At 71.6% G+C, this 53,294-nt stretch carries 58 protein-coding genes and 1 pseudogene; 31 read left to right on the top strand and 28 right to left on the bottom strand.

The window, feature by feature from the left end; translation table 11 throughout:
* Positions 1 to 83 precede the first annotated feature (83 nt).
* Entirely contained in the window at positions 84 to 938 is an 855-nt protein-coding gene (locus ABEE00_RS24380) for an NAD(P)H-binding protein (RefSeq protein WP_345747788.1), read from the bottom strand.
* A gap of 162 nt (positions 939 to 1,100) precedes the next feature.
* Here ABEE00_RS24380 and ABEE00_RS24375 point away from each other — a divergent pair, with 162 nt between their 5' ends.
* Positions 1,101 to 1,700: a TetR/AcrR family transcriptional regulator gene (locus ABEE00_RS24375; protein WP_345747787.1), complete on the top strand. Its 600-nt coding sequence runs from the start codon at positions 1,101 to 1,103 to the stop codon at positions 1,698 to 1,700.
* 104 nt (positions 1,701 to 1,804) lie between these two features.
* On the opposite strand, the gene ABEE00_RS24370 is transcribed toward ABEE00_RS24375, so the two are convergent.
* The gene (locus ABEE00_RS24370) at positions 1,805 to 2,773 is read right to left on the bottom strand and encodes an alpha/beta hydrolase (RefSeq protein ID WP_345747786.1); all 969 of its coding nucleotides are present in this window, start codon (positions 2,771 to 2,773) and stop codon (positions 1,805 to 1,807) included.
* An 81-nt stretch (positions 2,774 to 2,854) separates the two neighbouring features.
* Between ABEE00_RS24370 and ABEE00_RS24365 the strand changes: the two genes are divergently transcribed.
* Positions 2,855 to 3,397, top strand: coding sequence for a PadR family transcriptional regulator (locus ABEE00_RS24365; protein ID WP_345747785.1), 543 nt, complete (start codon positions 2,855 to 2,857; stop codon positions 3,395 to 3,397).
* Positions 3,398 to 3,944: 547 nt separating this feature from the next.
* Positions 3,945 to 4,262, top strand: coding sequence for a hypothetical protein (locus ABEE00_RS24360; protein ID WP_345747784.1), 318 nt, complete (start codon positions 3,945 to 3,947; stop codon positions 4,260 to 4,262).
* 102 nt (positions 4,263 to 4,364) lie between these two features.
* Here the strand turns inward: ABEE00_RS24360 and ABEE00_RS24355 are convergent, their stop codons facing one another.
* Entirely contained in the window at positions 4,365 to 4,724 is a 360-nt protein-coding gene (locus ABEE00_RS24355; protein ID WP_345747783.1) for a DoxX family protein, read from the bottom strand.
* Between the two features lie 169 nt (positions 4,725 to 4,893).
* Positions 4,894 to 5,388: a cupin domain-containing protein gene (locus tag ABEE00_RS24350; protein WP_345747782.1), complete on the bottom strand. Its 495-nt coding sequence runs from the start codon at positions 5,386 to 5,388 to the stop codon at positions 4,894 to 4,896.
* 81 nt (positions 5,389 to 5,469) lie between these two features.
* Between ABEE00_RS24350 and ABEE00_RS24345 the strand changes: the two genes are divergently transcribed.
* Positions 5,470 to 6,399, top strand: a complete 930-nt coding sequence (locus ABEE00_RS24345) for a LysR family transcriptional regulator (protein WP_345747781.1) — start codon at positions 5,470 to 5,472, stop codon at positions 6,397 to 6,399.
* A gap of 316 nt (positions 6,400 to 6,715) precedes the next feature.
* Entirely contained in the window at positions 6,716 to 6,988 is a 273-nt protein-coding gene (locus ABEE00_RS24340) for an ArsR family transcriptional regulator (RefSeq protein ID WP_345747780.1), read from the top strand.
* On the opposite strand, the gene ABEE00_RS24335 is transcribed toward ABEE00_RS24340, so the two are convergent.
* The 5 genes from ABEE00_RS24335 to ABEE00_RS24315 form a co-directional block, all read right to left on the bottom strand.
* On the bottom strand, positions 6,985 to 8,343 hold the full coding sequence (locus ABEE00_RS24335) for a carotenoid oxygenase family protein (protein WP_345747779.1): 1,359 nt from the start codon (positions 8,341 to 8,343) through the stop codon (positions 6,985 to 6,987). The genes ABEE00_RS24340 and ABEE00_RS24335 overlap by 4 nt on opposite strands.
* 43 nt (positions 8,344 to 8,386) lie before the next feature.
* Positions 8,387 to 9,847, bottom strand: coding sequence for an MFS transporter (locus tag ABEE00_RS24330; RefSeq protein ID WP_345747778.1), 1,461 nt, complete (start codon positions 9,845 to 9,847; stop codon positions 8,387 to 8,389).
* An 81-nt stretch (positions 9,848 to 9,928) separates the two neighbouring features.
* On the bottom strand, positions 9,929 to 10,486 hold the full coding sequence (locus ABEE00_RS24325) for a TetR/AcrR family transcriptional regulator (RefSeq protein ID WP_345747777.1): 558 nt from the start codon (positions 10,484 to 10,486) through the stop codon (positions 9,929 to 9,931).
* A gap of 194 nt (positions 10,487 to 10,680) precedes the next feature.
* Entirely contained in the window at positions 10,681 to 11,658 is a 978-nt protein-coding gene (locus tag ABEE00_RS24320) for a hypothetical protein (RefSeq protein WP_345747776.1), read from the bottom strand.
* Positions 11,659 to 11,698: 40 nt separating this feature from the next.
* Entirely contained in the window at positions 11,699 to 12,955 is a 1,257-nt protein-coding gene (locus ABEE00_RS24315; protein ID WP_345747775.1) for a DNA/RNA non-specific endonuclease, read from the bottom strand.
* 715 nt (positions 12,956 to 13,670) lie between these two features.
* On the opposite strand from ABEE00_RS24315, the gene ABEE00_RS24310 reads away from it, so the two are divergent.
* The 3 genes from ABEE00_RS24310 (at position 13,671) to ABEE00_RS24300 (ending at position 16,241) form a co-directional block, all read left to right on the top strand.
* Positions 13,671 to 13,919: a hypothetical protein gene (locus ABEE00_RS24310; RefSeq protein WP_345747774.1), complete on the top strand. Its 249-nt coding sequence runs from the start codon at positions 13,671 to 13,673 to the stop codon at positions 13,917 to 13,919.
* 358 nt (positions 13,920 to 14,277) lie between these two features.
* Positions 14,278 to 15,276 carry a zinc-binding dehydrogenase gene (locus tag ABEE00_RS24305; protein WP_345747773.1) on the top strand — a complete coding sequence of 333 codons (999 nt, stop codon included), beginning with the start codon at positions 14,278 to 14,280 and terminating at the stop codon, positions 15,274 to 15,276.
* Positions 15,277 to 15,323: 47 nt separating this feature from the next.
* Positions 15,324 to 16,241, top strand: a complete 918-nt coding sequence (locus ABEE00_RS24300; RefSeq protein ID WP_345747772.1) for an AraC family transcriptional regulator — start codon at positions 15,324 to 15,326, stop codon at positions 16,239 to 16,241.
* Positions 16,242 to 16,473: 232 nt separating this feature from the next.
* On the opposite strand, the gene ABEE00_RS24295 is transcribed toward ABEE00_RS24300, so the two are convergent.
* Entirely contained in the window at positions 16,474 to 16,893 is a 420-nt protein-coding gene (locus ABEE00_RS24295; RefSeq protein ID WP_345747771.1) for a contact-dependent growth inhibition system immunity protein, read from the bottom strand.
* Between the two features lie 210 nt (positions 16,894 to 17,103).
* Between ABEE00_RS24295 and ABEE00_RS24290 the strand changes: the two genes are divergently transcribed.
* Positions 17,104 to 18,408, top strand: a complete 1,305-nt coding sequence (locus tag ABEE00_RS24290; RefSeq protein WP_345747770.1) for a hypothetical protein — start codon at positions 17,104 to 17,106, stop codon at positions 18,406 to 18,408.
* A 189-nt stretch (positions 18,409 to 18,597) separates the two neighbouring features.
* Here the strand turns inward: ABEE00_RS24290 and ABEE00_RS24285 are convergent, their stop codons facing one another.
* Positions 18,598 to 19,464: a helix-turn-helix transcriptional regulator gene (locus ABEE00_RS24285; protein WP_345747769.1), complete on the bottom strand. Its 867-nt coding sequence runs from the start codon at positions 19,462 to 19,464 to the stop codon at positions 18,598 to 18,600.
* Between the two features lie 270 nt (positions 19,465 to 19,734).
* Here ABEE00_RS24285 and ABEE00_RS24280 point away from each other — a divergent pair, with 270 nt between their 5' ends.
* Positions 19,735 to 20,436 carry a type 1 glutamine amidotransferase domain-containing protein gene (locus ABEE00_RS24280; RefSeq protein ID WP_345747768.1) on the top strand — a complete coding sequence of 234 codons (702 nt, stop codon included), beginning with the start codon at positions 19,735 to 19,737 and terminating at the stop codon, positions 20,434 to 20,436.
* A 91-nt stretch (positions 20,437 to 20,527) separates the two neighbouring features.
* Here the strand turns inward: ABEE00_RS24280 and ABEE00_RS24275 are convergent, their stop codons facing one another.
* Positions 20,528 to 21,247, bottom strand: coding sequence for a VOC family protein (locus ABEE00_RS24275; RefSeq protein WP_345747767.1), 720 nt, complete (start codon positions 21,245 to 21,247; stop codon positions 20,528 to 20,530).
* A gap of 242 nt (positions 21,248 to 21,489) precedes the next feature.
* Complete coding sequence (locus ABEE00_RS24270; RefSeq protein ID WP_345747766.1) at positions 21,490 to 22,644, bottom strand: carboxylate-amine ligase; 1,155 nt, start codon at positions 22,642 to 22,644, stop codon at positions 21,490 to 21,492.
* 781 nt (positions 22,645 to 23,425) lie between these two features.
* Here ABEE00_RS24270 and ABEE00_RS24265 point away from each other — a divergent pair.
* The 4 genes from ABEE00_RS24265 to ABEE00_RS24250 all read left to right on the top strand — a co-directional run bounded on the left by ABEE00_RS24265 (position 23,426) and on the right by ABEE00_RS24250 (position 26,532).
* Positions 23,426 to 23,680: a hypothetical protein gene (locus ABEE00_RS24265; protein WP_345747765.1), complete on the top strand. Its 255-nt coding sequence runs from the start codon at positions 23,426 to 23,428 to the stop codon at positions 23,678 to 23,680.
* 144 nt (positions 23,681 to 23,824) lie between these two features.
* Positions 23,825 to 23,983, top strand: a complete 159-nt coding sequence (locus tag ABEE00_RS24260; RefSeq protein ID WP_345747764.1) for a hypothetical protein — start codon at positions 23,825 to 23,827, stop codon at positions 23,981 to 23,983.
* A gap of 55 nt (positions 23,984 to 24,038) precedes the next feature.
* Positions 24,039 to 25,460: a S41 family peptidase gene (locus tag ABEE00_RS24255; RefSeq protein WP_451918663.1), complete on the top strand. Its 1,422-nt coding sequence runs from the start codon at positions 24,039 to 24,041 to the stop codon at positions 25,458 to 25,460.
* A 178-nt stretch (positions 25,461 to 25,638) separates the two neighbouring features.
* Positions 25,639 to 26,532: a calcium-binding protein gene (locus tag ABEE00_RS24250; protein ID WP_345747762.1), complete on the top strand. Its 894-nt coding sequence runs from the start codon at positions 25,639 to 25,641 to the stop codon at positions 26,530 to 26,532.
* A gap of 45 nt (positions 26,533 to 26,577) precedes the next feature.
* Here the strand turns inward: ABEE00_RS24250 and ABEE00_RS24245 are convergent, their stop codons facing one another.
* Entirely contained in the window at positions 26,578 to 27,174 is a 597-nt protein-coding gene (locus ABEE00_RS24245) for a phosphatase PAP2 family protein (protein ID WP_345747761.1), read from the bottom strand.
* Positions 27,175 to 27,409: 235 nt separating this feature from the next.
* On the opposite strand from ABEE00_RS24245, the gene ABEE00_RS24240 reads away from it, so the two are divergent.
* The 3 genes from ABEE00_RS24240 to ABEE00_RS24230 all read left to right on the top strand — a co-directional run bounded on the left by ABEE00_RS24240 (position 27,410) and on the right by ABEE00_RS24230 (position 28,749).
* A complete protein-coding gene (locus tag ABEE00_RS24240; protein WP_345747760.1) occupies positions 27,410 to 27,907 on the top strand; it encodes an LURP-one-related/scramblase family protein in 498 nt (165 codons plus the stop codon).
* 369 nt (positions 27,908 to 28,276) lie between these two features.
* Positions 28,277 to 28,594, top strand: a complete 318-nt coding sequence (locus ABEE00_RS24235) for a hypothetical protein (protein ID WP_345747759.1) — start codon at positions 28,277 to 28,279, stop codon at positions 28,592 to 28,594.
* 5 nt (positions 28,595 to 28,599) lie between these two features.
* A complete protein-coding gene (locus tag ABEE00_RS24230; RefSeq protein WP_345747758.1) occupies positions 28,600 to 28,749 on the top strand; it encodes a hypothetical protein in 150 nt (49 codons plus the stop codon).
* A 158-nt stretch (positions 28,750 to 28,907) separates the two neighbouring features.
* Here the strand turns inward: ABEE00_RS24230 and ABEE00_RS24225 are convergent, their stop codons facing one another.
* A complete protein-coding gene (locus ABEE00_RS24225) occupies positions 28,908 to 30,095 on the bottom strand; it encodes an ROK family transcriptional regulator (RefSeq protein ID WP_345747757.1) in 1,188 nt (395 codons plus the stop codon).
* A gap of 228 nt (positions 30,096 to 30,323) precedes the next feature.
* Here ABEE00_RS24225 and ABEE00_RS24220 point away from each other — a divergent pair, with 228 nt between their 5' ends.
* Both ABEE00_RS24220 and ABEE00_RS24215 read left to right on the top strand, forming a co-directional pair.
* Positions 30,324 to 31,346, top strand: a complete 1,023-nt coding sequence (locus ABEE00_RS24220; RefSeq protein WP_345747756.1) for a Gfo/Idh/MocA family protein — start codon at positions 30,324 to 30,326, stop codon at positions 31,344 to 31,346.
* Between the two features lie 10 nt (positions 31,347 to 31,356).
* Positions 31,357 to 32,781: a sugar porter family MFS transporter gene (locus ABEE00_RS24215; protein WP_345747755.1), complete on the top strand. Its 1,425-nt coding sequence runs from the start codon at positions 31,357 to 31,359 to the stop codon at positions 32,779 to 32,781.
* A 64-nt stretch (positions 32,782 to 32,845) separates the two neighbouring features.
* Here ABEE00_RS24215 and ABEE00_RS24210 read toward each other — a convergent pair whose 3' ends face one another.
* Both ABEE00_RS24210 and ABEE00_RS24205 read right to left on the bottom strand, forming a co-directional pair.
* The gene (locus ABEE00_RS24210; protein ID WP_345747754.1) at positions 32,846 to 33,856 is read right to left on the bottom strand and encodes an HNH endonuclease family protein; all 1,011 of its coding nucleotides are present in this window, start codon (positions 33,854 to 33,856) and stop codon (positions 32,846 to 32,848) included.
* On the bottom strand, positions 33,853 to 34,446 hold the full coding sequence (locus tag ABEE00_RS24205) for a class I SAM-dependent methyltransferase (protein ID WP_345747753.1): 594 nt from the start codon (positions 34,444 to 34,446) through the stop codon (positions 33,853 to 33,855). The genes ABEE00_RS24210 and ABEE00_RS24205 overlap by 4 nt, the downstream gene beginning before the upstream one ends.
* Before the next feature lie 196 nt (positions 34,447 to 34,642).
* Between ABEE00_RS24205 and ABEE00_RS24200 the strand changes: the two genes are divergently transcribed.
* Positions 34,643 to 35,227 (top strand): SMI1/KNR4 family protein, encoded by a 585-nt coding sequence (locus tag ABEE00_RS24200; RefSeq protein WP_345747752.1) that lies wholly within the window; start codon positions 34,643 to 34,645, stop codon positions 35,225 to 35,227.
* Between the two features lie 109 nt (positions 35,228 to 35,336).
* Positions 35,337 to 35,873: a CHAT domain-containing protein gene (locus ABEE00_RS24195; protein WP_345747751.1), complete on the top strand. Its 537-nt coding sequence runs from the start codon at positions 35,337 to 35,339 to the stop codon at positions 35,871 to 35,873.
* Between the two features lie 40 nt (positions 35,874 to 35,913).
* On the opposite strand, the gene ABEE00_RS24190 is transcribed toward ABEE00_RS24195, so the two are convergent.
* On the bottom strand, positions 35,914 to 36,468 hold the full coding sequence (locus tag ABEE00_RS24190) for a TetR/AcrR family transcriptional regulator (protein WP_345747750.1): 555 nt from the start codon (positions 36,466 to 36,468) through the stop codon (positions 35,914 to 35,916).
* Between the two features lie 102 nt (positions 36,469 to 36,570).
* On the opposite strand from ABEE00_RS24190, the gene ABEE00_RS24185 reads away from it, so the two are divergent.
* Positions 36,571 to 37,506 (top strand): NmrA family NAD(P)-binding protein, encoded by a 936-nt coding sequence (locus ABEE00_RS24185; RefSeq protein ID WP_345747749.1) that lies wholly within the window; start codon positions 36,571 to 36,573, stop codon positions 37,504 to 37,506.
* A gap of 196 nt (positions 37,507 to 37,702) precedes the next feature.
* On the opposite strand, the gene ABEE00_RS24180 is transcribed toward ABEE00_RS24185, so the two are convergent.
* From ABEE00_RS24180 to ABEE00_RS24170, 3 genes are all read right to left on the bottom strand, one after another.
* Positions 37,703 to 37,939, bottom strand: coding sequence for a hypothetical protein (locus ABEE00_RS24180; protein ID WP_345747748.1), 237 nt, complete (start codon positions 37,937 to 37,939; stop codon positions 37,703 to 37,705).
* Positions 37,940 to 38,162: 223 nt separating this feature from the next.
* Positions 38,163 to 38,378 carry a hypothetical protein gene (locus ABEE00_RS24175; protein ID WP_345747747.1) on the bottom strand — a complete coding sequence of 72 codons (216 nt, stop codon included), beginning with the start codon at positions 38,376 to 38,378 and terminating at the stop codon, positions 38,163 to 38,165.
* Between the two features lie 273 nt (positions 38,379 to 38,651).
* Positions 38,652 to 39,455 carry an AraC family transcriptional regulator gene (locus ABEE00_RS24170; RefSeq protein WP_345747746.1) on the bottom strand — a complete coding sequence of 268 codons (804 nt, stop codon included), beginning with the start codon at positions 39,453 to 39,455 and terminating at the stop codon, positions 38,652 to 38,654.
* 54 nt (positions 39,456 to 39,509) lie between these two features.
* Between ABEE00_RS24170 and ABEE00_RS24165 the strand changes: the two genes are divergently transcribed.
* The gene (locus ABEE00_RS24165) at positions 39,510 to 40,685 is read left to right on the top strand and encodes an MFS transporter (protein ID WP_345747745.1); all 1,176 of its coding nucleotides are present in this window, start codon (positions 39,510 to 39,512) and stop codon (positions 40,683 to 40,685) included.
* Between the two features lie 36 nt (positions 40,686 to 40,721).
* On the opposite strand, the gene ABEE00_RS24160 is transcribed toward ABEE00_RS24165, so the two are convergent.
* Together ABEE00_RS24160 and ABEE00_RS24155 are read right to left on the bottom strand one after the other, a co-directional pair.
* Positions 40,722 to 41,657, bottom strand: a complete 936-nt coding sequence (locus ABEE00_RS24160; protein WP_345747744.1) for a D-alanine--D-alanine ligase family protein — start codon at positions 41,655 to 41,657, stop codon at positions 40,722 to 40,724.
* A 106-nt stretch (positions 41,658 to 41,763) separates the two neighbouring features.
* Positions 41,764 to 42,486: a MerR family transcriptional regulator gene (locus ABEE00_RS24155; protein ID WP_345747964.1), complete on the bottom strand. Its 723-nt coding sequence runs from the start codon at positions 42,484 to 42,486 to the stop codon at positions 41,764 to 41,766.
* Positions 42,487 to 42,561: 75 nt separating this feature from the next.
* Between ABEE00_RS24155 and ABEE00_RS24150 the strand changes: the two genes are divergently transcribed.
* A complete protein-coding gene (locus tag ABEE00_RS24150; RefSeq protein ID WP_345747963.1) occupies positions 42,562 to 43,062 on the top strand; it encodes a DUF6194 family protein in 501 nt (166 codons plus the stop codon).
* On the opposite strand, the gene ABEE00_RS24145 is transcribed toward ABEE00_RS24150, so the two are convergent.
* A complete protein-coding gene (locus tag ABEE00_RS24145; protein WP_345747743.1) occupies positions 43,063 to 43,647 on the bottom strand; it encodes a hypothetical protein in 585 nt (194 codons plus the stop codon).
* Positions 43,648 to 44,119: 472 nt separating this feature from the next.
* Here ABEE00_RS24145 and ABEE00_RS24140 point away from each other — a divergent pair, with 472 nt between their 5' ends.
* A complete protein-coding gene (locus ABEE00_RS24140; protein WP_345747742.1) occupies positions 44,120 to 45,331 on the top strand; it encodes an acyl-CoA dehydrogenase family protein in 1,212 nt (403 codons plus the stop codon).
* Between the two features lie 93 nt (positions 45,332 to 45,424).
* On the opposite strand, the gene ABEE00_RS24135 is transcribed toward ABEE00_RS24140, so the two are convergent.
* On the bottom strand, positions 45,425 to 45,808 hold the full coding sequence (locus ABEE00_RS24135; RefSeq protein WP_345747741.1) for a hypothetical protein: 384 nt from the start codon (positions 45,806 to 45,808) through the stop codon (positions 45,425 to 45,427).
* A 153-nt stretch (positions 45,809 to 45,961) separates the two neighbouring features.
* A complete protein-coding gene (locus tag ABEE00_RS24130; RefSeq protein WP_345747740.1) occupies positions 45,962 to 46,627 on the bottom strand; it encodes a hypothetical protein in 666 nt (221 codons plus the stop codon).
* Positions 46,628 to 46,886: 259 nt separating this feature from the next.
* On the opposite strand from ABEE00_RS24130, the gene ABEE00_RS24125 reads away from it, so the two are divergent.
* The gene (locus ABEE00_RS24125) at positions 46,887 to 47,552 is read left to right on the top strand and encodes a hypothetical protein (RefSeq protein WP_345747739.1); all 666 of its coding nucleotides are present in this window, start codon (positions 46,887 to 46,889) and stop codon (positions 47,550 to 47,552) included.
* 80 nt (positions 47,553 to 47,632) lie between these two features.
* Positions 47,633 to 48,439, top strand: a complete 807-nt coding sequence (locus ABEE00_RS24120; protein ID WP_345747738.1) for an HAD family hydrolase — start codon at positions 47,633 to 47,635, stop codon at positions 48,437 to 48,439.
* On the opposite strand, the pseudogene ABEE00_RS24115 reads toward ABEE00_RS24120, so the two are convergent.
* Positions 48,366 to 48,575 (bottom strand): annotated as a pseudogene (locus ABEE00_RS24115) (GNAT family N-acetyltransferase); the annotation flags it as partial. The gene ABEE00_RS24120 and the pseudogene ABEE00_RS24115 overlap by 74 nt on opposite strands.
* Before the next feature lie 151 nt (positions 48,576 to 48,726).
* Positions 48,727 to 49,137 (bottom strand): GNAT family N-acetyltransferase, encoded by a 411-nt coding sequence (locus ABEE00_RS24110; protein ID WP_345747737.1) that lies wholly within the window; start codon positions 49,135 to 49,137, stop codon positions 48,727 to 48,729.
* Between the two features lie 216 nt (positions 49,138 to 49,353).
* Here ABEE00_RS24110 and ABEE00_RS24105 point away from each other — a divergent pair, with 216 nt between their 5' ends.
* The 4 genes from ABEE00_RS24105 to ABEE00_RS24090 are packed head-to-tail and all read left to right on the top strand — an operon-like array spanning position 49,354 to position 53,132.
* Positions 49,354 to 50,733, top strand: a complete 1,380-nt coding sequence (locus ABEE00_RS24105) for a flavin-containing monooxygenase (protein ID WP_345747736.1) — start codon at positions 49,354 to 49,356, stop codon at positions 50,731 to 50,733.
* 31 nt (positions 50,734 to 50,764) lie between these two features.
* The gene (locus ABEE00_RS24100; RefSeq protein ID WP_345747735.1) at positions 50,765 to 51,244 is read left to right on the top strand and encodes a RidA family protein; all 480 of its coding nucleotides are present in this window, start codon (positions 50,765 to 50,767) and stop codon (positions 51,242 to 51,244) included.
* Entirely contained in the window at positions 51,241 to 51,918 is a 678-nt protein-coding gene (locus ABEE00_RS24095; protein WP_345747734.1) for a DUF1028 domain-containing protein, read from the top strand. Before ABEE00_RS24100 ends, ABEE00_RS24095 begins: the two co-directional genes overlap by 4 nt.
* 38 nt (positions 51,919 to 51,956) lie before the next feature.
* On the top strand, positions 51,957 to 53,132 hold the full coding sequence (locus ABEE00_RS24090) for a M20 family metallopeptidase (protein ID WP_345747733.1): 1,176 nt from the start codon (positions 51,957 to 51,959) through the stop codon (positions 53,130 to 53,132).
* Positions 53,133 to 53,294: the final 162 nt, after the last annotated feature.

Below are 53,294 nucleotides of genomic sequence, written 5' to 3'. Positions count from 1 at the left end.
GGCGAAGCTGGCTGCTTGACGGCTGGCCCCCGGATCCCCGGGCCTCAACAGTCCGCCGGCGAGGGCCATTTCCGTACGAATCCTCAGGCGGCGATGTCCGCCGCGAGTCGATCGGCGACGGTGCGCGGCTCGCGGCCGAGGAGTTCGGCGAGCAGGGGGTCGGTCTCGGCGAAGTAGCCCAGGCGGCTTGCCTGGTACCAGGAGAGGACGAGCCGGGCCGTCTGTTCCGGCATACCGGCCGTGACCTGGTCGGCGACCCACTGCTCGTCGTCCAGGACGACGCGCTCGACGGCGCGTCCTGTGAGGTCGGAGGCGACCTCGGCGAGATCGGCGAAGGTGACGGCGGCCCGTGCGGTGAGCGTGACGGGGCCGTCGAGGGAGCGGTCGCCGGCGAGGAGGGCCGCGGTGCCCTCGGCCACGTCGTCGCGGTCGGTGTACGGGACGGGCCCGTCCATCGGCTGGGCGATCACTCCGGCCTGCTGCCAGGGGCCGAGTACCTGGTCGAGCGGCCCGTAGGCGCCGTTGCGCAGCGAGGTCCATGCGACCCCGGAGTCGCGGAGGATCTCCTCCGTGGCGATGTGGAAGTGCGAGGGGCCGTACGGGTTGCCGGGCACGGCGCCCTGCTGGCTCGTGTAGAGGATCCGCCCGACGTCGGCCGCGACCGCGGCCTCGATGGCGTTGCGGTGCAGGCCGACCATATCGGCGGCCGGGTCGTTGCCGGACACCACGAGCACCTGCTCGGCGCCCGCGAAGGAGTCGCGCAGCGCGGCCGGGTCCTCGTAGGAGCCCTGCCGTACGCGTACGCCGCGGTCGGCGAGGTGCTGCGCCTTCGCGGTGTCGCGGACGCTGACGCCGATGCGGTCGGCGGGTACGCGGCTGAGGAGGTGCTCGACGGTGGCGCCGCCCAGCCCGCCGGTGGCGCCGGTGACAACGATCATGGCTTTGACCTTCCTGAATGCCCACGGCGAGGGGTCGTGGCCGGAGGCGGCGTCGTAAGTTGACAACCCGGGTCAGTTTCTCTTGCGTCTGCGACCGTAGGTAAACTGACCCGGCGAGTCAAGTTAAGTGTCGGTGGGTGACAGGAAGAGACGGTGAGGGGCATGGCCGGTGGAGCGTCCTCGGGGTCCCGGCTGCGCGCCGACGCCCGGCGCAATTCCGAGCAGATCAGGTCTGCCGCGATCGGCGCCTTCCAGGGGCAGGGCCTGACGGTGCCGCTGGAGGAGGTCGCCAAGGCGGCGGGGGTGAGCAAGGCGACGATCTTCAACCGGTTCGGCGGGCGGGTCGGTCTCATCGAGGCCGTCATCGAAGAGGTCGTGGCGAGCGAGGTGTTCGGCGTCATCGAGCACGCGCGGGCCCTCGACGACGCCGGCGAGCGGATCACGTACTACCTCACCGCGCTCCGCGACCTCCAGTACCGCCAACCCGCCTTCAACGACGTCCTGTTGCAGACCTATCCGCACTCCGAGCAGCTCATGGAGATCTGCCGGATCGGCGGCGAGGCCAACGAGGAGTTCATCGCGGCGGCGCGGGTCTCCGGCGCGCTGCGGCCGGAGTTCACGGCGGACGACCTCCAGGCCCTGGTCCACGACAACGCCCTCGCCCTCAAACACGGCGAACGCCCTCCGCGCGACGCCTATGACCGCCGCACTGCGTACCTCCTGGACGGAATCCGCGGGCGCGCGTGCGCTTCTGACGGCTGATCCGGAAGCGGCGTGCCTGGGTCAACCGCCCGTGGTGCGGCCGGCACGGGGACGTGGTGCCGAATCCGCCGCTGGTCCGGCGCCGACGGGCGTGGGTGCGGGGCTCAGGCGAGGGCCGCCTTGAGGGCGTCGAGCCAGTGGCGGGTGGTCTGGCGGGCGAGCGTGCTCTGCGGGGCGGCGAAGTCGAACATGTGCCAGGCGCCGGGCACATCCTTGGTCTCGACGGGAACGTCGGCCTCGGTGAGACGGCGTGCGTAGGCGAGGCCCTCGTCCCGCAGCGGGTCCAGGCCGCAGGTGAGGATGTAGGCGGGAGGCAGTCCTGTGAGGGATGCGGCGCGGGCCGGCGCCGCGTAACCGGGCGTGGCTTCGGCGCGGTCCGGGCCGAGGTAGGCGTCCCACATCTCGGTGATCTCCCGGCCGTTGCACACGCGCGGGTCGGTGATGCGCTCCCGCGACGGCGTCGGGCGGTCGTCGGTGACGGGGGCCACGAGACTCTGGAATGCGATCGCGGGGCCGTGCCGGTCGCGGGCCATCAGGGTCACCGCGGCGGCGAGACAGGCGCCGGCGGAGGCTCCGGCCACCGCGATCCGGGCGGGGTCGACGCCGAGTTCGGCGGTGTGGGCCGCCAGCCAGCGCAGGACGGCGTAGCAGTCCTCGGCCCCTGCGGGGTAGGGGTGCTCGGGTGCCAGGCGGTAGTGGACGTTGACGACGACGGCGGGGAGGTGGGCGCCGATGTCGCCGGCCATGGCGCTGGGGCCGTCCAGCTCGCCGAGCGCGAAGTAGCCGCCGTGCAGGTAGAGCACGGCGGGCAGGGGTCCGTGGCCGTCCGCTGCGGGCTGGAGCACCTGGATGTCGATGGGGTTCCCGTCCGGGCCGTCGACGGTGGTGTGGGTGATGCGCAGCCGGTCGTCGGACTCCTCCGTGAGCGGGGTCAGCAGATCGCGGAAGCGCTCGCGGGCACGCTCGATGTCTTCGAAGGGGCTGGGCTGTTGGGGCAGGGAGGCCAGTGTCGCGGCCAGCTCCGGGTGAACGGGGCCGTTCGTGTGGGCCTGGGGAGTGGTGGGAGAGGGCACCCGCACCTCCATCGTCTCATTGATATGGTCAAGAGCCGCCGACGATATGATCTCAATGAGACGGTGTCAAAGGGAGGATTGATGGTGGGGAAGCTGACGTTCTCGGCGTACGCGGTGCTGTGCCTGCTGGCCCGTCACGGCCCGATGACCTCGTACGACCTCAAGGCCCGGGTGGAGGAGAGCATCGGATTCTTCTGGCCCATCCCGCACGCTCAGCTCTACAGGGACCCCGCCAAGCTGACGGAACTCGGGCTGCTCTCCGAAGAGGCCGAAGAAGGCGGTCGACGCCGCAAGCTGTTCCACCTCACCGCCGAAGGGCGAAAGGCGGTCGAGGACTGGATCGCGGATCCCACCACGCCCCCGGCGGAAACACGCGACCCCGCCCAACTGAAACTCTTCTTCGCCGACCTCCTCGACCCGGCAGCCACCACCGGCCTCGCCGCCGCCCAAGCCGCCCGCCACCAGGAACTCCTCGGCACCTACCGGAAAAGGCTCGCCGAACTCGACCCCGAGGACCCCGCCTCTCGCGCACGCGCCCGCCTTCTCACCTTGGGGATGCGCCACGAAGAAGCCCACGCGGAGTTCTGGCACGCCCTCGCGAGGGATGCGGGGCAGAACGACTAGGGCGTTTCTGATGGCTTTCGGATGGTGTCGCGGAGCCGGATGGCGACCGCGGCGGCGCCGCAGATGGGTGAGGTTCGTAGTCCACCGCCGCAGTCACCGAATGACGTGGCGTCTCATTGCCACAGCACCTTGATTTCCGTGGTGTGGGCGTGCTTTTGCGCCATGAGCTGGGCCCGCACCCTGTCGCCGAGACGGTGGGTCCTGGCCCGCCTTCCCTTCCCCCGCCTGCGCGGCCGTGGCACGCCGGCGCTCTCGGGGACGGTGGGCGGGAGCGGTTTCTGCGCCCGTGCGCCTCGTGGCGTGTGGTGAAGCATGTCTTCCCCCTCGGTTCTGTTCTGCGGTGCTGCGAGACGGCCGGCCGGGTCCCTCGGTCGCCGCGCGCGTCCACGACCGAACGGTCACTGAGTGACGGCGCATCCTCCCGATGGGACTCACCCCTTGAGCATGGAAGCGGCGCAGCGGCGACCGACAGCAGATTCGGCCTGGACCGAATCACGACACCCCGGGACAATTCCGTTGCGGGGAACGGGGGTTGGGGGAGGGGTCGATGGTCTACCGCATCCACCTCACCGGTGGGGATCCCGTCCGCACCCGGGTGGCGCAGAGCCCGATGCCGCTGTCCGAACTCGACTTCGCCTCACGGACGCTCCAGGCCCCCCGCCTGCCGGTGTGGCTGCACGCCTGGCGGCAGCGCGTGGTCGCACGGCTGACACCGGCATGCCGCATGCCCTTATCCCTCATCCCGGCGGTCGGCTGGTCTCCCTCCTTCGCCTGTCCCGCGCGGTCCGGCACGTACGAGGAACTGCTGGAGCGCGTCCGAGTGGCTCTGTTCACGAGTTGCGGCAGCAGATGTACACATCACTGAGCAGCGCGTACGTGGCGGCGTGTTCGATGTTCATGAGCAATGACGGCGGCCGTGGGGCGGCGGGCCCTGTAGTCGCATCTACCGGTCGAGGACTGGGCCGGATCACAGCCGGGTGGCCAGCCAGATGGCTACGGCCGCGGTAACGGTGAGCCCGGCGTTGAGTGCGATTCGGCGGTCTTCGCCAGTCAGGTGGACGGCGATCGCGCCGGTCTGCAGGAGTACGAAGCCGGTGGCTGCGGCCGTCGCCAGCGAGGGAGCGATACCGGTCAGCGGCGGCAGGATCAGTCCGGTCGCGCCGAGTATTTCGACCGCCCCCAGCGCCCTGAGGGCGGGCAGGGGTATGCGGTCGACCCAGGCCATCATCGGGCGGAGTTGAGCACGGCTGCGGATCACCTTCAGCGTGCCGGCGTAGACGTAGAAGCAGGCGAGCAGTCCCGCGACGATCCAATAGGCGATGTCCATGGTTCCCGTTCCCGGGCCACCGGCTCACGGAGCCCCGTCGATTGCGTCAACTGCCAGAAGAGCCACTGGTCAAGGCCCGGTCCGTCATCCGAGGACCCCGGGCACCAGAAGATGGCGACACCACCGTCCTCCCGGCCGAAAGGAGGGTGGCCGTGCCGTGCCGTCGGCTTCAGGCGAGGTCGGTGGCGGGCTCGGTCGCATAGCGGCTCATCGCGTCGATGTTGGCCTGGGGCGTCAGCGGCCGGCCGCCGGCGAGTGCGTCCTGGAGGTCCCGGAAGTACTGCACGTACAGATCGGGGGTGAAGGTGCTGAGCAGGACGGCGGGTTGGTCGGTCAGGTTGGCGAAGGTGTGCGGGGTACCGGGCGGAACCATCACGAGCGTGCCCGTGGCGGCGTCGTAGTCCTCGTCCCCGACGGTGAACCGCACGGTGCCGGACAGGACGTAGAAGCCCTCGTCGTGTCGGGCGTGGCGGTGCTGCGGCGGTCCCTGGGTATGCGGGGCGAGCACGGACTCGGCGATCGCGAGGCGGTGCCCGGTGTGGCTGCCGTCCTCCAGAACCCGCATGCGCGTGGTACCCAGAACGATCATCTCGCCATCGCCGGGTCCCACCACCGATACGGCGGGGTGGGTCTGCGGCTCGCTGGTCTTCGCTTCTTCGGTCATGCGCACGAGTTCACCGCCGGGGCCGCAGGGCTGTCCAAGACCTGTCCCGCCTCGCCGATACCTCATGGGTATCGTTGCAGCGTGGAGCTACGTACCCTGCGCTACTTCGTGGCGGTCGCCGAGGAACTCCACTTCGGCCGCGCCGCCACCCGGCTGCACATGAGCCAGCCGCCGCTGAGCCGGGCGATCAAGCAACTGGAGGCCGATGTCGGGGCCTTGCTCTTCGCCCGCTCGCCTGCCGGCGTCACGCTCACTCCGGTGGGCACGGTGCTGCTCGACGAGGCGCGGGCCCTGCTCGACCATGCCGACCGCGTCCGGGTACGCGTGAGCGCGGCGGCCGGCGTCGCGACCCTCACCATCGGCATCCTGGGCGACGGCACCGACCCGGGAGTGGCCAGGCTGGCCGCTGCCTACCGCCGGCACCACCCCGGCATCGACATCCGCATCCGCGACACCGATCTGACCGACCCGACCTGCGGGCTGCGCGCCGGACTGGTCGACGTCGCGCTGACCCGGGCGCCGTTCGACGTGACCGCCCTGACGGTGCGTGCGCTGCGGACCGATCCGGTCGGCGTGGTGCTGCGCGCCGACGATCCGCTGGCCCGCCGCGACGGGCTGCGGCTGGCCGAACTGAGCGACCGCCGCTGGTTCCAGTTCCCGCAGGGCACCGACCCCATATGGCAGTCGTACTGGAACGGCGGCAGACCGCGCCAGGGACCCGTGGTGCGCGCCGTCCAGGAATGCCTGCAGGCCGTGCTGTGGAACGGCACGGTCGGCCTCGCCCCACTCGGACACGACCTGCCCGCGGAGCTGGTCACGGTACCGCTGACCGACATGCCACCGAGCCGAGTGGTGGCGGCGTGGAACGAAGGTGACACCAACCCGTTGATCCGCTCCTTCATCGAGATCGCGACAACCGCGTACCGTCACCGAGCACCGGCGACCGATGCTGCCGCAACTCGTGAACAATTCGAACGCCACAGCCCCGGGGGCCACCTCCCCAAGTGCTGAACATCCGCTGTTCCTTCTCGCGTACGCCTGCGCCAGTTCCTGGAGGGCGGCGTCGGGGAGATGCTCAGCCGGGCGAACCCGGCGTGGATGCGGTGGAAGCCCCCGGTGCTGGAAGTGCGCATGCCCAACGCCGTCGACTGCGACCTGCACTTGGAGGGGCAGGGGCTGCTGCTCGTACCGTCGGTCTTCACCGCCCACACCATCGTCGAGGACGATCCGGCCTGTCCGTGCGTCACCTACCCCGCCTTCGCCGCCCGCTCTCCCCACCGCGGGGAGCTGCTCATCCCGACATCCACGCCCCCGGAGAGCCCCGGCGGTGAGGATGCTGCTGGGGGCCACCCGCGCGGCGGTGCTGGCCGCCGCGGCGGAGCATCCCGGGTGCGGCACCAAGGAGCTCGCCGCGCTGGCCCGCATCTCTCCGTCCAGCGTCAGCGAACACGCCACCGTGCTTCGTGAAGCCGGTCTGCTGACCACCTTCCGGCACCGCAACACCGCACTGCACACCTCCACCGACCTGGGCACGGCGCTGCTGAACAGCGGCATCTGCGCCGCAACCAAGCGTCCATCGCGTGGAGCCCTCCCCGCCTAGGCGCCGATGCGCTCGTCCGGAATCCATGACCCGTGTATGCCGCTGGGCACGCGGCGCGGCAGGTGGACCTCGGCGACCGGTGTGAGGTTCCGGGCGTCGAGGACGAGCAGTTGGGAGGCGTTCGCGCGCAGGTCGCTGACGATCGACAGCAGGTAGCCCTCGTCCTCGGCCGTGGCCTGCGCTGCGGGTACGAAGACGGCCTCGCCGGCGTGACGGCCCGGCCCGGCCTCGTACACCCGCCGCTCACCGCTCGCGGTGTCGAGCTTGACCAGGGCGAACTCCTCCAGCCCTGCGCCGGGGAAGGCCACGGAGTAGCTGATGGCCGAACTCCGCCCGGTGAAGCCCTCGTTGATGGTGGGGAAGTCGGTGGACAGGTCGTCGAGGGGTTCCTCGCGGGCCGATCGCGTACGGGGGTCGAGCACCCAGCGCGTGGCCGTGGCTCCCGTGACCGGGGCGAGGGGGTGGCCTGGTGCGCCGGTCCACCACTTCCAGGACGTCTCCCAGGAGGAGCGGTCGTAGGCGGGGCCTTCGAGCACCACGGTGCCGTCCGGGGCGTCGTAGGCGTTGGTGACGTGCAGGAGCGTCTTCTGGGCTACGGGGATCCAGGTGATCTCCGGTGTGCGGTCGGCCGGGCCGAGGCGGTCCATGACGCCGATGCGGGCCGGGTGGTCGTCGTGCCAGCGGTAGGGGATGCCGGACTGCTCGGCCGCGTCGAAGACGACGGGCGCGTCGAGGAAGACGGCCTTCGTGGCCGTGATCGCGAAGTCGTGCATCAGGGTGGGCGTGCCGCCCGGCACCACCTGCTCGCGGACGATGTCGCCGGCGGGGGTGGCGACGTAGTACGTGAGATAGGGCGGGAACGGCGAATAGCCGAAGAAGTGCAGGTCGCCGGTGCGCGGATCCTCCTTGGGGTGCGCGGTCATCGCGGAGGTCAGCCGCCCGTGGAAGTCGAAGGGGCCCACGGTCTCCAGCTCGGGCGTCACCTCCCAGGGCAGGTTGGCCTCCTGCAGGGCCAGAAGACGCCCGCCGTGCTCGATGATGTGGGTGCCGGCGACGCTCGCGGTCAGGTCCATGGACCCGTCCTCGCGTACGAGGGGTGCGCCGTCCAGCGCCGGGGTCTTGACCCAGCGGTTGCGGTACCACTGCGCGCGACCCCCGGCGATGCGTATGCCGTGCAGCATCCCGGACCCCTTGAACCAATGGCTGGGCGTGATCCCGGGCTTGGGGTTGTGCCCGTTGCGCAGATAGTGGCCCGACAGCTCGGGAGGCAGGGCGCCGGTGACCGGGAGGTCGGTCGCGGTCGACTCGTCGGGTACGGGGGTGTAGTGGCCGGAGAGGTAGGGCTTGACGGGCATGCTGTGCTCCTTGTCGGCGGTGGTACGGGGATCAGCGGGGCGGTCACAGGCTGCTGGAGCGGCGGGTGAGCCGGGCGGGCAGCAGCGACAGCAGCAGTGACGACAGCAGGGCCAGGGCGCAGGCCCCGGCAGCGGTGAGGAAGACGGCGGAGAAGTCGGGAGCCGCGGATGCGTCGGGGGCGGCCGGAGTGGAGGCCGAGACGGCGACCAGGGCGGCCAGGCCGAGCGCGCCTCCCATCTGCCGCGAGGTGTTGACGAGGCCGCTGACCAGCCCTGCTTCGCCGGGCGCCGCGCCCTCGACGGCGAGCGTCGTGAGGTAGACGGTGCCCAGGCCGATGCCCGTACCGATCAGCAGGAAGGGCCCTGCCAGGTCCGCAGCCGTCAGTCCGGTACGGGCCGGTGCCAGCCACAGCAGGCTGAGGGCGAGCGAGGCGAGCGCGAGGGGGAGGGCCTTGCCGAGGCCCAGGGCCGACGCGAGGCGCGGCGCGAGCAGTCCGCCGGCGGTGATGGCCAGCGCGATGGGCAGTTGGGACAGGCCCGCGGTCAACGGGGACATGCCCAGCGCGAGTTGCTGGTACTGCGGCAGGAAGTAGAAGAGCCCGACCGCCACCCCGCCCACGATCAGCATCATCGCGTTCGCGGCGACGAGGCGGTGGCGGGTGACGATGTGGAGGGGGATCAGGGGGCGTTGCGCCCGCCGCTCGACGGGGACCAGAACGCAGAGAGCGAGGGCGCCGACGGCGAGCGCGAGGAGGGTGGCGGTGTCGCCCCAGCCCGAGTGCGCCCCGCTGACCAGGCCGTACGCGAGGGCGGCCATGGCCACGGTGACGCTGAGCGCTCCGGCCGCGTCGAACGTGCCGCCCGCTGCGGGCAGCGGAGGGACCGCGCGCAGGACGACCGCGCCGATCACCAGGCCGACCGGCACGTTGACGAGGAAGATCCACGGCCAGCCGGCCGTCTGGCTGAGCAGGCCTCCCAGGAGTACGCCGGCGATGCCGCCCGCACCGGAGACCCCGCCCCACATCCCCAACGCCCGGGAACGCGCGGGCCCGTGGGGAAACTGCACCAGGAGAAGGGAGAGGGCCGCCGGGGCCAGCATCGCCGCACCGATGCCCTGCCCGAGCCGCGCGCCGATCAGTACGGCTCCGCCCGGTGCCAGCGCGCCGGCCACGGAGGCGAGGGTGAACACGCCCAGCCCGGCGAGGAAGACGGCGCGGCGGCGCAGCACATCGGCGAGCCGGCCGCCGAGCAGCAGGAGTCCGGCGAAGGCGACGAGGTAGCCGTCGACCACCCACGCGGTCTGGGTGTTGCTCAGCTCCAGGTCCGCGCGTATGGAGAGCAGGGCCACGTTGATGATCGAGGCGTCGAGCACCACCGTGAACTGGGCTGCCGCCAGCGCGGCCAGGCTCGCTGTGGGTGCCGCTGGTGCCCCCGCTCGGCGGGAGGGGCGGCGACGGCGTACGGGAGGACGGTCCTCCGCGAGTGTGTGTGATTGGTCAGTCACTCTTGACTCCGAAAAAAGGGCCCGCGGACGGGCCGGATGGATGGTGGGGCGGGGGTGGCCGGTTCTGGTGGGCCCCGAGCTTCAGCGGGGCGGGTGTACGAGTCCCTGAGTGAGGTTCGCGGACCACGGCTCGTCCACGGAGTCGATGCCCAACGCCACCACCAGGTGGCACAGTTGGCCGCGGGCGAAGAAGTTCTGCACCTGCGGCTGCGGGGCCCCGGAGCGGTCCGTTACGTAGGCCGTGAGCCGCGCCTGTTCGTGGCGCAGTGCGTCCCGGATCGTCGGCTCGTCGCTGGCCGCGAGGGCGTGCACCTGCAGCATGAGGAGTTTCCGGTCCGCGATCAGTGAGGCGTACGCGTCCGCCATCGCCGCCAGCACCTCGTCGGGTCCGGCGGCGGGCAGCTCTTCCACGCTGTCGCGCAGGGCCTGAAGGATCCGGTCGAAGCACTCGTGCACCGTCGCGGTGAACAGGTCGGCCTTGGAGGGGAAGAGCCTGAAGACGTACGCGGGGGAGATGCCGGCGGCGGTCGCGACCGCCGCCACGGGGGTCCCTCGGTAACCGGAGTGCGAGAAGACCTCGAGCCCGGCCTCCAGGACGGCGCCCCTGCGGGCCTCTGCGGTCGACAAGCTGCGTGGCATGTGAGTGATTGAACAGTCACACCTGGGGGAGTGTCAAGCGCGGGGAGGGGCGGCCAGGCAGTGGCCTCCGGAGTGGGCGAACTGCGGGGCTGTGGCCGCGACCATGGTGGTCGCGGCTCCCTGCTCGACACCCAGTAAGCGCGCCGCCGGATAACGGCACCGGGGACAGCGGACTTCTCGCGCGAGGGCTTTGGCTACTGCACCCGGGCCTGGTGGGGATGGTGCGGGTCGGTGGGGCAGGCGTACAGCTGGAGGGTGGCGGCGTCGGCCACCTGAAGCATCGCGGGGGTGGGCGATGTCCCGCGGTCTTCGAGGGGGACCCAGGAGGCGGACTCCTCGGTCCACTCGGTGGAGGCGATGGTGAGGAGCGGGGTCATCCGCGCCTCGCAGGCGGGACAGGGCACGGGCTCGGGGTCGGTCAGGCCCCAGGCGGGCCAGCCGCCGACCTTCGAACCGGGGGCGTAGGAGAGGGTGTTGAGGTAGGCGAGCTCGTCGCCGTCCCAGGTGTCGGGGTCCTCGACGCGGGCGGCGAGGCCGGGCTCCAGCTCCATGGGGTCGGGGTACTCGGTGACCTGCTCGGGGGCGAGGAGGCAGGGTTCAGGGAGGTAGCCCTCGTACTGGACGGCGGGGGGCTGCGGGGCGGCCTCCTGCAGCGGCTTGGCGATCGCGTCGGCGGCGCGCCAGTGCAGGCGGGTGACGGGTTCGGCCCGGCCGGGGTGATCGAAGGGGCACCACAGGAGCTGCAGCAGGTCGGCGCCGTGCGGCGGGTGCAGGCCGGGGACCTCGGCGGCGTACAACTGCGTCACCGGGAGCATCGCCACCGGCTCGCCCGGCTCGGGCCATGCGCGGCCGGCCCGCGCATGGTCGCGCTGGTCCTGTTCCTGCGGGGTGAGCGTGCGCGTGGCCGCGGCCGTGCGCAGACGGCGCAGCGTGCGGACGTCGTCGGGCGTCGGGATGTGGCGGCCATCCGGCTCGTGCGGGCCCTCGCAATGGGGCCAGGGCTCGTCGGCGGGCCACAGCAGCGGCCCGCCGATCGAGCTGTCGTGCGGCGTGGGCGACCCGGGCCGCGGGTGCAGCCGGGTCGCCGTGCGCGCCAGGGGAGCCAGGCCGGGGGCGACCGCCGCGGCGTCGCACGGCCGAGGCGGGGTGGTGCGGTGCAGGGTGGTTCCCATCTCCGGCTCCCTCGTGACGCGTTGCTCGCCTTGCTCCGGATCAGTTTCCGAGGTTGACGTTACCCGGGCCGGTGTTCCCCACGATGCGGAACCAGAACAGCGAGCGCGAACTGCCGTCGTGGCGCTGGAGCGTGGCGGTCATGATGACCGAGGACGGGATGGTGCTCGTCCTGTCCCGGTAGAGCGGTATCACGCTGTAGGAGACGGCGTCGTTGCGGCCCAGGTCGTTGGCCACCGCGTTCTGGACGATGGTCTCGTAGGTGCGCATGCTGCCGGGGCCGGTGTTCATGCCGACCTGGAAGCAGGGTACGAGGTTCGTCTGCTGGTGGCGGGCGGACTGGCCCTTGCCGCCGAGGACGTTGGCGATCAGGTGGCAGCGGGCCAGGGTGGCTCCGGGGGCGTTGGCGTCCCGGAAGATCTGGGCGTCGCGCCAGCCGGTGATGTCGCCGCGGGCCGCGTTTCCGCCGCCGGTCCGCGTCAGGCAGGCGGTTGCCGCGGAGGCGCGCTGGCCGGGGCCGTCCTGCGGGGTGGTGGTCTTGTTGCGGTGGTCGACGCCGACGCTGGTGTTGCGGATCCAGCCGCTGCCCGCCGGCTCGGTGCCGGAGGGCACGTTCTCCAGGCAGGCGGCCTTGGGCTCGGTGAGGTACTCGAGTTCGGTCGGGCCGCCGCTGGTGCAGACGTTGCCGTTCCACAGCACGGCGTTGGAGGCGGCGGGGGCCACGGCGGCGTAGTACCAGCCCTCGGACTCGTCGCCGTCGCTGTTGTACTCGCCGTCCCAGCTTCGCTGGAAGGCCAGGCCGCCGGAGCTCTCGTAGTCGTCGGCGAAGCCGCCGGGGCCGGTGAGGGCGGCGACCCAGGTGTAGGCGACGGCCGGCTGCTTCAGATCGAATCCGGTGCGCATGCGGACCGGATAGTCGTTGGACTTCTGGTGGAGCGTGACGTAGGAGCTGCCGCAGTTGCCGTAGACCCTTCCCTTGGTGCTGACGCCGTCGTCTGCGGCCAGGGCCTTGGTGACCCGGTCCTTGGCGGAGGCGGGGATCTGAGCGGTCTTCCCGTTCTCCAGCAGGACCTTGAGATTGCCCTTGGTGTCCGGGGTGCGGGTGACCAGCTTCTCGACCGGCACCTCGCGCATGGTGGCCTTGGCGGTGCGGTCGGCGCCCTTCCGGGCGGTGTCGGTGTCGGCGGCGCGGTCGGATGCGGATTCGGGGCCGGTGCGGTTGCCGGGGTCCGCCGGCGCCGCGGCCGCCGACGAGGTGCCGCCGAGCGCCATCGCGAGCGCGGCTGCCACGGCGGTCACCGCGGCAAGGGAACGACCCCGGGTTGACCCACTTCTTCCTAACCCTCTTCTTCGCTGCACGGTTTTCCCAACCTTCCGGTTGTGGCCATGGGCGCGGAGGGTTGCAGAAAGACGCGTGCCCCCGCTGCGTCCGGTCTGACGGTGGGGTCACGCTATGCACCGGTCATGCACGCGACAAGAGTTACGAGATGGGGTGGCTGCCTAGGGTTGGCCAGATATCGCCGTGAAAGCCGGCTCTTCGGAGGGCGTTCGTCTTGCTACGGGGCCGGCGTGAGCGTGGTTCGTTGCGTGGTGAACATGCCACTGTGCAGGGTTTTTACGTGGAATGGGCAGATTCCAAGGGGGAGTTGGAGACCCTTTTCGCCATGCTCCCGATAGCTTCTGGCTGGATGGAAAAATGACCCGTTGAGTGCTGTTCTGACGCGCCCGTCCGAGCAGAGGCGGCCCGGCGGGGCGCGTGTGATCGGCCCCGGCGCGGCTTCGACTCGTCTGTCGTAGTCCTGTAACAGGGAGTGTGAGCGCTTGGAATTCTGTTCGTTCGCATGATCGACTCTGGGTGCCCGCGAGAAACGCGAAGCGCAACGTGACGCTTTGTCACGGCCGGATGCGATTCCGGTCGGCCACGGGGCCGGTTCGACCAGCCGCGCTCCGCGAGCAGCGGGCCTGCGCGCCGCACAAGCGCGCATGGACCACGTACATACGCAAAGGGGAAAACATGCGCAAGTTCCAGCGCACAGCAGTCGCCGCCGTCAGCGTCCTGGCCCTCTCCGGCCTCGGCATCGGCGCCGCCCAGGCCGCCGAGCGCTCGTTTGAGACGCAGGGCAACGCCTCGACGGACTGCTTCACCAAGGAGACCCAGAAGGCTGCGGACCAGGCCGCGGGGCACCACGTCAAGGTCACCCACTGCGAGCGCATGCCCCAGGACCCGGGCAACACCAGCATGCTGGTCTTCTACCAGGTCTGAGCCCGAGGCGGGGCAGCTCTGATCGCGCCCGCACCGGAGCTTCCGTCCGCGTGACGGACCGAGGCGGCTCCTCCACCCCCTGCGCGGGGGTCGGAGGGGCCGCCTTCGTGTTGTGCGGTGACGGCCTGGCCGGTGACGGCTTACCCGGTGGCGGCGATGGTGCTTGCCGGGTTCGACGCTGGGCGCGTGCCGCACCGATACAGATCGTCAACTGATCGGTTCTTGCGGGACTGGTTGCCGCGCTGGGCCTGCGCAAGGGTTTCAGGGAGGCGGCAGTGCGCCCTTCGTGGCCACCGACCGTTGCCGCGCCGAGTGTTCAGGCGCTCCCACGCGAGAAGCGAGAGAAGGAAACACACCCATGCGCGCCCTTGTGGTCGATCACGGTGAGGCCGGGCCCGTCCGGTTCGCCGATGTCGATGAGCCCGTACCGTCCAGCGACGAGGCGCTGGTCGAGATACGGCACATCGGTCTCAACTTCGGAGAGCTGAACTACGTGCACCAGTGGCCGGCCGGCGCCGTGCACGGTCACGACGCGGCCGGCGTCGTGGTGCGTGCCGCGTCCGACGGCTCGGGGCCGCCCGAAGGTACGCGCGTCGCGCTGGGCATGTCGGCCCACGCGTGGGCGGAGCGGGTGGCGGTCAGCACCGCCTCGCTCGGCATCGTCCCCGAGGACGTGGACCTGGCCGACGGCGCCGCGCTGGGGATCGCCGGAGTGACCGCGCTGCGGGTGCTGCGCAAGCGTTCGCTGCTGGCGCGCGACGTACTGATCACCGGCGCGAGCGGGGGAGTGGGGCACTTCGCCGTCCAGTTGGCGGCGCTGGCGGGCGCGCGGGTGACGGCACTCGTGGGTTCGCCGGACCGGGCCGCCGGGCTCCGCGAGCTCGGGGCCGACAGGGTCCTGACCGACATGGCGGAACTCGCCGAACTGGCGGACCCGAGCGACCTGACCGGCCCGACCAATCCGGCCGGTCCGACCAATCCGGCCGGTCCGACCAACCCGGTCGGGACCGAGGGCCGGTTCGACCTCGTCCTGGACACGGTCGGCGGGCCGCTGGTGGCCCAGGCGTGGAATCGCCTCGCCGAGGGCGGCACCATCCACGTGGTCGGCTACTCCTCGGGGCAGGACACCACGTTCCCGTCGGGGACCCTGTTCGGCTTCGGTGAACCCCGCAGCATCGCCACGTACGGCGACATGACGCCGACCAGTGGCGAGCTGACGGACCTGCTGGGCCTCGTGGCCGCCGGCAGACTCTCGGTGCCGGTCGGACTGCGGGGCGACTGGCGGGACGTGGCCGACGCCGTACGGGCGCTGTTCGCGCGGAAGGTGCATGGAAAGATCGTTCTCGACGTGGTCTGACGCCCGTGGACGAGAGGGCGAGGGGTGAGAGGGGCGAGAGGGGAACGGTGGACGTACTCGCGGAAGCCCTGCGCGTATCGGGGGCGCGAGGGGCTCTCGGGGTCGTCCTGAAGGCCGGAGGAACCTGGGGCCTGTGGCTGGACTCCTCCCCGGGAGCGGCGCTGCACGTGGTGTCCCGGGGCACGATGTGGCTCCAGGTCCCGGGTGAGAAACCCCTGGAGGTGCGGGCGGGAGACGCCGTGCTGTTGCCGCCGGGCACCGCCCACGGGCTCGCCGCCGGGCCCCGTACGACGTTGAGTCCCTGTGACCGGGAGGCGACGGACCAGGCCCTCTCCGACGGCAGCCCCCTGCACCTGGGTTCGGCGCCGGCGGAGACGGAGGTGCTCGTCCTGCGTTACGAGCAGGACCCGGAGGTGAGCACGCCGGTGCTCACCTCCCTCTGCCGGCCGATGCACGCCACGAGCCGGGAGAACACGCAGCTCAGAAAGACCGTCGAGCTCCTCACGGCGGAACTCGCGCAGCCGCAGATCGGCACGACCGCCGCGGTCAACAGCATCGTCGACCTGCTGCTGATCCAGTTCGTACGTGTCTGGCTGGCCCGCAACCCGCAGGAGCAGCCCGGCTCATGGCTGGGCGCGATGCGCGATCCGGTCGTACGCGACGCCCTCGCATGCGTCCACGCCCGGCCAGAACACCCCTGGACCACCGAGTCCCTGGCGGCCGCGACGGCGGTCTCCCGTACGACGCTGTCCCGGCACTTCAGCACCGCGCTCGGCCAGACGCCCGGCGCGTACGTGACGCAGTGGCGCATGGACCTGGCGTCCGTCCGCCTCCGCGACACCGACGAGCCGGTCGAGTCGATCGGCGCCGCGGTGGGCTACGCCTCGCCGCACACCTTCAACCGGGCCTTCCGGCGGGCTCGGGGTGTGCCGCCGGGGGAGTACAGGGCCCGAATTCGCGGGTAAGCGCGGGCGGGGTCCTGGGCGACGCTTGAGCACGAGGGCGGTCGGGGCATGGTCCCGCGCGAGTGCGAGGCAGCTCCAGTCGGCTTCCCACGACGGAGCGGGAACCGGCGCTCGGAGGCGAGTTGCAAGACCTCCGCGATGATGCGTACCAGGACGTCTGAGCGGGCGATCACGGTGCGAAGGTGGGCTTGAACCACCAACCCGACGCGCGTATCCGCGAACTGGGTTCTCATCAGGGGCGCGAGTCCACGAAGTGGGTGAGCTGTTCTGCGGCCCCTCGCGGCAGCTCGGCGACCGCTGCCTGCGGCACCGCCGACGTGATGACGGTGCGGAGCTGTTCTGCGGCATCCGGCAGCATGTTCCAGGCCGCAGCGGGGGCGGTGACGGCGGCGAGCAGCAGGTCGCCTTCGTAGAAGCGCGCGTCCACAAGCGGTTCCCGGGTCAGCAGGCGGATCGCGAGGGGCAGCACGAACGGCAGCCCCACCTGCTGGGTGATGAGCATGTGCAGGTCGGCGGGCCGGAGCTCGCCAAGTGGGACGCGGCGCAACTGATGCACCCTGCGCACGAGGTGAGTCGTCTCGTCGCCGGGGTCCGGCCAGCGGGGCGGATCCAACTCGTTGAGCGTGTGCGACAGATGCAGCAAGCGGTCCATGGGGGCATTCTCGGCCTGTCGTATCGCCGAGCGACGGTCGGCTCGTACGGAAACAGGGTCAGGTGAGGGAGCGGCGAGCGGGAGATCGGCGACCGGCCCAGCAGAAGGGTCGGTCCGTGCAGTGGCCGGCGCTGCAATGGGCGCCCAGGGCGGACCGGGTATGAACACGGGACCGGGGCCATGTCAGTGGTCACCGCGACAATGTGCAGCATGCTGAGCACCCTGGTACTGCCGATCCCCGCTGCGCTTGTCGACCGCCACGACATCGACCCCGCCGCCACCGACGGCTGGATGTTCACCACGCATGACGTCGCCGCCGCGCCGAGCGGGGAGATCTACGCTCTGTATGAGATGCGCCGCTACCGCAACCGCCGCCGCTACGACAGGGATGCGGAGAATTTCGGCTACCGGCTCCTGACCCGCTACACGCTGGAGGGGCAGCCGCAGGCGACGGCCTACTGCGACTCCTGGCCGACCAGCCGGGATCCGTCGATAGCCGGGGAGCACAGCCTGACCCTGTCCGTGCTCCCGGACGGCGTCCTTGCCGTCAGCGGGAACCCCGACTGCACCACGCTCCTCGCCCCGGACCTGTCCCGTATTCTCGTCCGTTACGCCATGCCCGCCCGGCAGCCGTTCGAGGGGACCGATCCGGGTGATCCGTTCGCGACGTCGGTCGGCGTCACCCCGGAGGGGCGGCTGCTGTGTGTGAGCACCGAGTACGGCGTGCACCGCTACGGCGGCAGTATCGACAACATCGTCTCCCTCGCTGACGGCCCCCTCAGCGCCGAGCACAAGCCGAACCTCGAAGCGATCGCCTCACTCGAAGCCGCCCCGGAGCGCCACACCGACGTCGACCTGCGCCCGCACGTGACCTACCAGGGAGCGCCGGTGGGGAGGGACCACCGGCCGCGGCCGTCGCTGGGGGAACTCCTCGACACGTCGCCCGGCGCCCCAGGTCCGCTGTGGCACAAGTCCATGCTCGGCCGTCCCGTTCCGTTGGCCGAGGACCGCCTCATCGTTCCCGTCTTCTCCCGAACCTTGCGCGGCGGCAGCCGGGGACTGGGCTTCGGCTTCGCCGTCCTCGACGACACCGGGAAGATCACCGGACGTCTCGAGGGACTGGATCCCTACTGGGAGAGCCCGTTCACCGGCATGTGCCTGACCGTGGCCGCGGACCCGTTCCGCGGCCACGCGTTCCACCTCAACCGCTATGGCCTGTACGCCTGGGACGCCGATGGCCGGCTGCAGGTGAAGCTCGACACGAGCGAGAAGGCGTTCAAGCCGCTGATCCACTTCACGCTCGCGACCTGTTCGCCGAGGGGCGAACTGCTCCTCGTCCACGGTAAGCAGAACCTGATCCTGCGCGTGCCGGTGCCCGAGCGCCTCGATGACCTCTCCGGGGCGGTGGAGACAGCGCTGCGCGCCTACCGCACCGAGCGGACTGCGCTGAAGAAGCAGTGGCAGCCCACCGCCTGGCACTGGGTCGACCCCTTGTCTCTCGTGTACGGACTGTGAGTGGCAGGCAGTGGCCGCGATGTGAGGTGAGGGAACTGGCGAGCAACAGGCCGCCGAGCAACGCCGTGCTCCGCGTACCGGCGGCTCGGGGGGAAGGGGATGCGCCACGCAGGCAGGTTGTGCGACACGGTTCGTAGACATGCCCGTGCTGGCCGACTGCAGCACAACTGTCGCGCGGCCACCCCCCGTTCACGAAACCCCGCGTACCCCCGGCGGCGCCAGCGTCCAGGAAGCGAGGAGGTCCAGGGCCTCGCGGGACGAGGTTGCCGCCTCTGTTGTGTAGAGGAACAAGGTGGTCTCGGTGTCGCCGGGCAGGGTGAGGGTTTCGTAGTCCACGGTGAGTTCGCCCACCAAGGGGTGCAGCAGGCGCTTGGAGCCGTGTGTGCGCTGGTGGACTCGGTGTTGCCGCCACCAGCGGTCGAACTCCTCGCTGCGTTCCCGCAATTCGGTGATGAGTTCCTGGGTGGCCCGGTCGCCGGGCACGCGGCCGACGTCGAGGCGCAGGTTCTCCACCGCCGCACGGGCCTGGACCTCCCAGTCCACGAACAGCGTCCGTGCGCCCGGGTCGAGAAACAGCCAGCGCGCGTAGTTGCGCTCGCACGGCGGCAGGGACTCGAAGTCGGTGAACAGCGCTCTGGCCATGCGGTTCGAGCCCAGGACGTCGGTACGGCGGCCCAGCACCAGCGCCGGTGTGCCCTCCAGCGAATCCAGCATCTGGTGGAGGCCGGAGCGCAGCCGCTGCACGGTGGGCGTACGGCCCTTCGCGGGAGCGACGGCTGTGCCGATGAGGTCTTCGAGGTGTGCGTGACCTGCGGCGTCGAGCTCCAGGGCCTGGGCGAGCGCCTCGATGACCGCGGGGGAGGGGAGGATGCGGCGGCCCTGTTCGAGGCGGGCGTAGTAGTCGGCCGAGACGCCCGCCAGCCGTGCCACCTCCTCGCGCCGCAGTCCCGGTACCCGGCGTACGCGGCCATCGGGCGGCAGCCCCGCGCGTGCCGGGTCGCACTGGGCGCGGGCCTGTCTGAGGAAGTCGGCCAGCTCACGGTTGCGGGAGGTCATGGACCCAGTGTGCCGACCCACCGCTGCGTACGGGCCCGTCCTGCCTAGGACTGGCAGTCCTAGGTTGCCCGGAACCAGGTCGCTCAGGGCCGCTGATGGCGGCTGTCGGCGGGTGGTGGGAGGCGACCGTGGAGTGCGAGCCGGGTCGGGCCGATCCGGGCCGAGCCAGGGCGATTCGGGAGCTGGACCCCTCGGATCCGGTGGATCCGGCGGACCCGGCCGTGAAGCGTCCGCCAGCAACAACCGACAGCGAGAAGCGAGGAAGACCCCATGAGCCGCATTCTGATCGTCATGTCCGCAGCCGACGTCTGGGAGCGCACCGACGGATCCCCGTACCCCACCGGCTACTGGGCCGAGGAACTGGCCGCCCCGCACGAGGCGTTCGTACGCGCAGGCCACACCGTCGACTTCGCCTCACCCGGCGGGGTGCTCCAGCCGCTGGACCAGCACAGCGCCGACCCCGGGATCGCCGGTGAGGACTGCGCCCGCCATGTGGCCCACGCCGAGAAGGCGTTGAGCGACTTCGGGCCGCTGCTGAAGCTGAACGAGGTCTCCATCGACGCCTACGACGCCGTCGTGCTGCCCGGGGGCCACGGGCCCGTCGTCGATCTCTACCAGGACGGCGACCTCGGCCGGCTCCTGGTCCGCGCCGACCGGGAGGGGAAGATCGTCGGTGCCGTGTGCCACGGCCCGGCCGCCCTGCTGAGCGCCGTCGACGAAGAGGGCGAATGGATCTTCGCCGGCCGCAGGATGGCCGCGTTCACGGACGAGGAGGAGGAGATGTTCGGCACCGCCGAGAACGCTCCCTGGCTCCTGGCCGGCCGGCTGCGCGAGCAGGGCGCGCGGCACGAACAGGGCGCCCCCTACCAGCCCTTCACCGTTCAGGACGGCAACCTCATCACCGGCCAGAACCCGGCCTCCAGCGCCCCCATGGCCGCAGCCGTCAACGCCGCCCTGGCAGCAGCAGCCTGACATCGTCGATGGTCACATAGCGCACGTCCGCCCCGGCACGCAGCCGTGTGAGCGTTGCGTCTGCCGACCGCGGCTCGCTTGGAGTCCGGCCTCACCGGTGCATTAGCAGGCGGAACGTGTTGCCGTCGGGGTCGGTCAGCAATACCGCGTTCTCTGCGCCGTGGGCGGGGCCGAGATCCCTCGCGCCGAGGGACAGCAGGCGCTCGAGTTCCGTCTGTGGATCGCCGTGCGGTACGAGGTCGAAGTGGAGGTCCTTGCCGGGGTCGGGCATCAGTGGGGGACCGCCCCAGGTGATCTTCGTGCCGCCGTTGGGGGACTGGATGGCGGTCTCCTCCTGCTGGTCCCAGACCAGTGGCCAGTCCAGCACGCGGCTCCAGAAGTAGCCCACGGCCTGCGAACCGTCGCAGGCCAGCGCTCCGATGAGGCCGCAGCCGGCGAGGAAGCGGTTACCCGGCTCCAGGACGCAGAACTCGTTCCCCTCGGGGTCCGCGAGCACCACGTGGGAGGCGTCCGGCCCCTGGCCGACGTCGGCGTGCCGCGCGCCGAGGTCGAGCGCCCTGGTCACGGTCTCGCGCTGGTCCTCGGGGGAGGAGCTGGTGAGGTCGAAGTGCCGTCGGTTCTGGGCGACTTGGCGGGCGTGAGTGGTACGGAAGCCGAGGCGGTAGCCGGCGGCGTTCCCGGACGGCACGGTGAGTCCGTCGGAGGATTCCTCGATCTTGGCTTGCTCCAGGCCCAGGAGCCCGGACCAGAAGCGGGCCAGGCGCTCCGGTTCGTACGCGTCGAAGGAGATGGTGAGCAGCCGACTGGTCATCGCGCCACCCTCCCTCGGCCCCATGCGTTACCGGTCACCGAGCCTCGTACTCGGCGAACTCCGCCCATTCTCGACCTCCTTCACGCAGCGGTGCGGTTCCCTGGCGCTGATGACACACGCCGGCCCCGAAACTCATCGGAGCCCTCCGCGCCCCTCACGGCCATACCTGCCCCGTGCTGCCGGGACCGGAGTCCCAAGTGACGCAGCCGAGCGCCGCACCGTCTGTGGCGGCAGCAAGACGATCAGGGTGGGGGCGTCTGCGTACGGCCGGGGACGGCGGCGGTGATGAGGTGGTCCACCACGTCGGGCACGTGGGCGCGTTGCCGGTGGGCGGCGCGTTGGCGGGTGGCGCCGTCGCCCTGCGCGCGGAGCCGAGACCAAGCCGCACGCACCAGGTCCAGGTCGCCGTGGCGTTGGAGGGCTGGGCGGATCCACGTAAGGAGCTGTTCCAAGTGGTGGTGGGCGGGGGTCAGTCGGCTTGTGGGGAGGTCGACGCTCTGGCCTGACAGGCCGTCGCGCGCGGCTCGCCAGCAGGCCGCGCGCAGGAGCTCCGGTCGTGGGCGCGGGGCCGGCTCTCCCGCCTCGACCGCGGCGAGTGCGGTGGCGGTCATTGCCCTGACGATCGCGGCGAGCAGGAGGGTGTCCTCGGGAGTGGTGGCCGCGTCGGCGGCACGTACCTCCAGGGTGGGAACGTGCGTGGAGGGTCTGATGTCCCAGTACAGGCCGCCACGGTCCATGAGGGCGCCGGTGTCGAGGAGGTGGCCGACGAGGTCCTCGTAGTGCTGCGCGGACTCGAAGTAGGGCGGTGGTCCGGCCGTCGGCCAGCGGGCCAGGGTCATCGTGCGCCAGCTCGCGTAGCCGGTGTCGGCGGCCTGCCAGTAGGGGGAGTTGGCCGAGAGCGCGATGAGGGCCGGGATCCAGCAGCGCAGATGGTTGCTGACCTGGAGCGCCCGTTCCCGGTCGGGAATGCCGATGTGGATGTGGGAGGCGCAGACGGTCTGCTCGTCGTCGAGCGCGCGGAAGGTCGCGACGCTCTGGGCGTAGCGCGGCCCCTCCGAGATGGGCGGGGGCGCCGCCTGGCCGAGTACGGGGGAGCCGCTGGAGATGATGCGCAGGCCCTGCCGGGATGCGGCCCGCGCGACGGTGGCGCGCATGGAGCGGATCTGTTCGTGCAGGTCTCCGAGGGAGGTGTGCGGGTCGGTGCGCGCCTCGACCTGGTACTGCGTCAACTCCGTACCGACGCGCACACCGAGGCTTCCGGAGCATGCCTGGATCACCTTCTGCGCCTGCGGCTCCACGTGCCGCGTCAACGGGTCGACCAGCAGATACTCCTCCTCCACCCCCACCGTCAGGCCCTTCGGCGGCTCTGCGTCCATGTCCTCGGAGTCACCAACCACAGGAACGAGCTTGTCACGCAGGGAGGGCGGGGCGCGGGGGATGTGCGTGCCGGCCCGCCTGCGCACCGGCACGCGGGCAGGGGCGTCCGCGTACTGCACGGCGGGGTGGAGTCGAGGCGCTGGGTCGCGTTCGTTGAACGGTCTTCGGCCTGGGCGGCCTCCTCCTGCTTCCCGTACTGCCGACCACGGGAGCCCCGCTGCTCGCTTCCTGGCCGAACGCGGCCGTGGGTACGTATATGGCGCTGATGCCCATGTTCCTGGGCTACTTGGTCTTCGGCTGGGGCCTGACCCACGTCCCCGCCAGCACGGGACCACGCTCTCCCCCTGGAGCCGGCAGTAGCGGAGGTCCTCGCGGTCGTGATCGTCGGCGAGTACCTCCCCGTCCTGGGCCGGGCGGGCATCGCCTTGATCGTGAGCTGCTTGGCAGCGCTGACCGTGCCCACGCCTCGTACGCGTACGAGGCGGCTGCGCGAGGCCCGGGCGAGGCGGACACCCAGAGCCCTGCGCCGCAGGCGGGGTCGGCCCGCGGGCGCGATGTCGCTCAGGTCTGAGACGCCTTCTTGCGGTGGGCCCGGACAGCAATCACAAGCGCACCGACCAGCCCGACGAACCACACCGAGATCTCCACGACTCACGGCTGCGGTGCCGGAGGGGAGAGGCCCGGGCCGTCGCCGAGCTCGGTCGCCCTCGTTGGGGTGAGCCTGGACGGATGACGGCATCACCGCTGTGCGCAGGGGAAGCGTGCGGTCGGACCATCGGACAGAGCTCCTTGGAGGACTCCATGCGCATCCGTATCGCAGCCGCTGCCAGCGCCCTCGTCGCGGTCGCCGTCATCGGCGGCACCGGGCCGGCGGTCGCCGACGACCAGCCCCAGGGCGGGGGCGGCAACTGCCAGGTGAAGGAGCCGAATTCGGAGTACAAGTACATGGTTGACACCTGTCAATTCCTCGGACAGTTCGGCCTGAACTCCTTGGTCCATGGTGCAGTTCTCGGGAAGGAGGCTCCGGCTGGGGAGGAGCCCGCCGCGGGGGAGTAGGCGACGGGCCGTATCGGCGAGGTCCGCAGCTTCTGGGACCGGGCGGGGTAGCGCGGCCCCGTCGCTGCCCTCGCGGACAGCGGCGGGGCCGTTCGGCGTTCAGCGTGCTTGCGGTGGCTTCCTCCTCGCCTGCGCCACGCGGCAGTGACCATCCAGGTGGGGCTTTCCCCCGTACCGCCCGGCCAGGCAGCCGGATACCGGCGTCGGCCCCGCCTGCGGATCATGAAGGGCGGGAATCGGCAGGCCGAAGGGGAGGGTACGGAGCGTGCGTACGGGGAGCAGGAGCTGGAGCTGGACGCGTAGAACGCGAAGAAGCAGTACCGCCATCGCAGTTGCGCTTGCCGTGGCCGCCGCAGGTGTGACGGTGGCCGCGGTCCCGGCGCGCAAGGACGCCGGCCGTGCGGACGGTGTATGGCGGAGTGACGGTTACGGCACCGTGCTGGCCATTCGCGGCGGGCGGCTGCAGGAGTACCAGACGACGGCCGTGAGTTGCTTGCGCGGCGAGACCGCGCGGCGCACCGGTCACGGCGGCGACGGCCCGGCCGTCTACAGCGGTGATGACGCGACCGTCTACCGGATACGCCCCGCGCGGGGAGGGGCTGAAGCGACGCTGCACTTCGACGGTTCGACCGGCGACCGCAAGCTGCGGCGGCTGCCGGCCCTCCCCGCACGATGTGTGGAGCCCGCGCCGAAGGGAGCACGCGCGACCTTCGACGTCTTCTGGCAGACCTTCCAGGACAACTACCCCTTCTTCGCCGCCAAGCACGTCGACTGGCAGGAGGTCAGGGACCGGTACCGGCCCAAGGTGTACGACGGCATGCCGGACGCCGAACTCTTCGCTCTCCTGCGTGAGATGGTGCGGCCCCTGTACGACGCGCACGTTCACATCGACGCAGGTGACACGGGGGCCTTCGCGCAGGGACGCCCCGGTACCGCGGTGCCCTCTCCGGAACTCGACCAGCAAGCCCAGCATTACGTCGTACGCCAGGACCTCGGCGGCGCCCGCCTCCCCAATTTCGCCAACGGCCGCATCGGTTATGCCCAACTCCCGGGCGGCACCGGTTACCTGCGCATCTCCGGCTTCGGAGGGTACGACCGCACCACCGGGGCCTACGTACGTAACCGTGCCGTGCTGGACCGGACGTTGAGCGAGGTCATCAGGCCAGGGCTGCGACGCCTGGTCCTGGACCTGCGGATCAACGGCGGCGGCTCGGACGCACTGGCGCTCCAGGTAGCCGAACGCCTCACCGACCAGCGCTACTTCGCCTACGCCAAGCGGGCGCGCGAGGATCGCCATGTGCCCGGCGCGCAGGGGGACTTCACGCGCCCGCAGCCGATACCCGTACGGCCCGCGCCCGACCGCTTCCGGTTCACCGGGCCCGTGGCCGTGCTCACCGGCGGCGAGACGTACAGCGCGGGCGAGACCCTGACCCAAGCCCTCATGCAGCGCCCGGGCAGGACCCTCCGCGTCGGCCAGAACACCCAGGGCGTCTTCTCCGACGTCCTGGAACGCGCCCTCCCGAACGGCTGGACCTTCGGCCTCCCGAACGAGGAGTACCTCACCCCGTCAGGCACGACCTTCGACGGCCAGGGCATCCCGCCGGACATCCGCACGGGCAACTTCCTCCGGGAGATGAGGGAGCAGGCCCAGGACTCGGCCTATACGCGGGCGTTGGCGGCCCTGCGGGAGCGGGAGCAGGACCAGAACCAGGACCAGGACCAGAACCAGGACCAGGACCAGAACCAGGACCAGGACCAGGACCAAGACCAGGGCCGGTAGGCGCTCGTCCTCACCAGGGGAGGGAGAGGGCAGGTGTGCGCTGGCGGAACCGTCCACGCCCCAGTCGCCAACTGGACCACCCCTGTTCACGCCCAAGGACACAACTCCGCTCTCCACCCCCAGGTCTAACGGGACGACCGCGAGCACCACGGCGCACTCACACCCCGAAAGGCCCCGCATGCGTACCCACCGCACCCTCACCGCCACCGCCGCCCTCACCCTCGCCCTCGGCGCGACCGCGCTCACCGCACCCGCCGCGCAGGCCACCCCAGCCATCCCAGCCATCCCAGCCACTCAGGCCACCCCGGCCAACCCGGCCAACCCGGCCGACCTCGTCCACGAGAGCGGTGAGGAGCTGTCGTACAAGGCCGCCCCCGGCCAGGAGAACAGACTGCGGGTCGACGAGAAGATCGAGCAGCGCGGCGAGTTCGAGTCGTACTACGTCCTCACCTTCCGCGACCGCTACGACATCGCGATCAGCGCGGACGCGGCGCGGCGGGACGAGTGCGCGTACCCCGAGCAGGGCGACCGTACCGTCGTACGCTGCGCCGTCCTGATCCCGCAGAACTCCGACGACTCCGACACCTACCGCGTCGACCTCGGCGACAAGAACGACTCCGCCACGCTCGCGCCCGACAGCGACGCATGGGCCCGGATCCACGGGGGCGCGGGCAACGACGTCCTCACCGGCTCGGCGTCCTCCATGCTCCACGGGGACGACGGCGACGACCGGATCGACGGCGGCGGCGGGCCGTGGGGCTTCGGCTCGTACGGCGGCCCGGGGAACGACACCCTCACGCACTGCGGCCAGGACTGCTTCGGCGAGGCCGGGAACGACTCCCTGACCGGTACGGGGGAGGAGAACACCCTGCACGGCGACGACGGCCACGACGTCCTGCGCGGCGGTGGCGGGGCCGACGTCCTCTACGGCGGCAAGGGCAACGACAAGCTGTACGGCGAGGCGGGTGACGACACCCTGTGGGGCAACAGCGGCGACGACGCCCTGTGGGGCGGCCCGGGCACCGACAAGCTCTCGGGCGGGCCGGGGCGCAACGAGCTGCACCAGGACTAGGGAAGGAAGAGGGCCGACGCGCCCCGCCCGGGTAGGCAGGCGTCCTCAGCGCAGCAGCACGAAAGTGCCCGTCGCGATCACCGCGCCGAGCAGAGTGCCGGAGACGACCTGGGCGGGGGTGTGGTCGCGGAGTTCGATGCGGGACCAGCCGACGAGGGCGACCAGGGCGAAGCAGGGCAGCGCCCACGGACCGTACGTCACGGCGAGCATGGCGCACGCGCCGGACGAGACCGCCTGATGTACGGAGATCTTCCATGCCATCGTGATGGCGGCCAGCACCGCGAGCGTGAGGAGCATCGAGGCGATCAGGGCGAGCATGGCCCGCGGGGCGCCGAAGGCCAGCATCAGCCCGAAGCCGCTCAGTACGGATACCAGGATCACGGGCAGTACGAGGACGCGGGCGGATCTGTCGCCGACGTGCCGGTCACCCCAATAGCCCTTGCGCATGCCGTACTTGATGAAAAGCGTCGGTATCACGGCCGAGAACAACGCGCCCGCGACGCCCCAGCCGACCCCTGCCCAGCCCGCCGCGTGCCAGCCGACGAGCAGAGTGACGGCGAGGATCCAGTTCTTCGGTTCCAGCCCGTCGGTGATGCGGCGGGCCGCCCCGGACTCGGGCGGGGGCGAGGTCTCGGTCGTCATGCGGGAACATCCCCGATTCGTACGTGGTCGGTCGTACGCGGCCCATGCCGCTGATCACGCGGCAGACCAGGATTATTCAAACCGCCCCATAGCCGGCGCCGCCAGGAGCCCCGCTCACTTCCGGTCAACGGCATTTCTGCGTGCGCGGGGCCGTGGACGGCACATGAAGTGCTGCCATGCTGAGGAAGGTTGGGGGCCGGGGTGGCCCGCACCCCGGTGATGGGAGGCTGGGGCCATGAAATATCTGGTGAGGGAGCGGGTCTTCGGGATCGGCGAGGACTTCTGGGTCGAGGACGAGCACGGACGGAAGGTCTTCCTCGTCGACGGGAAGGCGCTGCGGGTGCGCGAGACCTTCGAGTTGAAGGATCCGCAGGGCGAGGTCGTCGCGGTCGTACGCAAGAAGCTGCTGCGGGTGCGCGACACGATGACCGTGGAGCGCGGCGGCGACACGCTGGCGACGGTGCGCGAGAAGCACTTCACGCCCTTCCGCAAGGTCTACCGCGCCCAACTGGCCGGCGGCGACGAGCTGGAGATCCGCGGCGATCTCATCGGCAAGGAGTACGACATCGAGCTCGGCGAGGAGCGTCTCGCCCGGGTCTCCCGCAAGTGGTTCCGCGTCCGCGACACGTACGCGGTCGACATCCCCGACGGCCCCGGAGTCGACGTACCGCTCCTCCTCGGCATCACCGTCTGCGTGGACCGGCTGGTCGAGCGGGCCGAGGACGACGACTGAGAAAAGACGACTGAGGACGACGACCAGGGCCTCGGCGGGCCTGGGCCGGGCCCGGGCGCGTCCGGCGCGAGGACGCCGCTGCCGGGCAGCCCGCGGCGTGAGCATGCCCTCGCAGCGCGCGCTCACGGTCAACCCGCCGGCGCGGGCGATTTCCGCGGTGGCGCGGGGCCAGTCGAGGCCGCATGCCCCACAGGCTCGTCTGGGCGAGCGGCCGAGGTTCATGGCCAGGATGCGGACCTCTTTTTTCGCCGTCGCGTCGCCATGGTTTGCCGGTGCGTGAGTTATGCAACAAGCGTCTTGATCGTTTTTTCCGTGGCGGCCGGTCGGCGCCTAGGGTCACCGGGCCCCACACGGAGAGGAACGCGAATCATGACCGACGGACGCCGCCGCCCAGCCCCGTGGTCCGCGACGCCCCGGCGGAGGATTCGCATGATGCGGGTAGCGACGGTCGGTTACGCGGTCTGCCTGGCCATTGTGCTGATCGGCACTGCCGTCGACGGCCACGTGCTTCAGTTGGCGCTGTGGGCCGCCTACGGGGCTTACATGCTCCATACCGTTCTCCGTGAGCTCCGGCGTATGCGGCGGGTGCACAGGGAGCACCTGGCGTCGGTCGCGAGTGTCCTGAACGCTTGGCGCATGCAGTGCAGCGAAGCGGCGGGGGCGGACGACCAGTGGAAGGTCGCGTAATGCGTATGTCGCTGTCCGAATGGCTCAGCGATCTCCGCCTCCGGTTCAAGGCGAGCATGCTGCGCACGGGCGAGGAAATCACTCTCCGCGCGTTTTTGTCCGAGGGACTCCCCGCGCTCAGTGCGATCGCGACCGTGGCCGTCACCGAGCCCTAGTCTCGCTGCTCTTCGAGCGGAAAGAGAAGCGCTCTTCTGGTATCGGCGAGCGGTAACACTCACCATTCGCCGCGGCGGAGGTGATGCCCTCGGCGTCGGCGAGCCGTTGCCGTGGCGTCCGCCGTGAACTCTCCGCCCGCCCTCGCACCCGCGCCCGCTCAGCGTCCCGCGCCCCTCATCTCCCCCAACCGCTCGGAAAGCACGAGCCCCGCCGCCCCCAGCAGCGTCGCGTGGTCGTCGAGGGTGGTGAGGGCCACGCGGGGTGGGCCCGCGGGGTGTGGGGGGATGCGGGTGTGGAGGTGGTGTTCGATGCGGTGGCGCAGGTCCTCGCCGCCCGCGACGACGTCGCCGTGGAGGATGAACAGGCCGGGCGCGTAGATCTGGTGGAGGTTGACCAGGCCGGCGGAGAGGTTGGCCGCCCACCGGTCCAGGAGGTCCTCGGCGTGGGGTACGCGGGCGGTGGCCATGCGCACCAGGGGCGCGGCGCTGAGCGTGGCGGCCCCGGGCAGGCGGAGCCGCGCGGCCTCGGCGCGCAGCCAGTCGTGGCCCGCGACGGTCTCCCAGCAGCCGCGCTGCCCGCAGTGGCAGGGGCGCCCGTCGAGCTGGACGATGCTGTGCCCGATCTCGCCGCCGGTGCCGGCGGGACCGCGGTGGATCTCGCCGTTGAGTACGAGGCCGACGCCGAGCGCCTCGCCGGTGTAGAGCGAGGCGAAGCGGCTGCGCCCGCGCCCCTGCCCGAACCACCGGTCGCCGAGCGCCTGGGCGCGCGGGTGCATGTCCACGCAGACGCGCGGGACGGAGAGTTCGGCGCGCAGGGTCTCGGCGAGGGGGAGGCCGTCGAGTTCGGGGGCGAGGGCGACGCGGACGACGGTTCCGGTGTCGGTGTCGACCATGCCGCCGACGGCGACGCCGACGCCCAGGGGAGGGGTGTCGGCGCGGTCCAGTACGGCGCGCAGGCCCTCGACCAGCGCCGTGGTCGCGGCCCGCGCGTCGGGGGTGAACTCCCGGTGCGCGGTGGCCAGCAGCTCCCCTCCGGCGCTGACCAGCGCGCATTCCAGGCGGCCCGGCAGCAGGTGGGCGACGGCCACAGGGGGCGCGTGCGGGGCGATCCACAGCGGGCGCGAGGGCTTGCCGCCCGAGGGGCTGCTGGGGCGGGAGTCCTGCTCGGCCAACAGGCCCTGGTCCACGAGCTGTTGGACCAGCGCGGTCAGCGTGCTGCGGGAGGCACCGGTGACGCGGGCGAGGTCGGCGCGCGAGAGCGGGCCGAGGTCGTAGAGCGCCTGGAGGATGCGGGCGTGCGACCAGCCGGTCTCGCCCAGACTCGCCGCCGCCTTGGTCCTGCCCATCGCGTTCCCGACTCCCCGTGCCGTCTCGGTGTCGCTCGGTAGTGCTGCTCGGTATCGCCCGGCTCCGAACTTACCGCCCCGCGTGCCACAGGGAAACTTTCCGACCCCATCCCTTGACGTCTCCGTGGTTAGTACGGATCGTGAACATACCTGGAACCGGCCGCTCCGCTCCCCTCCCCTCCACTCCTCACCCCAGCCCCTTCACCCCCGATCCCCGGCGAGGTCCCCATGCAGAAGATCGGCATCATCGGCGGCGGCATCCGCGGCGGGATGTACGCGCACTCGCTGCGCGGCTTCCCCGGCGCCGACGTCCGCGCCGTGTGCGACATCAGCGAACCGGCGGCCCGCAAGGCCGCCGACGCCTTCGGCCTCGCCGCCTACGGCGACCACCGCGCGATGCTCGGCGCGGAGGACCTGGACGCCGTCATCGTGGCCACCCCGGACTTCGCCCACCGCGACGCCGCCGTGGACGCCGCGCGCGCCGGGCTCCACCTGCTGGTGGAGAAGCCCCTGGCGACGACCGCCGAGGACGTAGGGGCCATCCGCGCTGCCGTACGGGAGAGCGGCGTGCAGTGCATGGTCGGCTTCGAGAACCGCTGGAACCCCGCCGTACGCCGCATCCACCAGCTCTCGGCGAGCGGTCAGCTCGGCCGCGTCCTCACCCAGAACATCCTGCTCAGCAACACCTACTACGTACCGACCAAGATGATCGGCTGGGCCGCGCGCTCCTCGCCCGCCTGGTTCCTGATGAGCCACACCGTGGACGCGGCGCTGTGGGTCAACGGGCGCACCGTGACCAGCGTCGACGCGCGCGGCTCGCGCGGGCAGTTGGCCGCGCGCGGCGTGGACACCTGGGACGTCGTCCACGCGCTGCTGACCTTCGACGACGGCACCACCGCCAACCTCACCTCCACCTGGGTGCTGCCCGAGACCATGCCGTCCCCCGTGGACTTCCAATTCCAGGCCGTGGGCGAGGAGTCGGCCGTCTACGTCGACCTGCAGGACCAGAGCGTGCGCCACGCCGGGCCCGAGGGTTTCCGCTGGCCGGGGCTGCTCGGCGAGGAGATCGACGGCCGCCTCCAGGGCCCGCCCACCTGGATGGTCCAGGACTTCGTCACCCGCCTGGAGAACGGCGAACCCGTCGCCCCCGGCCTGGAGACCGGCGCCGCGGTCACCGACGTGGTCCTCGCCGTGCACCGCTCCCTGGAGACCGGCGCCACCGTCACCGTCCCCCAGCCCGCGGCCCGTTGAGGAGAGCGCGATGACCGAGCTGCACTCCCCGCCCCCGGCGGGCCGCGCCCGCGCCGACTCCGTACGAGAGGGGAAGCGGCAGCCCCGGCCGCTGGGCGCGAAGGTCACGCTGGTCGCCGCGGTGATCGGGCTCATCTACGGGTACGACAGCGGCTCCATCAGCGGCGCGCTCCTCTTCCTGGAGGACGACTACCACCTGAGCACCCTGTGGATCTCGGTCATCACCTCCATCGTCGTCTTCGGCAGCATCCTGGGCGCCGTCATCGGCCCGCGGATGGCCAACGAGCTGGGCCGCAAGGCGACGATGGTGATCCTCTCCGCCGGGTTCGCGCTCTTCGCCGCGCTCAGCGCCGTGCCGTGGGGCGTGTGGTGGCTGACGGTCGTACGCCTTCTCCTGGGCGTCACCATCGGGCTGTCCACGGTGGTCGTGCCGGTGTTCATCTCGGAGTTCGCCACCGACGGCAACCGGGGCAAACTCGGCGCCGCCTACCAGTTCTTCGTCAGCGCGGGGGTGGTGCTCTCCATGCTCACCGCCTGGCTCCTGGCGCCGACCCGCTCCTGGGAGGCGATCCTCGGCCTGTCGGCCCTCCCGGCCCTGCTCGTCTGCGTCGCCATGCTGCGCTTCCCCGACAGCCCGCGCTGGTACGCGATGAAGGGGTGCTACGACGAAGCGCTCGCCACACTGCGCCGCATCGACCCGCGTACGGACGGCACCGCCCGCCTCGACGCCATCCGGGCCGACGTCACCGGCGGTGAACAGGGCCGCTTCCGGGAGATCTTCACCCGTCGCTACGCGCGCGCCACGTTCTTCGTCATCGCCTTCGGCTTCTTCGTCCAGATCACCGGCAACAACACGGTGCTCTTCTACAGCCCGACCATCTTCAAGACCGCGGGCATCAGCGGCGAGGCCGACTCCATTCTGGTCTCCGCTTTTGTGCAGCTCACGGCCGTGTTCGGGGTCGTGGTGTCGATGCTGGTCGTGGACCGGTGGGGGCGCCGCCGTCCCCTCCTCATCGGCACCACCGGCATGATCGTCGGCCATCTGGTGATGGCCCTGGTCTTCGCCCAGCCCGAACAGACCACCCTCACCGGCTACTTGGCCGTCGCCGGCATGAGCGTCTTCTACATCGGCTTCTACTTCGGCATCGGCTCCCTGATCTGGGTCTACACCGGCGAGGCCTTCCCCGCCCGGCTCCGCAGCGTCGGCGCCGCCGCGCTCCTGCTGTCCGACTTCACCGCCAACCTGATCGCCACCTTCGCCTTCCCCGGCATCCTGCGCACCCTCGGCGGCTCCTTCAGCTTCGGCGTCTTCACCCTCCTCTCCCTGATCGCCTTGCTCTTCCTGCACCGCATGGCCCCCGAGACGAGGGGCCGTTCGCTGGAGGAGATCCGCAGCTACTGGGACAACGGGGGGCGGTGGAGGGGGGCTTCGTGAGGAGTGGGGGGCGGTTTCCGGCAGGCGCCGCCTCGCAAGGACTGCTCGGGCCACGTACGCCCGATCACGTGCAGAGCTTCTGGACCTCGTGCAGGAAATCCCTCCAGCTCGGTATGCGTCGGCCGCCCGCCGAGGCGAGGGTGCGGCGCAGCGTGGTGCGCAGGGGGTAGGGAGAGCTCGTGATCGCCTCGTTGCGCCGGGCGAGGCGCTCGAGCTCCCAACCGTCGGGGAGCCGGTCGCTCTTGGTGCCGTTGCATGTGGCGTGCGCGGGGGCGAGATTCCACACGGCGTCCAGGTCCGGGCCGTGCCAGCCGCCCACGCTGCCGAAGCGCTGCATGAGCGCGAAGGGGAAGACATGGTCGACGGCCGTCTTGTCTCCGGGGCTGATGACGTGGTCGCACAGCAGGCAGCGGCCGTGCTGGAATCCGACCAGCGCCGTCTGGACGTTGGCGACCGAGCGGCGCCTGCGCCTGTCGGTGAGCGTCAGTGTCGGCCAGTCGACGCTGACGCCCTCGTCGATCAGGGAGCGGCCGATGCGGGTCGCGAAGGAGCTCTCCACGATGCTCCACCGCGCGCTGAGTTCCGCGCGCAGGCCCGCCGCCTGATCCGACTGGGCCAGGCGGAGCAGCTCGGGTGTGAGGCGGACGACGCGTGTGCGCCCACTGCCAGCCATCTCGTAGAAGTGGTGGGGGAGTTGGGCGCCGCCGAGGTTGTGGAACTTCTGCAGCACCATGCGGGGAATGGAGCGTACGGAAGCGTCCAGCAGTCTTTCGGTGGGCCGGCCCAGGCGACGGCTCTCCTCGGCGGCCTCCGCGACGATCGTCAGCAGGTCGTTGGCCCCGGACGTGGTCCCCTGCGGTGCCTGCGGAGCGTGCGGGGCATGGCCGACGAGGCCCATGGCGAAGGAGGCGGCGAGCTCCGCCAGCGGCACCTCCCGCTCGCCCTGCGCCGCGCAGCCGAGCAGGGCGTCGCCGAGCGCGAACTTGTACGTACGCGAGTTGGCCCCCATCAGCACGGCGAGGCGCCAGGCCGCGCGGGGAGAAGGGTCGGCGGTATAGAAGCTGGAATAGGTCATGTCCCCACCTTCCGCAGCACGAGCTCGCTCCAGTGGACCTCCGCGCGGCCCAACTGGTCGGTGTCCGTGCCCTGGTGGACGAGGGTGAAGCCGCAGCGCTCGGCGAGCTCGATGGTCTCGCCGGCCGGTACGTCGAACATGCGGCGCTCCGGTGGGGGCGGCCCGTGCCGCAGGGTGAGGACCAGGCGGCCGTCGGGGGCGGTGAGGGCGCTCAACCGGCTCATGGCCAGGGCCCGTTCGCCCTCCTCCAGGTGCATCCACACCGCGGACAGCAGGATCAGGTCGTACGGCCCGGTGAGCTTTTCCAGCGTCGGGAGCGCGTCGTCTATCCACGTCACCGGGGCCTCGGCGTGCAGGCGACGGGCCACGGCGCGCAGTTGGGGCACCGGCTCGACCGCCACCACCTCGAAGCCGCGCCGCGCCAGGGCCGCCGCGTCCCGGCCCGTACCGGCGCCCACGTCCAGTGCCCGCGCCGGCGGCTCGGGGAGGTGGCCGAGGACGCCGTGGTGCACCGCCTCGAAGCTCAGCCCCTCATACCGCTCGGCCAGAGCCCCGGCTTCGCGCGCGTAATACTCCTGCACACCGCTCATGCTCCGCACCCTACGACCGGCCACTGACAATGCCCGCCGACCTGCGCGGACTCCGGGGAACGGGGCCGCGCAGCCGGCGGGCGGGCGGGCGGTCGGTCAGTCCGTTATCTCCACCCAGAAGGCGTCGGAGCGGTGGAGGATGCAGTCGCTGAAGTAGTACCAGCCCAGGAGGCCGCCGGACGAGAGGTGAATGTCCGTGGACGACAGCCAAGTCAGCGAAGTGGGCATCGCCTGGCGCCAGATTGAGCGGTCCCTGTCCCGCCACCATGCCGCGTATCACGCCAGGCTGAATCCGCCCGCCGACCCGGCTCTGCTGCGCCAGGCGGAACACGAGACCGGCCGCCCTCTGCCCGCCGCGCCGGCCGCGTGGTGGAGCACGGTGGACGGGGTCGTGCCCGACCGTGGCGGAGGGTGGTTCCGCCTGTTCCCGTACTCCTGCGATCCGCGTCCGCTCGGCGAAGCGCTGGCGCGGCGACGCATGCACCTGGAGGCCCTGTACGCCACCGCGTCGCCCGGCACCGGAGATCTCCTCGAACAGCGGCTCGGCGCCTGCGCCTTGGACCCCGCGGGCACCGGGTACCCCGCCGAGGCCGCGCCGTTGTGGCTGCCGCAGTGGCTCCCCGTGGCCGGCGACGGCATGGGCGGCGGCCTCTTCGCCGACCTGCGCGCCGGGCCGCGGTACGGGTGCCTGATCCGCTACACCACGACCGGCCACGACCCGGACCCCGCGTGGCCGGGGATCGCGGGCCTCCTCACCGAGGTGGCGCGACGGATGGAATGAGCGACGTGGCGATGCGTACGGCTGGGAAGTCAACTTGCCGGGACCGCCGACGGATTGGGAAGGCTGAGTGGCATGAGTGCGAGGACCGACGCCCGGGAGGCTCGTCGCGATGTTCGTGACCACCGCAGATGTCGTCGCCATCGGTGCCACGGGCGGTGAGCCCTACGTGCTGCGCGACCTGCTCGCCGCGTACGACGCCGACGTACGCCTGCTGCCCGCGGGCACGCCCCGCCACCTCGCCGACGTACTGAACGGCACGCTGAGCCGGGCCGAACACCTCCTGCTGTCCTGCCACGGCGACGAGCGCGGCATCCTGCTGGACGAACTCGCCCCGAGCATCGCGGCGCAGCAGCCCTTCAACGACGTACTCACCCCGCAGCGCGCGGCCACGCTGGGCGCGCCGGCCGGGAGCGTGGTGTTCAGCACCGGTTGCGTGACCGGCACCGACGCCATGGCCCGCGCCTTCCTCGACGGCGGATGCCGCGCGTACATCGCACCCGAGGGATATCCGGACGCCACGGCGGTCATCGCCTTCGCCGCCGCCTTCTACTACCAACTGCTCGCTATGGGCGCCCCGTTGGCCGAGGCCGTCGACAGGGCGAGGACTCTGGGCGGGGACACCGCGATGCTGCGGTTGTGGGCCTGAGGACCGTGGACCGGAGTCAAGGCCACGATCAGCCCTGCGTTCAGCTCTGCGGGCTCAGGCCCGTCACGGCCAACCGGAACAGCCTCTCCGCCTCGGCGCCCGGATCCGGATAGTGCTCCGTGGCCAGCGCGATGCCGACGATCAGCGTGATCAGGTCGGCCGCGGTGACGCCGGGGGCCAGCGCGCCGTCCCGCGCGGCGCGGCGCAGCAGCGGGTCAGCCGCTTCTTCGAGTGCCGCCGAGCAACTGTTCTCGTGCACGGGGCCGTCGTAGGCGAGCGCGGTCGCCAGCCCCTTGGCGGAGACGGAGTAGGCGACGACGTCGCCGAGCCACTCCAGGAGGGCGCGCCTGCTGTCTCCCTGGTCGGCCAGCTCGCGTGCGCGACCGCACAGCGCCTCGATCCGGCTGTGGGAGACGGCCTCCAACAGCGCGCGGCGCGTGGGGAAGTGGCGGCGCACGGTCGCCGAGCCGACCCCGGCGGTGCGGGCGATCTGTTCCAGGGAGGCGTCCGCGCCGTGCGCCGCGACCTCTTCCTCGGCCACGGCGAGGATGCGCGTGTAGTTGCGTCGTGCGTCCGCGCGCCGGTGCTCGGGCATGGCGTGACCTCCGGGATTGATAAGTGGCGGGCCCCGCCGTATCGTAACCGAGCAGAAATGGCGGGCCCCGCCGTTTCATCGCGAGGAAGCCGAGGAAGCGCCATGTCCGCACACTTCGAGCACGCCGCCCCCGTCCTGGTCACCGGTGCCACCGGCAGGCAGGGCGGGGCCACCGCCCGCGCGCTGCTCGCGGCAGGGGTTCCCGTACGAGCCCTCGTACGCGATCCCTCCACCCACCGGGCGAAGGCCGTCGAGGCGTCCGGCGCCCACCTGGTCATCGGCGACCTCCACGACCGCGATGCGGTGATCCGGGCCGCCGAGGGCGCCCGCGCCGTCTTCTCCGTACAGATGCCAGAGGCCACCGCGGAAGGCTTCGACTTCGAGGGGGAGGTGGCCCAGGGCGTCAACCTCGTCGAGGGCGCGAAGGCGGCCGGAGTGCCGCAGTTCGTGCACACCTCCGTCTCCGGCGCCGGCCCGCACACCGAGGCTCCCGGCTGGGACGAGGGCCGATGGGCCGCGATGGAAGCCACCCTGGGTGCCAAGAGCGCGATTCAGGACCGGGTGCGCGCGGCCGGCTTCCCCCACTGGACGCTCCTCAAGCCGAGCTTCTTCATGGAGAACTTCCTCCCGTCCATGGGATTCCTCTTCCCGCGCGGCGTGGAGGGCGGCCTGGTGAGCGTGCTGAAGCCGGAGACCCGCCTGTCCGTGGTCGCGGTGGACGACATCGGCGCCGCGGCGGCCGCGGCCTTCACGACGCCGGAGCGGTTCGACGGGGTCGAGCTGGAGCTGGCGAGCGACTACCTGCCGATGACGGAGATCGCCGGGATCCTCTCCCGCGCCCTGGGCACGCGGCTGACCGCGCCGGACATGACCGAGCAGGAGGCCGTCGCCGCCGGAATGCCGCCGATGGGCGCGGGTCACGAGTGGTTGAACGTGGTCGGCCAACCGGCACGCGCGCAGTACGCGAGGGAGCTCGGCATTCCCCTCACGAGCTTCGAGGAGTGGGCGCGGGAGCACATGCGGGCGCCCGTGGGCTGAGTGCGTCAGGGGTGTTGGCGGCACGTACGGGGTTCCGTGCTCAACTCCCGTACGTGGAAGGCCTGTTCATGCGGCTAAGGTGCGCGGCGGCCCGCGTGCCTGCCCGGCGGTGAACGCAGTGGGCCGGCCGCGCGACCGGAGGAAACCGATCGCGCGGCCGGCCCGAAAGCTGGTGCGCTGCGGCGGTCAGCGGCTGTCAGCCGCTGAAGCCGGCGTGGTCGAAGCCGCCGTCCTTGTAGTTGCCGCTCGGGGAGCCGATGGAGGGGCCCTGGTCGGTGTTGGCGGTGTCGCCGGTGACGATGTCGGAGCCGTTGATCGCCGACCCGTCGTGGAAGCTGAGGCCGGGTTCGTCGTCGGCCGCGGCGGTACCGGCGGCGCCGAGTACGGCCGCCACGACCATGCCCGAAGCAGCGAGAGCAGTACGAATACGCATCAGTGCCTCCTGAAGCTCAGGTACATCAGTGCGAACCGACTGCCCTCAGTCGCCCCTCCGATGTGCCGCGCGCCGCCGCCCCACCCGGACGGCGGCGCCGCTTCATCCGCGCCGCCCCCGCCGGCTTGCCCTGAGGCGTACGGCCACGTAACGGGGCGGGAAGGGGGCAGGTCCGTCCATGACGGCTTCGCGTCGGAGGCGAGTCCTACGCGGGATGCGGGCCCTAGCTGTGCAGCTCCAGGTCGTCAGAGGTGGGGACCTGGTGGGGCACCTCTTCGGACACGTCGTTGACCGCCTCGTTGAGCGCGCCGTGCTCGTCCCCCTGCGGGTGCGGCGGAACGTCGGCTGGCGGGGGCACGTCGGCGAGCGCAGCGGCTGCGCTCCCGAGAACGGCGGCGGCGGCCAGGGCTGCCGCCGCGAGGACACTACGTGTGTGCATGAAGCCTCCTCAGGCTGTGACCGGCGAATGCGGCCAACGGTTCCCCCGGCGCGCCCCGCTGCGCGGCAGCCCGCGAAAGACCACTCGAACAGCAACCACAGCAAGCACCCACCGCGCGCTGATGGGGTGTCATGAGAGCGTCGGGAGCGGGCACTTGCGGGTTTCGTGCGCCCCCCCCGGATGGCCGTTCAGGGCTTCGGGAGCCGGGTGTACGAGGTCCCGTGACCCCCTCGTACGAGGTCCTCGTGCGACCCCCTCGTGCGACGCCCTGCCTCAGGCGGCGGGGCGGGCGCCCGGGGTGTGGCCGAAGGTGCGGCGGAAGACCTCGATGAAGGCGCTCGCCGAGGACCAGCCGCAGCGGTGCGCGACCGCGGTGACCGGGGTGCCGTCGGCCAGGAGGACCAGGGCGTGGTGCAGCCTGACCTGGGTGCGCCACTGGGGGTAGGTCAGCCCGAGTTCCGCGCGCAGGTGGCGGGAGAGTGTGCGGGCGCTCGCGCCGATCTGGCGGCCGAGCGCGTCGAGGGAGCGGTTGTCGGACGGGTCGGCGCGCAGGATGTCGTGCAGCTCCCTGAGCAGGGGAGATGTGGGGGCCGGCAGGTGCAGCGGCTGCTCGGGGGAGACCTTGAGCTGGTCGAGCATGACCGCGCGCAGGCGCAGTCGGGGCGGGCTCTCGTCGCCCGGCGTACGCGTGTAGGCCACGATCAGCTCGCGCAGCAGCGGGCTGACGGCGAGGACGGCCGGGGCCTCGAGCCCGAGCGGGTTCTCCGCCGCCGGCAACCCCACGAGGTGGAGGTCGAGTTCGCCGTGGGCCTGGTGGCGGTGGACGGATCCCGCCGGAATCCACAGCGCGCGGGTCGCGGGCGCGACCCAGGACCCCGCGTCGGTGGTCACGGCGATGGTGCCCTGGCTCGCGTACACGATCTGGTGGTCGTCATGCCGGTGCGCGTCGATCTCGCCGCCGGAGGCGAGGCGTTGGGTACGGGTCGGCGCGACGGGTTGGTGGCGGGACTGCCGACCGGGTCGGGGGTGGGGTTGGGGCTGGGGTCGGAGCCGGGGCGGCTGGCGGGAGTTCGGCATCGGTTGGCAATCTATCGAAAGCGGGACACCGTACGCGCCGCCCAGCATGAACGGGTGCTGAGAACCCCCTCGATCTCCCTGCTGGCCGTGGGCCACGCCTGCGTCGATATCTACCAGGGCGCCGTCGCGGCGCTCATCCCCTTCTTCGTGGCCGAACGCGACTACGGCTACGCCGTCGCCTCCGGCATCGTGCTCGCCGCCTCCCTCATCTCCTCGGTGGCTCAGCCGGTGTTCGGCCTGCTCACCGACCGGTGGGCGATGCCGTGGCTGCTACCGCTGAGCACGCTGCTGGGGGGCGCGGGCATCGCGCTGAGCGGCCTGAGCGGTTCGTACGGGCTCACGCTCGTCTTCGTCGCGGTCTCCGGGATCGGCGTCGCCGCCTACCACCCCGAATCCGCCCGCGTGGCGCGGTTGGCGAGCGGGGGCAGCCACCGCGCGATGAGCTGGTTCTCGCTCGGCGGGAACGTCGGCTTCGCGCTCGCTCCCCTCATGGTGTCGGCGGTGATAGGACACGGTTCGCTGCGCTGGACGCCGGTGCTGGTGCTGCCTGCGCTGGTGGGGGCGGTGCTGTGTGTGCCGGCGCTGCGGATGCTGGGTCGGCGCCGGGTCGACGCCTCCGCGTCCCGGGTCCTTGGGGCCGGCGACGACGTGGCCTCGTTCGTGAAGCTGTCCCTGGGCGTGGTCGCCCGCTCCGTCGTCTTCATCGGGCTGAGCACCTTTGTCTCCCTCTATGCGCGGCAGCGCGTGCAGGGCGGTGACGGCGCGGGGACCGCTGCCCTCTTCCTGCTGTTCCTGGGCGGGGCCGTGGGCTCGGTGCTGGGCGGCTCCCTGGCCCACCGCTTCGGCCGCGTACGAGTCTGCCGCCCGTCCTACCTGCTCTCGACCGCCGCCGTCGCCGGGGTGGTGTACGTACCGGGCCCGGCCATGTTCCTCTTCGTGACCCTCACCTCCGCGGGCCTGTACGTCCCCTTCTCCCTCCAAGTCACCCTCGGCCAGGACTATTTGCCGTCCCGCATGGGGACCGCGAGCGGCGTGACCCTCGGCCTCACGGTCAGCATCGGCGGCCTCGTAAGCCCGGTGCTGGGACGCGTGGCCGACACCACGACCCTCCAGACGGCCTTGACCCCGCTGATAGCCATGCCGGCCTTGAGCTGGCTCTTCTTCCGCGGGCTGCCTGAGCCGGCGGCGTACGAGCCTCAACTTGCGGTGGGGGAACGGCAGGAGGCGTAATGAGCTGGTTCCGCGTGCACCGGCGGCGGGACGTGTTCAGCTCTCCCGTTCCGTCTGCCCGGACAGTGCCGAGGTGAGGATCGCGTCGATCAGTTCGTCGTAGCTCCAGCCGAGGTGGGCGGTGAGCAGCACCAGGTCCGACCAGTCGGGGCACAGCCCAGGTGGCGAGTTGATCTCCAGGAGGTGGGGGCGGCCGTGCGCGTCGCCGCGCAGGTCGATGCGGCCGACGTCGCGGCAGCCGAGAAGCTTCCAGGCCGACAGCGCGCTCTCGGCGGCCTGCTGGGCTTCTCGGTCGTCGGCGAGGTGCCAGCCCAGATAGCCGGCTTCGGCGGTTCCGGCTCTTTTGACGGAGTACGAGTACAGGCCCTCCGCCTGTTCGCCGAGGCGGATGTCGAGCACGCCGAGAACGCGTGCCGCGGTTCCCGTGCCCAGGATTCCGACGCTGAATTCCCGCCCCGGCAAATAGTTTTCGACGAGGACGGGCTGGCGGAACGTAGACAAGAGGCCGGCGACGGCGCGCCGCAATTGCGCCGGATCGTGAGCGCGGCACCTCGCATCGATGCCCCTGCTGCTGTACTCGCCGACCGGCTTGGCGAATACCGGGTAGGAGAAGTCGTGTGACTCCAGCGCGGCGACGTCATCCACCACGTGAAAAGGGGCGGTGGGCAGGCCAGCGGCGCGCAGCATGTGCTTGGCCAGCGCCTTGTGCTGGATGAGGGTCGCGGTGAGCGGATCGGGGCCCACGCAGGGAATGCCGTACAGCCCCAGCAGCGAAGGCACTTCGGCCTCGCGGCCATAGGGGCCCTCGGTCAGATTGAGAACGGTGTCCCAGCGGTGCCCTGCGGCAAGTGCGGCGGCCAACTCCCGTACGTCGCCGAAGCGCTGGCCCGCGTAACCGAGCCGTCCCAAAGCGGCCATGACGGCGTCGGCGGCGAATTCATCCTCCGCCGCTGCCCCGTTCTCGTGCGCCAAGGGGTGGGGCTTGGGGCAACAGACCACTCCCACCCGCGCTTTCCGCGGCCCTGACCCCGTCGATTCCCGCCGAGCCATGACATCACCCTCAAAACGACCGTCACCGTCACGCTGTCCCCTTCGACTCGATGATTCCCGCCAGCAGCGTTCCCGCACGCAGCAGCGCGAGGGAGCGCTGGGTGATGGACTCCAGGCGGGTGTCGAGCGCGGTCAGGGAGTGGGTCACCTCGTTGAGGTCGCGGAGTGCGGTGATGGCCTTTTGTACGTCGGGGATGCGGTAGCCGGCGGCGCGGAGGGCCGCGGTGATGCGTGCCTCGCGGATGGCCGGGAGGGGGTAGCGGCGTGCTGTGCCCGCTCGTGTGGTGATCCGCTCGGGGACGATCAGACCCTCCTTCTCCCAGAAGCGGAGCGTGGAGGGCCTGACGCCCAGGGCCTGGGACAGCTCGGTGATGGTCATGGAGTCGGCTTCGGACGCGGGCTCGTCGACGTCGGCGTCGGCCTCGGCCTCGCTCCGGATGGACTCCAGCGCGGCGCGCGCCGCGAGGGCCTGTTCCCGCTCCTCGTTCAGCCGCGCATGGAAGCCGCAGATCAACGCCGCGCCCTCGGTAGGTGCCACGAGGCGGAGCTCCCGCATCGCCGCTCGCGCGTCGACGGGCCCCACGGCGTGCGCGAGGTCGCGGTAGGCGTGGAGGGCGCGGACATGCGCTCCGGAGAAGTGCCGGTACCCGTTGTCCGCCCTCGCCGCAGCGGGGATCACGCCCAACGCCTCCAGGTCACGCACCTGCTGCGCCGAGTAGCCCGACGCCGCCGCGACGGCAGCGGTGCTCATGGGGGTCGCCGCCTCGTCCACCCGGTCCATCTCAACCCTCCATAAGCACTTCAACCACACACTTGAACCATGAGTATGGACCGACTCCTCAACACCCTCCGCGGATTCGACGGCGTACTGGAACTGGCCCCCGCCGAGGGCAGCGCGTTCCCGGAGATCGCGTGGGGCGACCACTTCTTCTACTACGCCCCCGACGGCCAGGTACCGCAGCGCGAGCAGCCGTACGCCACGATCATCACGAAGAACTACCCGGGGGATGCCGCGAGCGACCTCGACCGGCCCGGCCGCTGGCGGCTGAACATTCACGTCGGTACGGAGACGTTCGCCGAGCTCACAGGGGAGAACCCGGGGGACGGGGCGGCGACGCCGTGGGATTACGCCGCCACCGACGCCGTCTTCCCGCACCCCGTCTACCGTGCGCAGGGCTGGGTGTCGATCATCAACCCCGACCCGAGCGCACACGCACCGGCCGCCCGCCTCCTGCGCCGGGCCCACGAGGACGCCAGGCGCAGGGCGGAACGGCGGAGTGCGGCGAGCCGGGCGGCCGGTGGTACGGATCCGGCCGCTGCTGGGTGATCAGCGACCGGTGCGGCGCCGGTAGTAGTGCACGGTCACCGCGCCCAGCAGCGGCCCCCAGGCGACCAGGGGCAGGTAGCAGGCGGTGAGGAGCGCCATGCCCCACGAGGTGATGTCCATCTCGGCGTGGAAGGTCGACCACACGAGCAGCACCCCGTAGACGCTGCAGGCGAGCGCGCCGAACGTCGCCGGGATGACCGCGGCACGTACGGCTACGGTCCGGCCGCCGACGTACGGCATCCAGCGCGGCCACACCTCGCCCCACCGCCGTACCAGCCCGAGCGTCAGAAAGGCCAGGCCCTCCTGGCCCAGGGACAGCAGGGGCAGCGCGACCACGCCCCAGCCGGGCAGGAGCATCGCCTCGTACTCGGACTGCCCGAGCCCGAGCGGTACGCCCACCACGACGGCGATCCGCCACAGCGACGAGGGCAGAGAGGCCCAGACGACCGCCGCTGCCGCCCACCGCGCCCAGTCCGGTACGCCGGGAACGGTGCGGCTCGCGGCGCGGCCGGGGCCGGATAGGTGACGCCCGGGGGCGGGGTTACGGGTGGGGGCACTGTCCGAGCCGGGGATGGTTGCAGGCACGCGGCACACTCCTCGATCTGCGGCGACACGGGTGTCGTGCGATGCCCTGATGCTCGCGCAGGTCCCGCGGCGCCGCGTCCGGCCCGGGCATGAACGCCGGTCGGCCCTACGGCGTAAGCGCGGCGCGCGCCGCGTCAGTCCCCAGGGGTACGGGGCAGCGCGGACCGCACCGTGGGCCCCGGCGTTCCTTGGAGGGCCCCCTTCTGTGAGTGGGCGCTGACCAGCGGGATTTCGCCGGCTTGTCGGACGGCGCGCTTGGGTGGGTCACGTACGCCGTCACGCTGGGCTCTGGAGCGCGGGGGAGGCCGACGGCCGGATGTGGCGCCGACTCTGGGGTATGGCGCCGATGTTGCTTCCCTAGCCGCGCCGCCCTCCCTAGGTTGCTGACCACGAGAGGTGCGCCCCGGGGCCACTGCCGGGACGCGCACCCTCACGCGCCGACACCCACCGCCCCCACCCCCACGGAGCCCCCATGATCGAGTCCTCGCCCCCGTACGCGCCTGCCCAAGACGCAGCCCTGCGCGCCGAGTTGACCGCGGCCGCGCAGCGGGTCGTGCCGTTGCTGGCCGGGCACGCCGAGGAGGGGGAACGGTTGCGCCGGGTCCCGGATCAAGCCGTCGACGCGTTGCGCGAGGCGGGGATGTTGCGCCTCGGCACCCCTCGCGCGCTCGGCGGCCCCGGCGCCGGCGTACGTACCTGCATGGAGGTGAGTGCCGAACTGGCCCGCGGCGACGGTTCCGCCGCCTGGATCGCGATCATCTTCGCGGGCGGCGGTGTCATCGCGTCGATGCTGGAGGCCCCGGCGCGCGAGGAGATCTGGGGGCAGGACCCGGACGCCAGAGTGGCCGCTTCCCTGACCCCGTCCGGCACGGGAACAGGCACAGGCACCGCGGACGGCGACCTCGTCATCTCGGGCCGCTGGAACTGGACTTCGGGCATCGACCACGCCCGGTGGGTGATCCTGGCCCTCGCCCCGGGCGCGGCGGACGAGGCGCCCCGGCTCGCCGTGGTGCCGACCGGCGAGGTGGCCGTCGAGGACACCTGGCACGTGGCGGGCATGGCGGGTACCGGCAGCAGCACCGTGGTGGCTGACCGCGTACGCGTACCGGCTCACCGCATACTCGACCTGAACAGCGTGCTGACCGGCGCCTATGCCTCCCGCCACCCGGACGAGCCGCTGATCGCCGGCGCGGTCGCCTCGGTGCTCTCGCTCACGGTCGTCGCGCCCCTGCTCGGCATGGCCCGCGGCGCCCTCGACCTGACCCTGGATACCGCGGCACGCAAGCCCATGTCCCTGAGCACGTACGAACGCCTGGCGGACGCCCCGAGCGTCCAACTCGCCGCCGCCGACGCCGCGTCCCTCATCGACACCGCCCACCTGCACGCCTACCGCGCGGCCGACGACCTCGACCGCGCCTGCGCCGAGGGCAGGCACCTCACGGTCGCGGAACGCGCCCGGGTCCGCATGGACACCGGGGTCACCGCGGTCCGCAGCCGCGAGGCGGTGGACCGCCTGGTCTCGGTCGCGGGCGGAAGCGGCTTCGCCCTGGCCAACCCCCTCCAACGGATCTGGCGCGACCTGGGCGTCGCCTCCCGCCACGGCGTCGTCAACCCCGACCTGGCCCGGGAGATCTACGGCCGGAGCCTGCTGGGCATCGCCGACCAGCCCACCTTCATGATCTGACCCGGGTCATCGGAGGCTGCGGCTGCGGTTGGTGCCGCCGGCTTCGCGAATCCCGCAGCGCAACGCCGCACGCGTCGGTCGCCGACGCCGGAGCTATTCGGTGATCGTCACGCAGGGCAGACCGACGCTCTCGCCGCCGCGGAAGCCCTCCGCGCACAGCCTGGTGCCCGCCGGGAAGTGGCGTTGCGGGTAGGCCTGATCGCGGTAGGTCCGGAACTTGGCGACGTCCTCGACCTTGGTGTCGGCGCTCCAGCCGTCGGTGGTCCACACGCGTGCGGAAATGCGGTTCGGCTGGTTGGTGTTGACGACCGAGACCTCCACCCTGCCCAGGTAGGTGCCGTGGTCATAGGTCTCGATGCAGACGGAGTTGTTGCACCACTTGCCCTCAGCCGCCGCGGGCGGCCCAGCGGCGAGGACGGTGGCGACGGCCGCGGAGGCAGCCCCGACAACTGTGACAATCTTCCGAGTCGTGGTCATGGCTGACTCAACGACCGCGCCGAGCCCTTGTCACGTGGAGTGCGGCTGGAGGGGTGGTGGCCTCGTACGAGGGAGGCGCGGCACACGTGGCGCGGAGGCGCGAACCGGAGATGCGCGGCGGAGGCGCCGGAGTTCGTCCCCGCGCGACACCCCCTAGGACCGTCGCGGCTGGTTGAAATGGAGCCACGCCGTGAGGGCGGCCTGGAGCTGGACGACCTGGGGGTAGTCCAAGTCCTCGCCGGCACGCCCGGCGTGCAGGCGCACCGCGTCCGGGGTGATGGTGTAGCCGAGGGGACCGCGGAGACGGGCGTCGAGCTGCTCTCCGCGGGTCAGAGCGCGCAGCGCGTGCGCGACCAGGGGCGGCACGGAGGCGGACTTGGACGGTGGGGCCGGGCGTGGGGGCCGGGTCGGGAGGCCGATGGCGTCGTAGAAGTCCCGGATGGCCGACTGCAGTTCGCGGGGCGCGGCGGGCGCGGCGTCGGTGAAGGCGTCGATGAGCTCCGGATACGGCTGCGGGGCATCGGGGCCGTACGGGCGCCTGGCCAGCGGTGGCTCCTCCAGGTCCAGCCGGATGCTGGCCGGCGGGATCAGGACGCGCGTGTGCCCCGCGCGCAGGGCCTTGTCGTGCGAGCGGCGGAGGGCGGCGATGTGGGTGCGCACGGGGTGCTCGCCGGTGGGTACGCGGGGTCTGGAACAGGTGCCGCGGTGGCCGTAGACCCCGTGCGCGTGGTGGAGCAGGCCGTTCTCGGTCACCAGCAGCGTGGTCTGGCGGCTGCGCGTATCGTCCCCGAGCCGGAAGCCCACCACGGTCGTCGGCATCAGTTTCCCTTCCGAAGCTTCCGAAGACCCGCTCGTCCCTTGTGCGTCTTGTGCGTCGAAGGTTAGAGCGGTTCGGCCGCGCTTACGGGGCGATTCCCCGGAACCCCGCGAAGGGGTGAAGGACGTTCCCGGGCGGGTGTTGTTGGCGGTACCCGCCTCGGGTGTCCAGGCCCAGCGACGGCGACGGCCGCGCCCGGCAGGGTGCCTAGCGTCGGCGAACGGGCCGACGAGCCATCCGCCTCACCCACCGGGGGACCCCATGACGGAAACCTTCGCGCGGCGCCTAACCGGCCTCGCGGGCATCGCCGCCGCGGCCGCGCTGATCGTCGAAGTGCCGCTGTACTTCCTCTACTCGGGCCCGCCGCCGGACGCGAACGTGCTGGTCAGGCTCCTGCTCGGCATCCTCGCCCTCGTCTGCGTGCTCGTGTTCGTGACGGTGCTGCGCGAACTGGTCAGGCGGGTGAGCCCCGCGTACGAGTGGGCCGGCTCGATCGCGTTCACCGCGGGTCTCGTGTACGCGACGATCACCCTGGTCTCCAGCGGTCTGGAGGCCGGCGCCGTCATCGCCGCCGACCACCGGATCGATCCGACCATCGCGGTCAGCGGCACCTACATCCTCTACGGGACGATCTCCCGCCTGCTGCTCGCGCTGTTCCTGACCGCGGTGGGCTTCCTCGTCTTCCGTACGCGCCTGCTGCCGCGCTGGACCGGCCGCTCGGCCTTCGTCCTGGCAGGCATCAACCTGGCCTTCGTACCGTCCCTGTTCTTCGGCAACACCCCCGCGCACTTCTACGCGGCCAACGGCTGGGGCACCACCGCGCTGATGGGCGCGCTGTTCAGCTACTGGCTGCTGGCGGTGGGCATCTCCGCATATCGCAGCGCCGCGCGGACCGCTCCGATGCGGGAGCCGGTGACGCGGATCTGAGCCGGGAGGCCCGATGTCAGTGCCGGGTGAGAGGGTCAGGTGTGCGCTCACTTCGGGCGCCGGCTCGCAGGGGGAACGCCATGGCCATCGACACCGTGCTCTTCGACCTCGACGACACGCTGTGCGACCAGCGCGGCGCCCGGCGGCGCGCGCAGGAGAGAGCCGGAGCGCGGCTGCGGGAGTACGGGATCGAGCGTACGGAGGTCTTCTGGCGGGAGTTCGAGGAGCATGAGCCGCCGCTGTTCAAGGAGTTCGCCGAGGGGCGGATCAGCAAGGAGGCGTACCGGATCGGGCGGTTCTCGCGCATCGTGGCCGCGCATGTCGCCGACCCAGGCCCAGGTGCCGGCCCCGACCCCGGCCTCGTCCAGCGGATCTCCGCCGAGCTGAACGCGCTCTTCCTCGACAGCGCCAACTCGGACATCGACCTTTTCGATGACGTACTGCCCACGCTCACGACGCTGGAGCGGCAAGGGATCCGCAGCGCCCTGTTCACCAACGGGCCCTCCGACGGGCAGCGGCGCAAGATCCGGGCGCTGGGGCTCGACCGGCACCTACCGCACCTCTCCCTCTTCATCAGCGAGGAACTCGGTCACGCCAAGCCGGCGCGGGAGGCGTTCGGCGCCGTGCTCGCGGCGTTGTCGGCGAGTCCCGAGTGCACGCTCATGGTGGGCGATTCGCCGGAGACGGACATCGCGGGGGCGCGGGCCTCGGGGCTGGCCGCGGTGCTGTTGGACCGCGGAGGCCGAGCCCGGGAGGAGGGAGCTGCCGAAGTGCCGTGCGCCATCCGCTCGTTGGACGAGCTGCTCCCTCACCTCACCTCACTTCGCGCCGGTAGACCTGGCGTGAGCCGCCCTCCGGGCCCGGGTCGGCGGGCTCGGCCGGGGTGAAGCCGAGGTTCTCGTAGAAGGCGCGTGCTCCGCTGGCGACGGCGCCCGGGTGGTCGGGCCCGAAGGTGATCACCTCGATGCGGCGTGGGCCGTGCACGAACCTGTGTGTCGCCTCCGCCAGCAACGTACGGCCGATGCGCCGTGCTGGCCCACGGCGCGCTCGAAACCGGGAACCCCCACCATCGGGCCGAACCATTGGGGCAACGCGTTCTGCGTCGAGCGCAGCGCGGGAGAGCGGGTGAAGGGCTGAACCGAGGAGCCGCGGAGCGGGGGCGGCCCGTTCGCCGTCACTCGGCCGACGGCAGATGGATCAACCCCGCCTCCGTGGAGCGGAATCCGCAGGCGTCGAAGTAGAAGCGCCCCAGCCCCGCCTCGAAGTCCACGTGCAGCCACTCGCAGCCCGCCGCCCGCGCGTGGGCGACCGCGTGGCGGACCACGGTGGTGGCGATGCCGCGGTGCTGATGTGTGCCGCGCGTCTTGGTGTCGAGGAGGAAGGCGTCGTCGCCGCCGTCCCAGGCCACGTTCACGAAGCCGACCAGGAGCCCTTCGCCGTCGCGCGCGGCGACCCAGCCCAGGCTGTGCTGCCGGATCCGCGGCCACCAGCCCTCGACGGCATGGCCGCCGTGTGACCGTACGAGGCCGACCATCTCCTCGTCGGTGAGGGTGCCGCGCCATGTGCAGGTGATCGTCTCGCTCATCGGGCCAGCATCCCTCAACTGGCGGCCCAGCGCCGCGCGTTGATGCCCGGCGCCGAACTCAGGCAACGGACCCGCATCAATAAATCAGATCACTCTCAACAGAAACATATGTTCGACAGAAGTGCGGGTGCGGCTGAGGATGTTGCGTGCGAGAGCGCAGGCGCCGCGACTCCGGGATGGACTACCGCCTGAGTGGAGGCACACATGCCGGCTGACATGCCGAGTGGAGAAACCGAAGTCGAGGTCGACAAGGCCGACGTCCAGGGAACGGACGTCGAGGAGACCGACGTCGTCGTTGTCGGCGCCGGGCAGTCCGGCGTGGCGATGAGCGAGCACCTGCGGGACCAGGGCATACCGCACCTCGTACTGGAGCGGCACCGCATCGCCGAGCGCTGGCGCTCGGAGCGCTGGGACTCCCTGGTCGCGAACGGGCCCGCGTGGCACGACCGGTTCCCCGGGCTGGAGTTCCCCGACGTGGACCCCGACGGCTTCGCCTCCAAGGAGCAGGTCGCCGACTACTTCGTCGCGTACGCGGAGAAGATCGGCGCTCCCGTCCGCACCGGCGTCGAGGTGACCTCGGTGCGCCGGCACAGCGGACGGCCCGGCTTCCGGGTGGAGACCTCCCAGGGGTCGATCGACGCGCGCTTCGTGGTCTCGGCGACGGGGCCGTTCCAGCGGCCCGTGATCCCGCCGATCGTCCCCGGGGGAGCGGTCGCCGAGCAGATCCACTCCAGCAACTACCGCAATCCGCGGCAGCTTCCCGAGGGTGCGGTGCTCGTGGTGGGCGCGGGCTCCTCGGGCGTGCAGATCGCCGATGAGCTGCGCCGTTCAGGACGGCGCGTCTTCCTCTCCGTCGGCCCGCACGACCGCCCGCCCCGGCAGTACCGCGGCCGCGACTTCTGCTGGTGGCTCGGCGTGCTCGGCCGCTGGGACGCCGAGACCCCGCCCGAGGGCGCCGCACACGTCACCATCGCGGTCAGCGGCGCGCGCGGCGGGCACACCGTGGACTTCCGCGCGCTGGCGGCCAGCGGCATCGAACTCCTCGGCATGACGGCCTCGTACGAGGACGGCGTACTGCACTTCGCGCCCGACCTCGCCGACAACATCGCGGGCGGCGACGAGAAGTACCTCGAACTCCTGCGGGCCGCCGACGCGTACGTCGAGGCGAACGGGCTCGACCTCCCCGAGGAGCCGCAGGCCCACATCCTCGGCCCTGACCCGGAGTGCGCGACCGACCCGCGGCTGGAGCTCGACCTCGCGGAGGCCGGGGTCACCTCGATCGTGTGGGCCACGGGCTTCGCCGCCGACTACGGCTGGCTGCAGGTCGACGCGTTCGACGAGAAGGGGCGCCCCGACCAGCGGCGCGGGATCTCCTCCGAGCCCGGCGTCTACTTCCTCGGCCTGCCCTGGCTCTCGCGCCGCGGCTCCAGCTTCATCTGGGGTGTGTGGCACGACGCGCGGCACGTCGCCGACCACATCGCGACGCGGCGCGGCTATCTCGCGTACGGGGCCGAGCACGGGACCGCCGAGGGGGCCGGCGACGCAACCGGCGACCCGGCCGCCGGCCAGCGCAGCACCGTACCCGCACCGCAGTAGACGGCAACGCAGCACAACCGAGGAGCAGTTGATGACCTCCACCAGCGACGGCCCCCGGGCCAAGCCCCCCATCACCGCGGGCGGCCACACCCGCATCCGGCCCTTCAACACCCGCGACACCTACCCCGAGCAGAACCTCGACAACGACCTGTGCCAGGCCGTCGTCGCGAACGGGACCGTCTACGTACGCGGGCAGATCGGCCAGGACCTCGACACCAGCGAATCGGTCGGCATCGGCGACGCCGAGGCGCAGGCCGAACGGGCCATGGCCAACATCAAGATGCTGCTCGAGGAGTCGGGCAGCCGGATGGAACACCTGGTCAAGCTGACGATCTACCTGATCGACCCGCGCTACCGCGAGGCCGTCTACCGCACCGTGGGCCGCTGGACCAAGGGCGTGCACCCCATCTCCACCGGCCTCGTGGTCTCGGCGCTGGCCCGCCCGGAGTGGCTGTGCGAGATCGACGCGGTCGCCGTGATCCCGGACAACGCCGAGGAGGAGCAGGCATGACATTCTCCCTGATCGCCCGCGACGGCGAGCGGTTCGGCATGGCGGTCAGCTCGTCGAGCCCCGCCGTCGCCGCACGCTGCGCCCACCTGAAGCCCGGCGTCGGCGCCGCGGCCTCGCAGAACATCACCGACCCGACGCTGGGCACGAGCCTGCTGGCCGGGCTCGCCGAGCACGGCGAAGCGGAACGCGCCCTTGCGGAGGTCACCGGCGCCGCCCGGTACGCGAAGACCATCGAGTACCGCCAGCTCACCGTGCTCGGCCGCACGGGGCCCGGGTTCGCCTACAGCGGCCCGCACACGCTGGGCACCCACGCCTCGGCCACCGCCGACGGCGCGGTCGCGGCGGGCAACATGCTCTCCGGCCAACACATCCCCGGCGTTCTCCTGGAGGCGTTCGCCGACGCGGAGGGGGAGTTGGAGGAGCGGCTGATCACCGCCATGCAGGCCGCGGTCGCCGCGGGCGGCGAGGAGGGGCCCGTGCACTCAGCGGGCCTGTCCGTCGTCGCCGACGTGGACTGGCGGGTCACCGACCTGCGGGTGGACTGGGCCGACGACCCCATCGACCGGCTCGCCGACCTCGTACAGGTCTGGCTGCCGCAGCGCGACGACTACGTGACCCGCGGCCTGGACCCCGCCACCTCGCCCTCGTACGGCGTTCCGGGCGACGAGCGGTGAGTGCGGGGACGGAGATGAGCACGCCGACGGGGACGGAGATGAGCACGCCGACGGAGACGCACCCGCTCAAGGAGACGCACCCGCTCAAGGAGGCGGCGCGGCGGGCCGTCGACCGCCGCGCCGAGGAACTGATCGCCCTGTCCGAGCGGCTGCACGCGGACCCGGAGACCGCCTGGGAGGAGCACAGGGCGGCGGCCGCGGTACCGGAGTTGCTGGAGCGTGCAGGCTTCGAGGTCACCCCCTCCTACCTCGGTCTGGAGACGGCCTTCCTGGCCCGCTTCGGGAGCGGGCCCACACGCATCGCGCTGTGCGCCGAGTACGACGCGCTGCCCGGGCTCGGCCACGCCTGCGGGCACAACCTGATCGCGGCCGGCTCGGTCGGTGCCGCACTGGGCCTCGCGGCGGTGGCCGACGAGGCCGGGCTGACCGTGGAGGTGTACGGCACACCGGCCGAGGAGGGCGGCGGGGGCAAGATCGAGATGCTCGACCGCGGCGCCTTCGCCGGGGTCGACCTCGCGATGATGGCGCACCCGGCGCCCGTGGACGTCGCCGAGGCCCGGCCCTTCGCGGTCAGCCACTCGAAGGTGTCCTACACCGGCAAGTCCGCACACGCCGCCGCCTACCCGGAGGCGGGGGTCAACGCGGCCGACGCCTTCACCGTCGCGCAGGTCGCCATCGGACTGCTGCGCCAGCAACTGCCCTCCTCGGTTCGGGTGCACGGCGTGGTCACGCACGCGGGGGACGCCCCCAACGCCATCCCCGAGCGCGCGAGCGGCCGGTGGTACGTACGCGCCGAGAGCCTGGCCGAACTCGCCGCGCTGGAACCGCGCGTGACCAGGGCCTTCGAGGCCGGCGCGCTGGCGACCGGCTGCGACCTGGAGATCGAGCCTGAGAGCAAGCCGTACGCGGAATTCCGCGCGGACGAGACGGCGCTGGCCCACTACCGCGCCAACGCCCTCGCGCTGGGGCGGGAGTTCGCGCCGCCGGGGCAGGCCGACCGGATGAACCGCGCCTCCACCGACATGGGCAACGTCTCGCAGGTGGTCCCGGCCATCCACCCCTACATCGGCATCGGCTCCCTGCCCGCCACCAACCACCAGCACGAGTTCGCCGCGTACTGCGTGGGCGGGACGGCGCAGCGCGCGCTGCTCGACGGGGCGATCGGTCTGGCCTGGACGGGCGTGGACCGCGGTACCGCGGTGGGAGCCGTCTGATGCGCGGGCGCGGCCGCCGCCGCGCGCCGGACCCGGCGGCGGCCGCGCCCGTCCACACCGGCGAGGCGACAGGCCCCGCCCCCTTCTTACGAGGAGAGCCCCCCACCCCCGCACACCCCGGCCGGCCCCCCCCCCCCCACCCCGGGGTGGCGCATGCGCGCC

Source organism: Streptomyces odontomachicola, from assembly GCF_039605595.1.
Classification (GTDB): domain Bacteria; phylum Actinomycetota; class Actinomycetes; order Streptomycetales; family Streptomycetaceae; genus Streptomyces.
Note: the sequence above shows the minus strand (reverse complement) of the source record. Positions and strands in the feature narration are given on the sequence as shown.

Excerpts from the sequence above, each read along its gene's own strand:
- ABEE00_RS24375 (WP_345747787.1), top strand. The coding sequence starts at position 1,101 with ATGGCCGGTGGAGCGTCCTCGGGGTCCCGGCTGCGCGCCGACGCCCGG.
- ABEE00_RS24230 (WP_345747758.1), top strand. The coding sequence starts at position 28,600 with ATGTCGCTGTCCGAATGGCTCAGCGATCTCCGCCTCCGGTTCAAGGCG.
- ABEE00_RS24350 (WP_345747782.1), bottom strand. The coding sequence starts at position 5,388 with ATGACCGAAGAAGCGAAGACCAGCGAGCCGCAGACCCACCCCGCCGTA.
- ABEE00_RS24360 (WP_345747784.1), top strand. The coding sequence starts at position 3,945 with ATGGTCTACCGCATCCACCTCACCGGTGGGGATCCCGTCCGCACCCGG.
- ABEE00_RS24380 (WP_345747788.1), bottom strand. The coding sequence starts at position 938 with ATGATCGTTGTCACCGGCGCCACCGGCGGGCTGGGCGGCGCCACCGTC.
- ABEE00_RS24210 (WP_345747754.1), bottom strand. The coding sequence starts at position 33,856 with ATGACCTATTCCAGCTTCTATACCGCCGACCCTTCTCCCCGCGCGGCC.
- ABEE00_RS24135 (WP_345747741.1), bottom strand. The coding sequence starts at position 45,808 with ATGACCACGACTCGGAAGATTGTCACAGTTGTCGGGGCTGCCTCCGCG.
- ABEE00_RS24100 (WP_345747735.1), top strand. The coding sequence starts at position 50,765 with ATGACCTCCACCAGCGACGGCCCCCGGGCCAAGCCCCCCATCACCGCG.
- ABEE00_RS24240 (WP_345747760.1), top strand. The coding sequence starts at position 27,410 with ATGAAATATCTGGTGAGGGAGCGGGTCTTCGGGATCGGCGAGGACTTC.
- ABEE00_RS24190 (WP_345747750.1), bottom strand. The coding sequence starts at position 36,468 with ATGCCCGAGCACCGGCGCGCGGACGCACGACGCAACTACACGCGCATC.
- ABEE00_RS24110 (WP_345747737.1), bottom strand. The coding sequence starts at position 49,137 with ATGAGCGAGACGATCACCTGCACATGGCGCGGCACCCTCACCGACGAG.
- ABEE00_RS24355 (WP_345747783.1), bottom strand. The coding sequence starts at position 4,724 with ATGGACATCGCCTATTGGATCGTCGCGGGACTGCTCGCCTGCTTCTAC.
- ABEE00_RS24265 (WP_345747765.1), top strand. The coding sequence starts at position 23,426 with ATGCGCATCCGTATCGCAGCCGCTGCCAGCGCCCTCGTCGCGGTCGCC.
- ABEE00_RS24175 (WP_345747747.1), bottom strand. The coding sequence starts at position 38,378 with ATGCACACACGTAGTGTCCTCGCGGCGGCAGCCCTGGCCGCCGCCGCC.
- ABEE00_RS24125 (WP_345747739.1), top strand. The coding sequence starts at position 46,887 with ATGACGGAAACCTTCGCGCGGCGCCTAACCGGCCTCGCGGGCATCGCC.
- ABEE00_RS24245 (WP_345747761.1), bottom strand. The coding sequence starts at position 27,174 with ATGACGACCGAGACCTCGCCCCCGCCCGAGTCCGGGGCGGCCCGCCGC.
- ABEE00_RS24285 (WP_345747769.1), bottom strand. The coding sequence starts at position 19,464 with ATGACCTCCCGCAACCGTGAGCTGGCCGACTTCCTCAGACAGGCCCGC.
- ABEE00_RS24325 (WP_345747777.1), bottom strand. The coding sequence starts at position 10,486 with ATGCCACGCAGCTTGTCGACCGCAGAGGCCCGCAGGGGCGCCGTCCTG.
- ABEE00_RS24310 (WP_345747774.1), top strand. The coding sequence starts at position 13,671 with ATGCGCAAGTTCCAGCGCACAGCAGTCGCCGCCGTCAGCGTCCTGGCC.
- ABEE00_RS24290 (WP_345747770.1), top strand. The coding sequence starts at position 17,104 with ATGCTGAGCACCCTGGTACTGCCGATCCCCGCTGCGCTTGTCGACCGC.
- ABEE00_RS24235 (WP_345747759.1), top strand. The coding sequence starts at position 28,277 with ATGACCGACGGACGCCGCCGCCCAGCCCCGTGGTCCGCGACGCCCCGG.
- ABEE00_RS24225 (WP_345747757.1), bottom strand. The coding sequence starts at position 30,095 with ATGGGCAGGACCAAGGCGGCGGCGAGTCTGGGCGAGACCGGCTGGTCG.
- ABEE00_RS24155 (WP_345747964.1), bottom strand. The coding sequence starts at position 42,486 with ATGAGCACCGCTGCCGTCGCGGCGGCGTCGGGCTACTCGGCGCAGCAG.
- ABEE00_RS24365 (WP_345747785.1), top strand. The coding sequence starts at position 2,855 with ATGGTGGGGAAGCTGACGTTCTCGGCGTACGCGGTGCTGTGCCTGCTG.
- ABEE00_RS24180 (WP_345747748.1), bottom strand. The coding sequence starts at position 37,939 with ATGCGTATTCGTACTGCTCTCGCTGCTTCGGGCATGGTCGTGGCGGCC.
- ABEE00_RS24335 (WP_345747779.1), bottom strand. The coding sequence starts at position 8,343 with ATGCCCGTCAAGCCCTACCTCTCCGGCCACTACACCCCCGTACCCGAC.
- ABEE00_RS24275 (WP_345747767.1), bottom strand. The coding sequence starts at position 21,247 with ATGACCAGTCGGCTGCTCACCATCTCCTTCGACGCGTACGAACCGGAG.
- ABEE00_RS24185 (WP_345747749.1), top strand. The coding sequence starts at position 36,571 with ATGTCCGCACACTTCGAGCACGCCGCCCCCGTCCTGGTCACCGGTGCC.
- ABEE00_RS24250 (WP_345747762.1), top strand. The coding sequence starts at position 25,639 with ATGCGTACCCACCGCACCCTCACCGCCACCGCCGCCCTCACCCTCGCC.
- ABEE00_RS24090 (WP_345747733.1), top strand. The coding sequence starts at position 51,957 with ATGAGCACGCCGACGGAGACGCACCCGCTCAAGGAGACGCACCCGCTC.
- ABEE00_RS24140 (WP_345747742.1), top strand. The coding sequence starts at position 44,120 with ATGATCGAGTCCTCGCCCCCGTACGCGCCTGCCCAAGACGCAGCCCTG.
- ABEE00_RS24170 (WP_345747746.1), bottom strand. The coding sequence starts at position 39,455 with ATGCCGAACTCCCGCCAGCCGCCCCGGCTCCGACCCCAGCCCCAACCC.
- ABEE00_RS24305 (WP_345747773.1), top strand. The coding sequence starts at position 14,278 with ATGCGCGCCCTTGTGGTCGATCACGGTGAGGCCGGGCCCGTCCGGTTC.
- ABEE00_RS24150 (WP_345747963.1), top strand. The coding sequence starts at position 42,562 with ATGGACCGACTCCTCAACACCCTCCGCGGATTCGACGGCGTACTGGAA.
- ABEE00_RS24320 (WP_345747776.1), bottom strand. The coding sequence starts at position 11,658 with ATGGGAACCACCCTGCACCGCACCACCCCGCCTCGGCCGTGCGACGCC.
- ABEE00_RS24195 (WP_345747751.1), top strand. The coding sequence starts at position 35,337 with ATGTTCGTGACCACCGCAGATGTCGTCGCCATCGGTGCCACGGGCGGT.
- ABEE00_RS24205 (WP_345747753.1), bottom strand. The coding sequence starts at position 34,446 with ATGAGCGGTGTGCAGGAGTATTACGCGCGCGAAGCCGGGGCTCTGGCC.
- ABEE00_RS24280 (WP_345747768.1), top strand. The coding sequence starts at position 19,735 with ATGAGCCGCATTCTGATCGTCATGTCCGCAGCCGACGTCTGGGAGCGC.
- ABEE00_RS24220 (WP_345747756.1), top strand. The coding sequence starts at position 30,324 with ATGCAGAAGATCGGCATCATCGGCGGCGGCATCCGCGGCGGGATGTAC.
- ABEE00_RS24215 (WP_345747755.1), top strand. The coding sequence starts at position 31,357 with ATGACCGAGCTGCACTCCCCGCCCCCGGCGGGCCGCGCCCGCGCCGAC.
- ABEE00_RS24130 (WP_345747740.1), bottom strand. The coding sequence starts at position 46,627 with ATGCCGACGACCGTGGTGGGCTTCCGGCTCGGGGACGATACGCGCAGC.
- ABEE00_RS24120 (WP_345747738.1), top strand. The coding sequence starts at position 47,633 with ATGGCCATCGACACCGTGCTCTTCGACCTCGACGACACGCTGTGCGAC.
- ABEE00_RS24105 (WP_345747736.1), top strand. The coding sequence starts at position 49,354 with ATGCCGAGTGGAGAAACCGAAGTCGAGGTCGACAAGGCCGACGTCCAG.
- ABEE00_RS24295 (WP_345747771.1), bottom strand. The coding sequence starts at position 16,893 with ATGGACCGCTTGCTGCATCTGTCGCACACGCTCAACGAGTTGGATCCG.
- ABEE00_RS24095 (WP_345747734.1), top strand. The coding sequence starts at position 51,241 with ATGACATTCTCCCTGATCGCCCGCGACGGCGAGCGGTTCGGCATGGCG.